The sequence below is a fragment of the Stenotrophomonas sp. YJH_SMC_21 genome (assembly GCF_059369555.1).
On record NZ_JCAFSU010000018.1, the window covers coordinates 1 to 57,671 of the forward strand.

At 67.9% G+C, this 57,671-nt stretch carries 38 protein-coding genes (1 of these 38 running past the window's edge); 4 read left to right on the plus strand and 34 right to left on the minus strand.

Annotated elements, in window-relative coordinates:
• Positions 1-376: 376 nt before the first annotated feature.
• From AC5P67_RS17765 to AC5P67_RS17835, 15 genes are all read right to left on the minus strand, one after another.
• Entirely contained in the window at positions 377-12,760 is a 12,384-nt protein-coding gene (locus AC5P67_RS17765; protein WP_495215030.1) for a filamentous hemagglutinin family protein, read from the minus strand.
• A gap of 199 nt (positions 12,761-12,959) precedes the next feature.
• Positions 12,960-14,135 (minus strand): substrate-binding domain-containing protein, encoded by a 1,176-nt coding sequence (locus tag AC5P67_RS17770; RefSeq protein WP_049451124.1) that lies wholly within the window; start codon positions 14,133-14,135, stop codon positions 12,960-12,962.
• Between the two features lie 452 nt (positions 14,136-14,587).
• A complete protein-coding gene (gene gspF, locus AC5P67_RS17775) occupies positions 14,588-15,787 on the minus strand; it encodes a type II secretion system inner membrane protein GspF (protein WP_495215031.1) in 1,200 nt (399 codons plus the stop codon).
• Positions 15,788-15,794: 7 nt separating this feature from the next.
• Positions 15,795-17,228, minus strand: coding sequence for a type II secretion system ATPase GspE (gene gspE, locus AC5P67_RS17780; protein WP_111118312.1), 1,434 nt, complete (start codon positions 17,226-17,228; stop codon positions 15,795-15,797).
• Positions 17,225-19,606 carry a type II secretion system secretin GspD gene (gene gspD / locus AC5P67_RS17785; RefSeq protein ID WP_495215032.1) on the minus strand — a complete coding sequence of 794 codons (2,382 nt, stop codon included), beginning with the start codon at positions 19,604-19,606 and terminating at the stop codon, positions 17,225-17,227. The genes gspE and gspD overlap by 4 nt, the downstream gene beginning before the upstream one ends.
• Positions 19,603-20,130 (minus strand): type II secretion system protein M, encoded by a 528-nt coding sequence (locus AC5P67_RS17790; RefSeq protein WP_062606526.1) that lies wholly within the window; start codon positions 20,128-20,130, stop codon positions 19,603-19,605. The genes gspD and AC5P67_RS17790 overlap by 4 nt, the downstream gene beginning before the upstream one ends.
• The gene (gene gspL / locus AC5P67_RS17795) at positions 20,127-21,290 is read right to left on the minus strand and encodes a type II secretion system protein GspL (RefSeq protein ID WP_111118314.1); all 1,164 of its coding nucleotides are present in this window, start codon (positions 21,288-21,290) and stop codon (positions 20,127-20,129) included. The genes AC5P67_RS17790 and gspL overlap by 4 nt, the downstream gene beginning before the upstream one ends.
• Positions 21,287-22,192: a type II secretion system minor pseudopilin GspK gene (gene gspK / locus AC5P67_RS17800; RefSeq protein WP_005409889.1), complete on the minus strand. Its 906-nt coding sequence runs from the start codon at positions 22,190-22,192 to the stop codon at positions 21,287-21,289. The genes gspL and gspK overlap by 4 nt, the downstream gene beginning before the upstream one ends.
• A 9-nt stretch (positions 22,193-22,201) precedes the next feature.
• The gene (gspG, locus tag AC5P67_RS17805; RefSeq protein WP_005409890.1) at positions 22,202-22,639 is read right to left on the minus strand and encodes a type II secretion system major pseudopilin GspG; all 438 of its coding nucleotides are present in this window, start codon (positions 22,637-22,639) and stop codon (positions 22,202-22,204) included.
• A 57-nt stretch (positions 22,640-22,696) separates the two neighbouring features.
• On the minus strand, positions 22,697-23,257 hold the full coding sequence (locus tag AC5P67_RS17810) for a hypothetical protein (RefSeq protein ID WP_495215033.1): 561 nt from the start codon (positions 23,255-23,257) through the stop codon (positions 22,697-22,699).
• Between the two features lie 144 nt (positions 23,258-23,401).
• Positions 23,402-23,953, minus strand: coding sequence for a hypothetical protein (locus AC5P67_RS17815; protein WP_005413650.1), 552 nt, complete (start codon positions 23,951-23,953; stop codon positions 23,402-23,404).
• Positions 23,954-24,011: 58 nt separating this feature from the next.
• Positions 24,012-24,992, minus strand: coding sequence for a FecR family protein (locus tag AC5P67_RS17820; protein WP_005413651.1), 981 nt, complete (start codon positions 24,990-24,992; stop codon positions 24,012-24,014).
• A gap of 69 nt (positions 24,993-25,061) precedes the next feature.
• On the minus strand, positions 25,062-25,592 hold the full coding sequence (locus AC5P67_RS17825; protein ID WP_032967204.1) for an RNA polymerase sigma factor: 531 nt from the start codon (positions 25,590-25,592) through the stop codon (positions 25,062-25,064).
• A 16-nt stretch (positions 25,593-25,608) separates the two neighbouring features.
• Positions 25,609-26,289: a TonB C-terminal domain-containing protein gene (locus AC5P67_RS17830; protein ID WP_111118316.1), complete on the minus strand. Its 681-nt coding sequence runs from the start codon at positions 26,287-26,289 to the stop codon at positions 25,609-25,611.
• A 644-nt stretch (positions 26,290-26,933) separates the two neighbouring features.
• Positions 26,934-27,398, minus strand: coding sequence for an Lrp/AsnC family transcriptional regulator (locus AC5P67_RS17835; RefSeq protein WP_005413654.1), 465 nt, complete (start codon positions 27,396-27,398; stop codon positions 26,934-26,936).
• A gap of 127 nt (positions 27,399-27,525) precedes the next feature.
• On the opposite strand from AC5P67_RS17835, the gene AC5P67_RS17840 reads away from it, so the two are divergent.
• Both AC5P67_RS17840 and AC5P67_RS17845 read left to right on the plus strand, forming a co-directional pair.
• Positions 27,526-28,257, plus strand: coding sequence for an AzlC family ABC transporter permease (locus tag AC5P67_RS17840; protein WP_099481087.1), 732 nt, complete (start codon positions 27,526-27,528; stop codon positions 28,255-28,257).
• Positions 28,254-28,568, plus strand: coding sequence for an AzlD family protein (locus AC5P67_RS17845; protein ID WP_005409898.1), 315 nt, complete (start codon positions 28,254-28,256; stop codon positions 28,566-28,568). The genes AC5P67_RS17840 and AC5P67_RS17845 overlap by 4 nt, the downstream gene beginning before the upstream one ends.
• A 52-nt stretch (positions 28,569-28,620) precedes the next feature.
• Here the strand turns inward: AC5P67_RS17845 and glgX are convergent, their stop codons facing one another.
• Genes glgX through glgA form a run of 7 tightly spaced genes read right to left on the minus strand, consistent with a single transcriptional unit; the run spans position 28,621 to position 40,753 of the window.
• Entirely contained in the window at positions 28,621-30,741 is a 2,121-nt protein-coding gene (gene glgX, locus AC5P67_RS17850; protein WP_114618331.1) for a glycogen debranching protein GlgX, read from the minus strand.
• Positions 30,728-30,898 carry a DUF2934 domain-containing protein gene (locus tag AC5P67_RS17855; protein ID WP_005413658.1) on the minus strand — a complete coding sequence of 57 codons (171 nt, stop codon included), beginning with the start codon at positions 30,896-30,898 and terminating at the stop codon, positions 30,728-30,730. The genes glgX and AC5P67_RS17855 overlap by 14 nt, the downstream gene beginning before the upstream one ends.
• Positions 30,867-33,440, minus strand: coding sequence for a malto-oligosyltrehalose synthase (treY, locus tag AC5P67_RS17860; protein ID WP_329762213.1), 2,574 nt, complete (start codon positions 33,438-33,440; stop codon positions 30,867-30,869). The genes AC5P67_RS17855 and treY overlap by 32 nt, the downstream gene beginning before the upstream one ends.
• On the minus strand, positions 33,437-35,281 hold the full coding sequence (locus AC5P67_RS17865; RefSeq protein WP_495215035.1) for a 4-alpha-glucanotransferase: 1,845 nt from the start codon (positions 35,279-35,281) through the stop codon (positions 33,437-33,439). The genes treY and AC5P67_RS17865 overlap by 4 nt, the downstream gene beginning before the upstream one ends.
• Positions 35,278-36,996: a malto-oligosyltrehalose trehalohydrolase gene (gene treZ / locus AC5P67_RS17870; protein ID WP_495215036.1), complete on the minus strand. Its 1,719-nt coding sequence runs from the start codon at positions 36,994-36,996 to the stop codon at positions 35,278-35,280. The genes AC5P67_RS17865 and treZ overlap by 4 nt, the downstream gene beginning before the upstream one ends.
• The gene (locus tag AC5P67_RS17875; protein WP_495215038.1) at positions 36,993-39,230 is read right to left on the minus strand and encodes a 1,4-alpha-glucan branching enzyme; all 2,238 of its coding nucleotides are present in this window, start codon (positions 39,228-39,230) and stop codon (positions 36,993-36,995) included. The genes treZ and AC5P67_RS17875 overlap by 4 nt, the downstream gene beginning before the upstream one ends.
• Positions 39,227-40,753 carry a glycogen synthase GlgA gene (gene glgA, locus AC5P67_RS17880; protein ID WP_012480461.1) on the minus strand — a complete coding sequence of 509 codons (1,527 nt, stop codon included), beginning with the start codon at positions 40,751-40,753 and terminating at the stop codon, positions 39,227-39,229. The genes AC5P67_RS17875 and glgA overlap by 4 nt, the downstream gene beginning before the upstream one ends.
• A gap of 441 nt (positions 40,754-41,194) precedes the next feature.
• On the opposite strand from glgA, the gene AC5P67_RS17885 reads away from it, so the two are divergent.
• Positions 41,195-41,623 carry a PAS domain-containing protein gene (locus tag AC5P67_RS17885; protein ID WP_005409905.1) on the plus strand — a complete coding sequence of 143 codons (429 nt, stop codon included), beginning with the start codon at positions 41,195-41,197 and terminating at the stop codon, positions 41,621-41,623.
• A complete protein-coding gene (locus tag AC5P67_RS17890) occupies positions 41,620-43,149 on the plus strand; it encodes a diflavin oxidoreductase (RefSeq protein WP_495215039.1) in 1,530 nt (509 codons plus the stop codon). The genes AC5P67_RS17885 and AC5P67_RS17890 overlap by 4 nt, the downstream gene beginning before the upstream one ends.
• A gap of 235 nt (positions 43,150-43,384) precedes the next feature.
• On the opposite strand, the gene AC5P67_RS17895 is transcribed toward AC5P67_RS17890, so the two are convergent.
• The 12 genes from AC5P67_RS17895 to AC5P67_RS17950 all read right to left on the minus strand — a co-directional run.
• Complete coding sequence (locus AC5P67_RS17895) at positions 43,385-44,053, minus strand: sulfate/molybdate ABC transporter ATP-binding protein (RefSeq protein ID WP_495215041.1); 669 nt, start codon at positions 44,051-44,053, stop codon at positions 43,385-43,387.
• On the minus strand, positions 44,043-44,726 hold the full coding sequence (modB, locus tag AC5P67_RS17900; protein WP_005409908.1) for a molybdate ABC transporter permease subunit: 684 nt from the start codon (positions 44,724-44,726) through the stop codon (positions 44,043-44,045). Before modB ends, AC5P67_RS17895 begins: the two co-directional genes overlap by 11 nt.
• Before the next feature lie 3 nt (positions 44,727-44,729).
• On the minus strand, positions 44,730-45,473 hold the full coding sequence (gene modA / locus AC5P67_RS17905; protein ID WP_012480464.1) for a molybdate ABC transporter substrate-binding protein: 744 nt from the start codon (positions 45,471-45,473) through the stop codon (positions 44,730-44,732).
• Positions 45,474-45,492: 19 nt separating this feature from the next.
• Complete coding sequence (locus AC5P67_RS17910; protein ID WP_010485317.1) at positions 45,493-46,269, minus strand: helix-turn-helix domain-containing protein; 777 nt, start codon at positions 46,267-46,269, stop codon at positions 45,493-45,495.
• An 11-nt stretch (positions 46,270-46,280) separates the two neighbouring features.
• A complete protein-coding gene (locus AC5P67_RS17915) occupies positions 46,281-47,495 on the minus strand; it encodes an oxygen-independent coproporphyrinogen III oxidase (RefSeq protein WP_044570336.1) in 1,215 nt (404 codons plus the stop codon).
• A gap of 194 nt (positions 47,496-47,689) precedes the next feature.
• Entirely contained in the window at positions 47,690-49,021 is a 1,332-nt protein-coding gene (locus AC5P67_RS17920) for an MFS transporter (RefSeq protein ID WP_012480466.1), read from the minus strand.
• 23 nt (positions 49,022-49,044) lie between these two features.
• On the minus strand, positions 49,045-49,944 hold the full coding sequence (locus AC5P67_RS17925; RefSeq protein WP_012480467.1) for a peptidylprolyl isomerase: 900 nt from the start codon (positions 49,942-49,944) through the stop codon (positions 49,045-49,047).
• A 3-nt stretch (positions 49,945-49,947) separates the two neighbouring features.
• On the minus strand, positions 49,948-50,655 hold the full coding sequence (gene narI, locus AC5P67_RS17930; RefSeq protein WP_012480468.1) for a respiratory nitrate reductase subunit gamma: 708 nt from the start codon (positions 50,653-50,655) through the stop codon (positions 49,948-49,950).
• Positions 50,652-51,332, minus strand: a complete 681-nt coding sequence (gene narJ, locus AC5P67_RS17935; protein ID WP_043396264.1) for a nitrate reductase molybdenum cofactor assembly chaperone — start codon at positions 51,330-51,332, stop codon at positions 50,652-50,654. The genes narI and narJ overlap by 4 nt, the downstream gene beginning before the upstream one ends.
• Positions 51,332-52,876 (minus strand): nitrate reductase subunit beta, encoded by a 1,545-nt coding sequence (gene narH / locus AC5P67_RS17940; RefSeq protein ID WP_012480470.1) that lies wholly within the window; start codon positions 52,874-52,876, stop codon positions 51,332-51,334. Before narH ends, narJ begins: the two co-directional genes overlap by 1 nt.
• Positions 52,876-56,682 carry a nitrate reductase subunit alpha gene (locus tag AC5P67_RS17945; protein ID WP_012480471.1) on the minus strand — a complete coding sequence of 1,269 codons (3,807 nt, stop codon included), beginning with the start codon at positions 56,680-56,682 and terminating at the stop codon, positions 52,876-52,878. The genes narH and AC5P67_RS17945 overlap by 1 nt, the downstream gene beginning before the upstream one ends.
• 72 nt (positions 56,683-56,754) lie before the next feature.
• On the minus strand, positions 56,755-57,671 hold the 3' portion of the coding sequence (locus AC5P67_RS17950) for a NarK family nitrate/nitrite MFS transporter (protein ID WP_012480472.1). The gene runs 502 nt beyond the window's last position; only the last 917 of its 1,419 coding nucleotides appear in the window; its start codon lies beyond the right edge, outside the window; the stop codon is at positions 56,755-56,757.

Below are 57,671 nucleotides of genomic sequence, written 5' to 3' on the forward strand. Positions count from 1 at the left end.
CGTTGGTCGGCACTGAGGCTGGCCCAGCCATCCACGCATGGCGTGGATCTACTGCCGAGCGGCTTCTACTGCCCGGCCTGCCCTGGTGGGTGCCGACCGTTGGTCGGCACTGAGGCTGGCCCAGCCATCCACGCATGGCGCGGATCTACTGCCGAGCCCGCCGCCGGGTGCTCTCCTGCACCCGGCGGCGCCGTGTCGGTGGTCCTCACCGCTGATGGCCGCTCCCTGCCCTCCGTGCCATCCTGGCTGGGGCCGCTGCCGTTCCGTGGCGGCTGGCCCGATGCTGTTCGTTCTTTCGGCCCGGTCGCATCCACGCATGGCGTGGATCTACTGCCGACCTTGGTGGGCAGCAACATGTGCCGACCAAGGTCCGCACCTACCGGCGCTGCGTGCCCTCGTCGCGACTTGCCTGCGGGAACTGGAAGGCACTGTTGGCGTCATAGCCGCTGTTGGCAGTGTTGCCACGCGCCGGCGGATTGATGGCGCTGGTGCCACTGCCGAAGCCGAGGATCTGCACGCTGATCACCGACGGCTGGTTGCGCCGTGCCTCGTCCTGGCTCTTGCGCATCACATCCTGTGCAGCCTGGCTGGCGCTGTTGGCTGCCGCACTGGCCGAGGCCAGCGCATTGACGTTCACCGTGGCCAGCACCGGCAGGCCCTTGCTCTCACCCTGCACCTGGATGTTGGCGGCATTGAGTACCTGCAACGCCGCCAGGTTGATGTTGCCGGAGACACGGATACCCGCTTCGCCCGCGTCGATGGTGCCCAGCGGCGCGATCAGGTCGACGTCGCCCGGTCGTACTTCGGCAATGGGGTTCAACGTTGCGATGCCTGCACCGCTGGCCGGGGCCTGCGGCGACAGGATCACGTTGCCCCAGCCGTCATAGACGCGACGCGGTGGCGTGTACAACAACGTAGTCTGCGAACCACGACCGGCATTGATGTCACCCTGCTCCGACCAGGCCAGGATGTCTCCGCCGAACGTTGTCATCACCCGAGACAGCCCCAGCAGCACGCTGTCCTGGCTGAACAGACGGATGTCACCCTGCCCCTGCGTCACCAGCCCGGCACTGGCCGGCGGCACCACACCCTGCACACCCACCACGATCTGCCCGCCCGGCGCCATCAGCTCGATGTTGCCGCCGGCTTCGGTACGCACGCCGGAGCCGCCGTACATCACGATGTCGCCGGTGCGGTCGATGGCCGTTCCGGCAGCATTCCTGTCCGGCATCAGCGTGGCGATCGCCTCGCGCCCACGGAGGTACGAACCGAAGCGCGGGCCTTCGGCATCGGTGTACTCGCGGCCACCTTCACGCAGCTCGGCGTAGTAGATCTGGCGTAGGAAGATGCGCTGCTGTTCCTGCGGCAACGCATCGAACGCAGCCAGCGCCCCGTCGCCGTCGGCAGCCACGCCGAAGCGCTGCTGCAGCCACTGCTTCAGTTCCTGGTTGTAGACCTTGACTGCCTTGCCCGGCTGCGATGCAAGCGATTGCGCGGGATCGGCAAGGTTGACTGGGTCCAGATAACGGGCACGCAGGGCCGCGAAGTCGATCTGCTGGTTGCCGGCCGTCAGCGCGATGCTGGCGCCGGGACGGGTGTCGCCCTGCACGATGCCACCGAGGCTGACGATGCTGCCCGCATCCTCCTGGCGCAGCTGGCGGCCGGCACTGATCTCGGTGTTGCCGGGGCCGGCGATGGTCGCGTTCAGATGCACGATGTCGCGGCCCGCCGCCACCACCGTGATGTCGGTGGGCGAGGTGTTCAACGCGGTCATCGACACCCCGAGGATGTCCCGGCTTGCCCGCAGTTGCACGGCGCCGGCGGCCTCGAACCAGTTCAACTGCGTGCGCTGCCCCGCGTTGGGATTCAGCGTGCGCCGGGCGCCGGTGGCCAGACCGATAATGTCGCCCTGCACCGCGTAGAAACGGCTCGGCGCCAGGGCCGCAGACACGGAGGACAGCGGAGTATTCGGACCGAACGCAAACAGCGGAAGCGACGCGTCCGGTGATGCAATGTTGCCGTCGACCGACAGGTTGTGCCGCGAGCGGGTCACATTGCCTGCGGAATCCCCCTGCTCGGCCATGAATGCCGGGTCGAAGGGTCCCGGCAGGCGCGCGTCACTGGCCGAGCGCGCGATCTGGGTCGCGCCAGGCTGGGCGAAGATGCCGCCACCGGCCAGGACGTCCAGCCGTCCTGTCGCCGAGGGTGCCAGCAGGATCACATCCTGCGTCCCCGGCGTGGTGCTGATCCGGTCCAGCTTGATGTCACCCTGCGCAGCAATCGCGCTGAAGCGCGAAGGATAGAGCCAGTAATTCAGCAGATCATCACCGCCACGCACAACAAGCTGGACCTGCTCGCGCCACAGATTGCTGCCCGTCACGTTTTCCGGCCCGGCGAGGCCTGGCGCGAGGTCACCACCGGCACTGAACAGATCCACGGCCGTGTTGGCGGTCCACAGGGAGAACCACGTACTGCCTGCAGCGCGCGCGCCATCATCCTGTAGCACCGCGCTGTAGTTGGCCAGCGGAACCCGGCCCGCATCGGCGACGCCGCCGAGCACCACATCGCCCCGCGCCTGCAGCTGCGCGGCGGCGTCGCCCAGCACCAGCACCGGCCCGCCCATCGGGCGAGCGGCGTCGGCGGCGAACAGATCGGCCGCACGCAGCTGGCCCAGCGTCGCGTAGCTTTCCAGGGTGACGCCCATTGCACCGATGCGTCCCGCATCCAGCTGCAGGCTGCCACGCAGATTGCTGAAGGTACCGTTGAGGTCGAGATTCTGTCCCGCCCTGGAGGCATTGAGGCTGGAGAACGTCGCCCGCAGATTCGGATTCAGTGCGCCACCGATACGCAGTTGCAGGTCGCCGCCGCCGGTCAGGTGCAGCTGGCCATCGCTGACCCGGCCGGTCGATCCCACCGCCGCGATGATCGCTCCCGAGCGCGGTGCGATCGTCGAGTCCAGCGCGTCACCTATCGCATCGCGCACGCCGGCGTCACGCCCGGCCTCCAGCGTCAAGTTGCCGCCGCCCAATGTACCGAAGCCGGTGAAGCCGACCATCCGCGGAGAGGCGCCAGCAGCAGCGGACACGTTGGTGTAGGCGCCAAAGTTCACCCACCAGCTGGTCGGCACCGGCTCCACACCGGTGGTGCTGCCGGTTCCCTGCCGCCACAGCCAATTGCCGACCGCGGCACTGGAGTACAGCGCCCAGTCACGCTCGCTGGTGCCCGACTCTGCGCGCGCGGTCCAGACGTCACCGACGATATCGCGCCCGGCTTCGACGCGCAGGTTGCCACCATGATCGGGATACCAGGCCCGGTAGCCGGCCAACGCAGCATCATAGCTGCCCGGCACCAGGTTCGGCCCCAGCAGTGCGGTGTTCCTGGGGGCTGCTGCACGGGGCGAATTGAAGGCAGCGTCGCGGCCCTCGCCCAGCGTGGTGGGAGCGCCCGCCGTGTACACACCGAAGCCGGACTTCATCACGACATCACCGGCAGCGAGCAGTTCGAGGTCCCCCTTGCCGGTGCGCAGCACGCTCCACGCCGGCGTGCCTGCGCGCTTGCCGTAGGTGGTCACTTCGGTCTGCGTGCCGCCGCCGGCGCAGTAGGTGGGCGCGGTGCTGCAGAACTCGTCTTCGGTCATGCCGAACATCGCGGCGAAGTCCTTCGCAGGGGTGCCTACGTAGGACTCGTCGCCCCAGTAATCCAGCGAGCCCTGCGCGGCCACCTGGCGGGGGGCCGGGCCGCAGTAGTCGGCCGACATCGCGCAGAACTCGTCTTCGGTGAAGCCGAACATGTCGGCCAGCTCCGCGATCGGACGGCCTGCATAGGAGGTGTCGCCGATCCAGTCCAGCGATGCCCGCTCAGTCAACGCACGATCACCCACCCAGATGATTTCGGTCTTGACCGTACCGATCGAGCCCTGGTGGGTGTCGGCCAGCACCACGCTGCCTTCACTGCCCCAGCGCCGGCTGCGTGGGTCGGCTGCCCCGGTATCGGCACCGGCAACCACGGTCAGGTCCCAGGAGGTGGTGCCCTCGGCCAGCATCGGCGCCAGCGCCCAGTTGCGCCCCTGGTTGCCGCCGGCATCGGCCGGCCGCAGATTCACCGGCCCGTTGCCGGGCAACTCCACCTTGGTCAACGATGGGATGTACGCGCCCACCTTGAGCTCGACTTCCCGTGCCAGGCGCAACGCAACCGGCAGCGTCGCGCCGGCGGGCCATTCCTGTGCCGCCATCTGTACGGCACTGCGCAGGCGGAAGCCGGCCCCCAGGCGCGCACCGGCCGCCAGCACCAGCGGCTGCTGCAGCACGGTGCCCGCCGCCAGCGTCTGCCCGGAGTCGGTGGTCACCGCCGCACCCAGCACCGTGCCCGCTGGCAGGCGCAGGTTCTGCGAGATCACCATCGGCGCGGGCAGCACGGTACCGACCGGAAGCGTTACCGATTCGACCGGCACGTCATAGTTCAGGCGGGTGCCGGCCTGGAACTCGGTGCCGGGCAGCAGCTTCACTCCGTCCACCGGCACCACCAGGCCGCCGCCAAAGGGGGTTTGCCCCGCGCTGCCATTGCGACCCTCATACAGCTGCCAGCCACCCTCATCCGGCGTGGACGGCGGCGGTGCGAACCCATCGTTGATGCTGCCGTAGACGTTGATGTTGCCTTCGGCCCGCAGCACCAGCGAGGCCGATTCGCCGAAGCCACGCCGCGATGGATCGGCGCGGTTGGCTTCGGGCCCGTAGCGGTAGCCGGACAGATCGATGTCGCCGGCAATGGTCAGGTCGCCGTCCGGGTTGGCGTCGCTGCGCCGCGCCAGCACCTGCACGCCGGGACGAAGGCGGACATCGCCCAGCGCCCGCGTGCGCTGCTGCAGATCCGCGTTGTCCAGCGCAGCATCGATCCAGGCCACGCTGTGCGGATCGACCACCTGGTCCAGCCACTGCTGGGTGACCAGCTGCGCGCGGTTGCCGCGCACGTCAGCGGTGGCTGCCAGGGGCGCATCGTCGTAGCGGCGAACACCATTGAGCTGGATGTCGGCCGCGCCATCGATGCGCAGGCCGGTGGCCGCGGCAATCGCCGCGTCGTTGCTGCCCAGCCGCGGCACATCGATCTTCAGCGTGCCGCGCGGGGTGCCATCGTTCTGGCCAGGACGTCCACCGACGGTAACATCGCTGCCCGCACGCAGGTCCAGCTGCGCCGCGCTGCCCAGGCCGACGGCACCTTCGGCGCTGCCCAGCGTGATGGTGGCCCGGTTTGGACTGTCGATGATCTTGCCATGGCTGTCCACGCGCAGGCCGGTACCGTGCGCGTCCAACGTGCCGTCCACCTGCAACTGATCGCGGGCGTACAGGCGGATGCTGCCGACCTGCTCGCCGCTGGCATCGATGCGGCCGGCCACGGTCAGGCTGCCCGCATCGACGCTGATATCGACCCGGCGCGCCTTCACTTCGTCGCCGATCCGCAGATCGCCCTCACCGATCTGGAAGCTGCGACCGCCGACGACGCCGCCGGCGGTCAATCGCTGGTTGAGGCCGGCGAAGTCCTGCAGCTGGCGTGCCCGCACCACCAGTTCGCCACCGTCGTAGGGCACCAGCGTGCCACCGGCATCGTAGCGACCAGTGGCGGCACCCTGCAGAACACCGGCCAGATCGGCTCGGCCGGCCATTGCGGTGACCGTCAGGCGTCCGCCTCGGTTGTTGCGGGCGGAAACATCGATGCGGGAGGCCGCATCGGCGCGGATGTCACCCGTGTCGCTGGACAGCAGGACATCGCCGCCCCAGCTGAACTTGTCCACGTCGTACAGCGAGACCTTGCGTCCGGCCAGATCCAACGCGGCCCGGCTGCCAAGCGTGATGCCCTGGCGTGCGTTCGCCGACAGCCGTCCGGACGCCAGCGCGATCGTGCTGTCCAGCGTGATCCGGTTGGCGTCGATGCTCAGCTCACTGCCCAGTGCATCGCCACCCGCCTTGCCGGTGCCCCCCTGCAGGCGGAAGTCGCCGCCGGTGCGCACGCGCAGCCGCGCGGCGGGATCGGCCGTCAACAGCGGTGTATCGATACCCAGGCTGCCTCCGCTGTACTGCCAGCCCTTGTCGGCCAGATAGTCGCCGCGCTGCTGGAACACGTCCAGCGTGCCCTGCGCGGAGAACGACAGCTGCTCCGAAGCACTCAGGTTCAGCGCACTGAATCCGAGCACCTGCCGGTTCGCAGGTACTTCAGAGCTGGGACGGCTGAATGGCGCCCGCCCCAGCTGCAGCTGGCGGGTAAAGATGTCCAGCTGCCCGGCGCCGAGCCGGTTCACCATCGGATCGGCCGGCGGCACCGACGCGTCACTGCCCGGCGCTTGACTCGCCGCCAATGAGCCGTCCCAGACCAGCGTGTCCACCAGGATGCGCGCCCGGTCAGTCGCAGCACCGTAGCCGCGGATGGCCTGCGCACCAAGCACGAGCGTCTGCAGGCCACTGCGGCCGGTGGCACTGTCGCGCGCGTCCAGGTCGACGCTGCCGAACACGTTGACAGAGTCCCGCGCGACCAGGCTCAGCGTGTCCAGCGCCGGCGCGCCGGTGGCATCATTGCCGCGCAGCAGCTGCTGTAGCACGGACTGGTTCATGGTCATGCCACTGGGCAGCGCCCCTGCCGCAGCGGCCAGGGCGATCGCTTCGGCACTGCCGAGGTTCAGCGCCGCCATGCTCAGGCCGAGCTGACGGGTGCCATAGCTGGCCGAGTCGCGCATCTGCAGCGCGCCATCGGTCGCTACCGCGATGCTGCCATCGGAAACCAGCCGGGTCTGGCCGTCGCACGCCGTCTGGCACCCCCCGATGTCGATCGCCACTGGACCGGCCTCCACCCCGGTGGTGCCGGTGATCAGGCTCAGGCGCTGGTTGGACACCGCCAGCAGACCGCCGGAGACCTGGTAAGGCAGGGTCGCGCTGGCATTCGCGTTGGCGGATGCGAACGGCAGTGTATCGAGGGTCGCACCGGCCTCGACCAGCACGCCGCTGCCACCGGAGGCCGCTGCCACCAGCACTTCCGGTGCGTTCAAGGTGACGCCGGAACGGATCGCCACGCTGCGCGCCTGGCCGGTCACCGCCACCTGCGAGGCCTCCTGGTTGAACTGCCCGCCGATCATCATCCGCGCCGGCAGGAAGGCATTGAGCGCGTCGTCGCTGAAGGTGGCACCGCGATCACGCGCCTGCGATGGCGCACCGCCGTCGACGATCTCCAGTGAACCGACCGCCGGGCTGGCCAACGTGGCTGTCAGCGTGCCGCCTCGCCCGTTGTCGGTGGCGGCGCCGAACCGCGCGGTGCCGGCGAAGCGGATGGCAGGCGTGTCTGCACGACCTGCGCCTTCGCCCAACGCAAGGGTCAACCCGAGCGCATCGATGGTCTGCCAGCCACGCGACTCGCCGCGGCGGTCGGCCACCGATTGCGCGAAGCTGTTGTAGGAGGTTTCGTTGTAGCCCGAGTGCCGGCGTACTACTGCGGCGGGGGTCAGCAGGATGTCGGTGAGCAACGGCGAGATTGCCGCGCCCAGCGCCGTGCGCTGCTGCCCGGACACACGCCAGGTGCCGGTACCGGTCGCGATGGGTTGCGCGATGCCCGAGGTGCCGGTGGCGCCCAGCTCAACCCGGAATGCACCGGGCTGCAGCGCATAGCTGGCCGGCATCAGCGTGTAGGTGCCTGCCGCCAGGCCGGGCACGCCCGCCGGCACGGTGATCTGCTGGCCCACGGCCGGTGCGGCGAATCCTTCCTCGCCGCTGGGGGCAAATGTCCCGGCGCGTCCCGGCACGATCGCATACACCGGGTTGCCCGACGCACTGAATTCATAGCGCGGATTGGCGTCGGCCAACGCCGTTCGCAGCACGTCGACAGAGCCACCGCGTCCTGACACAAAGGCGGCACCGGTCAACTCACCACCGCCGGACATGTCCAGCAGTGCCCCCGGCGCCACCTCGATCTCATTCGCCTTCAGGGTCACCCCCATCGAGGAGATGCCGGCCGGCGTCAGCGAACCCAGGCTGCGCGTACCGACCCGCCAGTCGACACCATCGACGGTGCCGCCATAGGGCAGCGACAAGCCGGCGCCACTGGTCGAGGTGACGCTGCCTGGCAGCAGTTCCACCCGGCTACCGACGGTTCCGTTCTGGATAAGGCCACCCAGCTGCAGCGTGCCCATCGGCGCCTGTACGTTGCCGCCCTGCTGCACCGTGGCAGCCACCAGGCGAAGCGTACCCAGCGCCGATTCCGGCGCCGGCTTCGTGGCCGCACCGGTGCCGTGGATGCGCAGCACGGCATCCGGATCGGCCCAGTAATCAGCGGTCTGCACGGTCTGCGCCGACGCGCCGGCCACCAGCGTGCCGACCGCGCCTGTGGTGGGGTACAGGCGCGCAGCGGTCACGTCCATCGAACCAGCCGTCATCAACGCGCTGGTGTTGCCACTGCTGGCAATGCCGTTGGTCAGGCGCACGTCACTGCGGCTTTCCAGCGCCACATGCTTGAAACCCGGCAGCCAGGTGACGTCGCGGATGTCGATCAGCTCGGCCTGCACCGCCAGCGCGTGATCTTCCGGCCCGGACGAAGCGACCGCGGCGGTGCCCTGCAGGTTCTCGCCCGGCATCTGGCGCCAGCGTGCCTGCGCCAGGCGAACATAGGGCGCACTCAGTCGCAGCCCAGACGATAGCCCGGCATCCACGGCCATGCCCAGGCTCGAAGTGCCCTGGCCATGGATGCGCAGGCTCTGGGCCAGGCGCAGGTCGACGTCGCCGACCGCGCGGATGTCACCGAACACGGACAGGTTGTCGAAACCGCCGGCCTGCAGCTGCTCGACCGACAACGCGGCGTGGCCATATTCCAATGCGGCCGGCAGTGGCTGCGCCGGTGCGCTGTGCTGGCTGAGGCTGATCGCACGCGCTCGCAGTACCTCGTCGCTGGCACCACGTGCATGGATGCTCCCGCCAAAGGCCAGGCCAAGCGTGCCGCCGCGTGCGCCGGCACCACCGGCGGCCGCGTCCATCCCGCCCTCCAGGTAGAGCGCGTTGGCCGAACGCAGCACGATCTGCCCGCCGTCGCTGTCCACGCGCACGCGGCCCTGGCCATCGATGTCCAGTTCGGCCGACGCGCCGCGCGCCTGCAGGCGCGCACCGCGTTCGACCACCACGAAGGCTTCCGGCGGTCGGTTGTCGACGAATGCGGTGGTCTCCCAGTCCAGCGCCCCGCCAATCTCGATGCGGCCACCTGCGCGCACCTGCCCGCGCAGGCGGCCGCTGGGATCGGGCAGCGACATCGCGTCTGCATCGGCATCCAGCAGCGCGCCCTCGGCGAAACGCCAGGTGCGTTCGGTGCGCTGCCCGGCGTACAGCGCGTTTTCCGGGCGCACATCGTCGATCAGGATGCGGCCGCCCTTCGCGCGCAGCGTGCCTTCAACATCGATGTTGCCTGCACCGAGCAGCGAGATCGTCTGCCCTGGATCAACCGCCACCAGTGCATCCTTGCCAACCCGCAGGTCACCGCCCACGCTGTTGCGCTCCGAACGCAGGCTGATGCTCGCACCCGCGCGCTGGCTGACGCGCCCGCTCGACGGATCGGCGCTGTACAGCGGCGCGTCCCACGCTGCCAGTGCGGACGCCCGGTCGGTCGCCATCCGCGCGTCCTGGGTCAGGCGCAGGCCTGGCAGGGCAGCGACCAGCCGCGCGCCATCGGCCACCTCCACACCGTGGTGGCCATTGATGTCGTACTGCGCGAAGCCACTGCCGAACAGGCCGGGGTCCAGTCGCAGCGATGTGCCCGCCAGGTCCGCATCGCCCAGCCGCACCTGGCCACCGGTCCCCAGCGAGAAGGAACCACCGCCCTGTCCTCGACCACTGAACCGGCTTCCGTCGCCCAGTTGCACCCGGCCACTGCCGTCGGTCGTCACCGTACTGCTGTTCGCCTGCAGGCTGACGCTGCCGCCTTTGCCGATATGGGCCTTGCCGCGCAGGTCCAGCGCAGCACCGGCCTCGACGTCAACCGTTGCCTTGGCGCCCACGACCACGTCATGACTGCTGCCCAGGCTCAGGCGGCCGCCATCCGTCCAGGCACCGCTCGCGTCGCGCGGCGTCGCCAGTGACGCATTGCTCCATTCACCGGAGAGATCGATCCGCGTGCCGTCGGCGATGGCGGTGCGCGCGCGGCCATCATGCAGCAGCGCCGTCGGCCGGCCCTGCACATCCAGCAGGTTGCCCGCCGACAGCTGGCCGCCGGCGATGCCGATGTCGCCTGCCAGTTCCACCTCGCTGCCGGTCAGGTTGAGCTGTCCGCCTGCCTGAAGCCGAAGGCTGCCGTCGATGCGGATGCGATCAGCGGTCGCCAGGTCGATCCGTCCCCACTGCTGGGCACTCAGCTCTGCGATATCCAGCCACACGGTGCCACGCCGCACTTCGTTGACCGGGGCCAGCAGCGACCACGCGGCCTTCGTCCGAGCCTTGTCATCCAGGCGCACATCCGAGCCGAACACACCGCTGCGGCCCTGGCCGTCGTAGCGCCCCAGGTACAGCTGCGCATTGCGCGCGACCGCCGTCTGCGCCTGCGCATAACCCTCCAGCGCGGTATCCGGCCTGCGGTTCTGCTGCGCGCCCTGGAAGGTAGCCGTCTCAACCTTTCCATCCAGCACCGCGGTCGGTGCGGAGATGATCAGGCGTCCTGCATCGCGGCCGACCGTGTATCCGTTATCGACACGCTGCGCCGCGAATACAATCGGATCACGGAAGGTCTCGGTGATGCCCCAGCGCTCCTGCTTTACTTCATGGCCGCTGTACAGGCCATCGAAGAGCATCTCCGCCGGCGCGTCATCAAGGCGGTAGACCTGGCCATCGACGCCGCGCACCCAGCTCTGCCGGATCACGCCGCTCTGCACATCCAGGCTGCCACCGGCAAGGTTGATGCGTGAGCCGCCATGCGTGATCACTTCCCTGCCGCCCAGCAGGACGGTGCCTCCCTGCGCGGCCCATTCGCCGATCGAGTGCCCCTGATTGTCAAGGTAGCCGCCCACTTCCAGCAGGCCACCCGCCGCGTACCAGCGCTCACCCGCGTAGCCCCCGGTACCGGCCGGAACGTGGACCAGCCTGCGGCGGTCGACCCAGACCTCGCTGCTGGTCAGCTTGCCGCTGTCGCGGTTGTCCAGGGCATCGCGCAGTTCGTTGCCCTGCACCTTGACCTGGACATTGTTGCTTTCCATCGACACCTGTACGCCCACTGCGCCGGAAACATCCACGCGTGCCGCGTCGTCTACGTAGCTGCGGGCTGCCGCGTCGGCGATGATCTGGCCGCCCGTGGCAACCGTCAGCGAATCCGCACTGAAATGGATGTTGCCACCCGAGACGATCTCCACCCGCGACTGGTCCCGGCGATCATTGTGCTGGGACAGATTGTCGAAGGTTGCCGAGCGCGCGCCGGCGCGGATCGCGTCCTGCTCTGCCGACTCCTTGATGAGGCTGTTGCGCTGCGTATCCAGCACCGTGGCCTTGCCATCGTCCTCGACCAGCACCGCCGTGGTGGCTCCATCGGCAAGCGTGACGCTGCTGCCGGCATCACTGGTCGAAGCCAGAAGATGCACGGTGCCGCGCTGCGCCAGCGTGGTGCTGGCCACGGCCACACCGGCCTGCTCGACGTTGCGCCCGGCCAGGGTCACGTCACCCTCGCGGGCGCGCAGCAGACCGGTGTTGCGCACGCTGCCCGCCGTGCTGCCAGCGACGAAGCGCGGCGCGATTTCATTGCCGCGGGTGGTGGAGCTGGTATTGGTCGCCGTACCCACGCCGCGCCGGATCACGAAACTGTCACCGGCAGCGAGCTGCACCTGGCCCTTGCGCGCCTCGATATGGCCAGCATTCTCCACGCTGTGCCCGGCCAGCAGCACGTAGCCACCGCCGCGCGTCGCGCTGGTCGGCTCATGGGTCGCGATGCGGGCACCCTGCTCCACCATCACCTTGCCAAATGCATCGCTGAGCGCGCTGCTGCTGGCGTCGGGGCTGTACAGGCCGTTGTCACGGAACTGCGCATCGCTGATCCGTGCTGCAGCCGCCAGCAGATTGCGTACATTGACCTGGCTGTTGTTGCCGAACACCACCCCGTTGCGGTTGGCCACGAACACCGTGCCATCGGCCTTCAGCTGGCCCAGGATATGGCTGGGCCGCGCCTGCGGATCATTGACGCGGTTCAGGACTGCCCAGTCAGGGTTCTGCAGGAAGTTCAGCGTGGTGTTGCCGCCGATATTGAAGGTCTCCCAGTTCAGGATCGCCTTGTCCGCGGTCTGCTCGACCGTAACCTGCACCCGCCCGTCGCTGCCCTGCGACTGGATTGCGTCGCGCGCATTGAGCCAGCCGCGGGTCAGCGGGTTCTGGTCGACGCTCAGGCCATCCTTGCCCAGGCCATCGGCAACGATGAAGCCTGCCTCGCGGCGCGCCTGCCGCGCCTGTTCCTGCAGGCGCTGCTGCAGGGCAATCGCCTGCGCAGCCGTACCGAGGTTGTCGATCGACTGCTGCAGCTTCTGCCGTGCTGCATCCTGCTGCTGGGCCGGCAACTGGAACTGGATCGGCACACCGTTGGGCATCCGGCCACTCTGTGCCGCGCTGCCCTGGGCCGCGCCCCGCTCGGCGAACCAGCCCGGGCTGAACGCCTGCTGCGCCTGGCTGGCCGGGGCCACCATGCTGCCCAGGGCGACCGCGATGGCCCACGCCATCGGATGATTGCGGCGCATCGGCGCGGCCGGATGAACAGCGGACGGGAGCGGGTGCGACATCGGAACCTCATCAACCTGGTGGGCCGCGGCTGCGGCGACGATCGGGGAGGCATGCGCAACGCATGCCCTGCCACTGATAGACGGTTCACGTGACACGAAGCCGACAGCGAAACACTGCGGCGGCGGCACCGTCGCGGAAATGGCGACGCCGGCCCAGGGGCCGGCGTCGGGTCAAGCAGGATTCAACCCGTGCTGCGGATTACAGCGGACGACCGATGCCGGCGCAGGTGCTGGGATTGTTCAGGCCGGCAGTGCTGCTGGCCAGCACGAAACGGTTGCGGATCGCATCGCGCCAGGCCTTGGTCAGCGGGATGAAGCCGTGGTCGGTGATCGACTTCTCATACGCGACGGTGTAGGTCGCCGGATAGTGGCGGGCCAGGAAGCCGCGCAGGCTGGTGGCGACGCTCGAATCCTTGTAGCACTGGCCGATCACCAGGTTGGTGTAGCCGGCGATCGGATAGCCGGCCGACGGGTTGCCGAACACCGGCACCCAGTTGGCGGGGTCCTCGGCAGCGGTGCCGGTCGGCGGAGCGACGGTGTCCAGGGTGGCCTGCACACTCACCTGATCCGGCGAGAAGCCCTTGACCTTGGCGACCTTGGTCGCATCGGTCACGCTCGGGATCACGTCCGGGCCAACGTAACCGATACGGCCTTCAGCAGCGTAGACAGCGTTGTACAGCGAGGTGCCACCGGTGGCCGGCGCGGCCACCAGGAACGCCGGCAGGTTGCCGTTGGCATCGCGCTTGTACAGGTCGGCGAAGGTCGACTTGATGGCGAACTTGCCACCCACCAGGTTCGAGGTGCCAGCGTTCTCAGCCGCACAGGCCGCAGTCAGGAAGCGGCTGAACATTTCGCTGGTACCGCTGCTTTCCGGGCGGTACACCACTTGAATCGGGCCGCTGCGGTTGGCATCGATGGTCGACCAGTCGCTGATCGCACCCGAGAACACGCCGCAGATCTGCGCCACGCTCAGGTCCACCGCCGAACCGGCCTTGTTGAACGGAATGGTGACCGAGGTGGCCACCGACGGCACCTGGATCAGCGCGCCGTAGCGGTTGGCGTTGGTCGGCTGGTTGAAGTTGGTGGTGTAGGTGCTCAGCTCGGTGCTGCTCAGCACCGAATCGCTGCCGGCGAAGTGCACGGTGCCGGTGGTCGAGAACAGCAGCGAGTTGTTTTCCAGGAAGGCCTTCTTGCCGGTGCCCGAACCGGTCACGGCGTAGGTGAAGTTCGCTGGCAGGATGCTGTCAGACGAACCCTTGTAGAGGTCGGCCGGCAGCGAAGCACCGCCGCCGGTAACGGTCTGCGCGGAGGCGGCGCCAACGGTAGCGAGCAGCGCGGTGGCAACCAGCGCGGCCAGGGTCTTGTACTTGTTCATGATCTTCTCCTGAAGGGTTTACTGCGAAGGGAAACACCAAGGGAGGAACGGTCACTACACGCCTGCTGCCGCCGAGGGCCTCCCAGCCCACTCTGCGGCGACGTGTCCATGCTGGTCCGCGCCGATGACAGGCCGCTTAAGAAACCTGTGGAAGATCGAAAAAAGGTCTGGAGGATTGTGTGGAGAATCGACCCATGCCACATTCCAACGACGCCGCCCGATCAACTGAATTGAATCGACTGAATTGAGTCGACTGAATTGAATCGACCTGATGGGATCGACCTGATGGGATCGACCCGATGGGATCGAACCGATGGGATCGAACCGATGGGATCGACTGGGTAGAGTCGACTGTTAGTCGACTGCTTTTCGCACGCGGAAACGATCTGAATGCACTCGATCTCCGCGCTGGTCGACTAACAGTCGACGCTACCTGTGATGCGCGTTGCGCATCACTGCACCAACTGGTTCATTTCCATGATCGGCATCAGCACCGCCAACACGATCGTCAGCACCACGCCGCCCATCACCAGGATCATGGTCGGCTCCAGCAACGCAGTCAGTGCCATCGCGCGACGCTCGATCTCGCGCGAGATGGTCTGCGCGGCGCGATCCAGCAGCGGCGCCAGCGAACCGGTCTTCTCGCCACTGGCCACCAGATGCACCAGGATCGGCGGATACACCTTCTGTACCTTCAACGCAGCACCCAGCGCGGCACCTTCGCGCACGCGCGCGGACACATCGTCGGCACAGCGCGCCAGCAGCGCATTGCCCAGGGTCTGCCGCGCCGCCTCCAGTGCACGCAGCAGCGGCACGCCGGCATCCAGCAGGATCGCCAGTGTCGAGGCGAAGCGCGCACTGTTCACACCCAGCACGAATCGCCCGACCATCGGCACCCGGATGAGCATCGCGTCCCAGCGCAGGCGCAGCTCGGGCCTGCGCAGGGCCAACCGCCAGGCCACCACCAGCGCAGCGATGCCGAGCCCTGCCCACACGCCCCAGCTGCGCACGAACGCGCTGGCGCCCAGCATCATCTGTGTGAGCATCGGCAGCGTCTGCCGCGCCTGCACGAACGCGGTCACCACCTGCGGCACCACGTAGCTGAGCAGGAAGATCACGATCGCCACCGATACCAGGCTGATCGCCGCTGGGTAGATGAAGGCGGTCAGTACCTTGGCCTGCAGCGCATTGCGTTCTTCGATGTAGTCGGCCAAGCGCTCCATCACCCGTGCCAGATCACCGGAGTCTTCACCTGCACCCACCAGTGCCCGATAGATCGGTGGGAAATCGCGCGGCCGCGCGGCGAGTGCGACGGTCAGGCGCTGGCCAGCACGTACATCCGCACGCACGGCAGTGAGTGCCTGCGCAACATGCGGGCGATCGGCCTGCTCGATCACCGCACTCAAAGCACCTTCCAACGGCAGGCTGGCGGCCAGCAGGCTGGCCAGCTGGCGCGTGGCCCAGGCCAGCTCGCTTGCTGACAACCGGCGAGCGCCCCAGCCACCGCCGGCACTGCGCGCGGCGCTTACCTGCACAGGGGTCAGCCCGCGCCCGCGCAGCAGCTGGCGAGCACCGCGCGGGCTGTCGGCATCCAACTGGCCCTTTTCGATGCGGCCCTGCGCGTTGGCAGCCTGGTAGTCGAACAGTGCCATGCAGGCCTCAATCGTCGCCGGTGACGCGCAGGATCTCTTCCAGCGTGGTTACCCCGCTGTCGACCCAGCGCTTGCCGTCCTGCCGCAAGGTCCGCATGCCGGCACGCCGTGCCGCCTCGCGCAGCGCAGGCTCGCCCTGCCCTTCATGGATCAATGCGCGCACGCGGTCGTCGACCACAAACAGTTCATGGATGCCGGTTCGCCCCCGATAGCCGCTGTTGGCGCAGGCCGCGCAGCCCACCGCGCGCCATACGGTGCGACCCTCGCCGTCCACCTCGGCACGGCGGCACTGCGTGCACAGCCGCCGCACCAACCGCTGCGCCAGCACGCCGCGCAGCGACGAGGCCAGCAGGAAGGGCTCCACGCCCATGTCAGCCAGGCGGGTCACCGCCGAGATCGCATCGTTGGTGTGCAGCGAGGCCAGCACGCCATGCCCGGTCAGCGACGACTGCACCGCAATCTGCGCGGTCTCCAGGTCGCGGATCTCACCGATCATGATGGTGTCCGGATCCTGGCGCAGGATCGCACGCAGCGCGGTGCCAAAGCTCATGCCGATGCGCGCGTTGACCTGGATCTGGCCGATGCCGGCGAAGTCGTACTCCACCGGGTCTTCCACGGTGAGGATGTTGCTGGTGCTGCTGTCGAGCTGGCCCAGTGCGGCGTACAGCGACGTGGTCTTGCCGCTGCCGGTCGGCCCGGTGACCAGCACGATGCCGTGCGGCTGACGGATCAACCCGGTGAACGTGGCCAGCGTGTCATCGGCCATGCCGAGGCGCTGCAGCTGCAGGCGACCGGCATCCTTTTCCAGCAGGCGCAGCACAGCACGCTCGCCATGACCGGTCGGCACCGTGGAGACACGGATATCCAGCGGCCGCCCGCCCACGCGGATCGCGATGCGCCCGTCCTGCGGCAGGCGCTTCTCGGCAATATCCAGGTGCGCCATGATCTTGATGCGTGATACCAGCGCCGCATGCAGTGCGCGCCGTGGCTGCACCATGTCGCGCAGGGTGCCGTCCACGCGGTAGCGCACCACCGAATGGGTCTCGAACGGCTCGATGTGCAGATCGCTGGCGCCATCGCGTGCGGCCTGTGCCAGCAGCGCGTTGATCATGCGGATCACCGGCGCATCGTCCTGCGCATCCAGCAGATCGGTGACCTCCGGCATGTCCTGCATCAGCCGGTCCAGATCGACTTCGCTTTCGGCGACACCCACCACGGCAGCGGCATCGCCGCCGTCACGGTACTGCTCACCCAGCCGCTGCTGCCACGTCGCAGCATCCAGCGCCTGGAACGGCAGCGGGCCATGCCGGCGCCGCAGCTCGGCCACAGCCCACGCTGCGGTGTCGGCGGTGCCCAGCAACACGGGCTCGCCGCCAACTTCGGACAGCATCACGCCATGGCTGCGCACCCAGGCGTACGGCAGCGGCGCGGAAGCGCTCACGGCCCGATCACCAGTTCCGGCGTGTAGCCCAGTCCGCGCAGCTGCCGCAGCGCAGGGTCCAGCGTCACCGGATCGCGCGCCAATCGCACGCGCAGGCGTTGCCCGCTCTCGCCCGGCGTCGCTTCGGCATAGGCCTGCAGGCCCAGTGCCCGTACCTGCGCCACGCCCTGGCTGGCACGCGCCGGGTCCAGTCCCTGTGCGAACTGCACCAGCTGGGCATCGCCCTCACCGGCCGGATACAGCGCTGCCAGGCTGGTGTTCTGCAACGGCTGGCCCTGGCCATCGCGCGCATTGCCGTGCCCGAGCACAGACAGGTCCTGCGGCGGCAGCTGCGGTGCCGAAAGCGCCGGCAAGGCCCAGCTCTGTACCGGCTGCGCGCTGGCCTGCGCGTTGCGCATGTAGTCGTAGCGGTCGCGGGTCAGGCGCTGGCCGGCGGCGGGGTCGCGCACCACGTGCGGGCGCAGGAACACCATCAGGTTGGTCTTGGAACGCTTGCGCGTATCACTGCGGAACAGCGCACCCAGCACCGGGATCCTGCCCAGGCCCGGCACCGCATCACGGCCATGGCTGACGTTGTCCTCCAGCAGGCCACCGAGCACCATGATCTGGCCATCGTCCAGCAGCACGCTGGTATCCAGCGCACGCTTGTTGGTGATGATGCCGGCGGCACTGTTGGCACTCTGCGCATCGATGCTGCTGACTTCCTGGTAGATATCCAGCTTCACCGTGCCGCCCTCGGAGATCTGCGGGCGCACCCGCAGCTTCAGGCCGACGTCCTCGCGCACGATGGTCTGGAACGGGTTGTTGCTGCCGCCGCCGCCGTCGGTCACGTAGCGGCCACTGACGAACGGCACGGTCTGGCCGACCATGATGCTGGCCGCTTCGTTGTCCAGCGTCATCAGGTTCGGCGTGGACAGGATGTTGGCACCGCCCTTGCTCTGCAGCGCGTTGGCCAACGCCTTCATGTTGAGGATCTGGCCGACGCCGGGCAGGTTGATGGTGCCGTCGATCACACCGATCTTCAGGCCATCCTTGGGCAGCACGTCCAGGGTGGTGCGTGCGGTGGTGTTCAGCCCGCTGCCACCGGTGGTGCCACCGAAGTGGGTGCCGCCGAAGGTGCGGCCATTGCCCAGCATCCACTGCACGCCCAGTTCGGCCGCGTCGGTCTGGTTGACCTCCACGATCAGGCTCTCCACCAGCACCTGTGCACGGCGCTGGTCGAGCTGGTCGATCACCCGGCGCAGGTTGCGGTACACCGGCTCGGGGGCAGAGATCAGTAACGTGTTGGTGGCCACGTCCGCCTGTACCGAGATGCCGTTCTGGCTGAAGCCGGTGCTTCCTGCATCGATCGGGTCACGGCGGCTCGGATCCAGGCGCTGCGATTCCAGCGCATTGCCTCCGGGCTTGGCCTGCTGCGGCTGCGACGGCTGCGCGGGGGTGGAGTGGCTGGCGTCGCCGGGCAGTGGTGTGATGCCTTCGTTGCTGCCCATCGCCGGTGCATCGCTCTGCCCGGCCACCACGCCACGCAGCACACCCGCGAGCTGGTTGGCCTGGGCATTGCGCAGGTAGACCACATGCAGGTTGCCGGATTCATCCTGGGCACGGTCCAGCTTCTCCACCAGCTGCCTAGCCAGGCGGGTGCGCCCGGGACTGCTCGACCGCAGCAGCACGCTGTTGCTGCGCGGGTCGGCCATCACCACTACCTTCTGGGTGGGCTCGGCGCCCTGCGCATCCAGCAGCGGCGCGACCATCGCCGCGACGTCAACGGCAATGCCCTGCTGCAGCTTCACCACATCGGTGTCCATGCCGGCCGGTGTATCCACGCTGGCGATCACCCGCGCGATGCGCTCCAGGTTGTCGGCATAGTCGGTGATCACCAGCGTGTTGTTGCCCGGATTGGCAGTGATCGGATTGTCCGGGCTGATCATCGGCCGCAGCACCGCCACCAGCGCGGCCGCGTTCTCGTAGCGCAGCGCGAACGTGCGCGTGGCGATCTCACCCCCCGCACCGCCACTGCCAACGCGGCCACCGAGCAGCTTGGCATCGGCCTGCGGCACCACCCGGCTGACGCCGCCGTTCTCGACCACGGCGAAGCCGCGCATGCGCAGTGCGCCCAGCAGCAACTGGTAGGCCTGGGTACGGCTGACCGGGCCATCGGAAACCACTGTCATCTTGCCGGTCACCCGTGGATCGACCAGGAACTGGCGCCCGGTGAAGCGCGCTGCCATGCGCAGTACGCCACCGATATCGGTGTCGACCAGGTTCAACTGCACCGGCTCATCACGGGTGTCCTGCGCCAGTACCAGCGCCGGTGCGTGGGCCATGCACACGATCAGGGCCAGTGCGGTACTGCAGGCAAGGCTGCGCATCGCCCTCATGGATGGGCACCCGCGGTGGCCACCATCACGATGTTTCCGGAAATCCGTGCCGCCGGCATGTTCGCATCCCCTGTGCGTGTCAGTTGCAGCTGACGCAGCTCGATGGCCGGGTCGGCCAGTAGCGGCAGCAGCCAGTTCCATAGCGCATCCGCGGGCACCGCCTGCACCTGCAGGTGCCAGCGCCCGCCGCGCGCTTCGATATGCAGGCCGGCGGCAAGGCCGGCGGTCTTGATGCCATCGCGCAGCCCGGCCAGTGTCGGGTGCTGGCCCTGCGCCAGCTGCTGGCGCTCACGGGCGCGCAGCAGCGGTGCCAGTGCGCGGGACTGCGCCTGCAGCCGCGGCAGCTCGGCCTGCCAATACGTGCGCTGCTTCAGCAGTGGCTCCAGCCACAATGACCACAGGCCCGCCACCAGCAGCGCCACCACCATCACCCACAGCATCAGCCGGTCGCGCGGTGGCAGGCGTTGCCAGCGCTGCTGCAGGCCCACCAGCCCCTCGCCCAGCCGTAGGGTGCGGGTCGTCACTGCCCAGCTCCGCTCACTCGCAGGTGTCCACCGGCTTCGCGCGCCAGCTGCAGGCCCTGTGCCTGAACTGCTTGCTGCCAGTGCTCAAGCCGCTGCGGATCGTCGGCCAATGCCTGGGCATCGGCATCCAGCTCCATGTCCAGCTGCCCGGGTTGGTAATGCAGGCTGCGCACTTGCCCGGCCAGCTCCGGAACAGCCTGCAGCGTGCTGGCAACCTGACGCTGCAGCGCCGGCAACGGCGGCGCCGGCAGCGGCACCGCAAGTGCTCGCCTTGCCTGCAACACCGGGTCCACCACATCGGTGATCTCCGGGAAGCGCGCGCTGAACTGGCGCGCCATGTCCTGTTGCAGGGCCTCGCCCTCGATCCGCCAACGCGAGACCTGCAGCTGCAGGCCGAGTGCAGCCAGCAGCACTGCTGCCAGTGCCAGGCCGATCGCCAGTCGTGGTGCTTGCCGGCCTGCGCCGAGCAGCGGCAATGACCAGCCTGGCAAGGGGCCAGAGGTCTGCCGTTCATGCGTGACTGCGGTGGCCGGCAGGCTGTCCGGCCACGTCGGCGGCACACTATCGATCCACTGCACGGCCTGCACGCCGGCCTGTTGCAGGCGCACGGCCAGCGCCTGCATCACCGCACAGGCGTCACGTCCGCCATGCCATTGAACGAAACCCCGATCGCGCCCGCGGCGTACCAGCAGATGCTCGCCGCTGACCTGCAGCGTGGCCTGGCCGTCCTGCCAGGGCAGCAGCAGTGGCGTCGGATACAGCGCCTGCAGCTGCAGCCCACACGAGCCCAGCAGCTGCTGCGCCTCCGCGATGGCCTGCTGGCCGAGCCAGGCCACCGGAACCGTGCCGTCTGCCGCCTGCGCGCCGTGGGCCAGCGCCACCTCCTGCAGGTCATCCAGCAGCATCGCCTCCACCTCACCCTGCAGCGCCGACTGCAGGCGGCGCCCGGACAACGGCGGCAGCTGCAGTTCCAGCAGGATCAGGTCGTTCGGATCGAGGCAGGCACGCACCGCAGCCTGCGGATGCCGCAGGCCCAGCGTCGCCAGTGTTTCGCGGCCATGCGCCAACACCTCGCCCTTGTGCAGCTGCGCCCAGTCCACCGCGCTGTCGGCGCGCAGGTGCTCCAGCGCCGGCAGGCGCACGCGAAGCTGCACATTCATGCGCCGATCCTCGTCCACACCCGTTGCACACGCACCCCATCGTCGCGGTATTCGCGCCACAACAGCGCGCGAAAATCGACCGCACTGCCGTCAGCCTGCACCTGGCCGACGGCCAGGAACCATTCGCTATGGATACCCAGGGGAAGCACGGCCATCTGTTCGTTGCTCAGTTGGAGTCGGTTGGCGATGTCGCCGCGATTGAGCAGCCAATGGCCAGCATCGCGCTCACCGAGCAGCGCCTGCAGCCGTGCCGGCTCGACCACGGGCGTCACCGCCTGCAGAACGCGCAGGTCGCTGGTGTTGGCGTTGACCAGGGTCTGCGCCGGCAACACCACGGTGCGCCGCGCCAGCGCCTGCAACGCCACCGGATCGGCACCAGGTAGCGCTTGTTCGATCAGTGATTCGCGCGGCAGCGGCGCCTGCGCCTGCATGTCGCCATCGCGCAGGCGCGCCTGGATGTGGTCGGCGGCGGATGCGCAGGCGCCCTGGCCCAGCCCCTGCCCGGCACACAACGCGATGAACGCGCGCCGCGCCTCGGGGTCCGGCCTGCCATGCGCAAGAAGGTTGCGCAGGTTGAACATCGACTGCGCATCGACCAGCTGCAGCTGCACCGGCAACGGCGCCTGCAGCTCCAATGGGCGCGCCCAGCGCCCGCTGCGCACCGTGGTCAGCTGTTCCTTTACATCCTCACGCAGCTGCTGTGCCGCACGCTCCAGCGTTGCGTCCACCGCCATGCGTACCTGTACGCGCAGCTGGTCGCCACGCAGCGCACGCAGCTGGGCCGACTGCCGGGTCAGCAGTGCGGTGGCAATCACCGCCACCAGTGCCACCACCAGCAGGGCGACGATCACCGCCATGCCACATTGGCGGACACTCGAAACAGAACGCATCCGGGCTGACATCGGCCTGCCTCACAGCTGCCAGGAACCGATGTCCGCATTCCCGGCGTCGCCACCGGGCTTGCTGTCCGCGCCCAGCGAGAACACATCGATGTCGCCATGGGTTCCGGGAATCTGGTACTGGTACGGATGGCCCCATGGATCATTGGGCAGGCGATCCAGATAGGGCGTGACCGGCATCGCGCCACCACCCTGCGGTGGCTTCACCAGCGCCTGCAGGCCCTGCTCGGCACTGGGATAGCGACCGTTGTCCAGCTTGAACAGTTTCAACGCCTGCATCAATGCAGCGATGTCCTGGCGCGCTGCCACCACGCGCGCCTGGTCGGGACGGTCCATCAACCGCGGCACGATCAGTGCGGCGAGGATGCCGATGATCACCACTACCACCATGATTTCGATCAGGCTGAAACCCTGCTGCCGAGCCCTGCGACCACGAACCTGCCTTGCCATTGTTCCGCCCTCGTCATCCTGGAAGAGACCGCTGCGCCATGGTCAGCGGTGCATGTGTCAGTACGATAAACATCCGCTGGAAATCCGCTGCGCGTGTCCCTGTGCAGGCGCAATACGTGCAGCCGGGGCACATGCAGACTCGAACAGGTGCTGCGGCACGCTGGCCAGCGCATCGTCGATGCAGCCGCGCAGCAACGGGTGCGCGCAGGCCTGCAGCAGGCGCACGCACTGCATCGGCGACCATGCCGTTCCATGATCGAGGCCGATGAACATCCGATAGGCCTGGTGATAGCGCAGGTCGTCGTACACGCGCTGGGCACTGTTCAGATCGCGCACGACCACCAGCAGAGCCGCGCGCTGCAGCAGCCGCGCATCGCCTGCATCAAGCGGTAGCGGGCTCATCGCCGCCTCGGGCCAGGGCCGCAGCCGCAGGTCGAGGGCTTTTCGCAGCGCCGCCAGTGGGTGCGAACTACCATCCAGTGCCGCCCAGCGCGCCGCATCCGCCCAGGCGTCGCTGGACAGCACCCAGACCCACGAGCGCCCATAGCGCTGCACGTTCAATGGTGCATGCCGTGCCTGCTCCAGTGACTGGCTCAGGTGACGATCCAGCTCCAGCATGCTGATCCTGCGACTGTCTGCCATCGGCGCCGCCCGTGCTCCACGACGCGCGGTGCGTCGTACTCTGGAGAAGACGTCAGCAAGGCAGGTGAAGCGACAGCGCGCATGCAGCTCTGTGCACTGCGTGGCGCTTCATCGACAACGTCATCGCAGCGTCATCTGCCTGCAGGCTTCGCGTTCCAGCCGCGGCGCTTCGCCTCCACAACGGCGCGCCAGTATCGCCACGTCGCTGCGCGCGGCGAATGTTGCCAGCGCATTGGACATGTCCACGTCATCGAACCATGACGCCATCGCAACGCGCAGCGCCGGCAGCTGCCAACCGTCCATCACACCATGGGTGCCTGCTACGAACCAATGCCAGAGGCGATGGTGAAGCACCTGGTCGTGCAGCTGTGCGAGATCCTCAATGCCATGCATGTCCATCAACAGCAGTGCGCGTGCAACCGCCGCGGGCGGCAACGCACCGGCTTCAGGCAGCGGAAGCGACTGCTGCTGCAGGCGCAGCAGCATCGCCAGCGGGTGCGACTGCGGATCAAAGTCCAGCAGCACCGCCTGTTGCTGCCACTGTGCATCGGACACCACGCACACCCAAGGTGAGCCATAGCGATGCACCATCAATGGCCGTCGCTGCGTGGTTTCCAGCAGCGCCGACAGATTGCGACGCAGATCCAGCACACCGATGGTCTCGTTGCGCATCCTTGGCCTCTCCTCGCTTGCAACAGCCCTGCGCGGCGCGCACGGCCAGCGTCTTCATCTATCCAAGGACGGCAATGCCACCCGGAAAGCGACGCAGATCCAGCGACATCGTCAGTCGCAGCTGCTCCAGTGCCGCGTCCGGATCATCAATACGGAAGCGACCGCTGACCGGCGCGCGCGCCAACGCCGATTCTCCCAGCAGCACCTTGCCGCGGCGGTAGCGGTTGATCTCGTCCACCACTTCACGCAGCGGTGCGCGGCGGAACACCAGCATGCCTTCGGTCCAGGCGCTCACCTCAGAAGCCACGGCCTCGGCCACCACGCCACTGAGGCGCTCGTCATAGTGGGTCTGCTGGCCGGCCTGCAACTGCAGCCGGCCCTGCGGATGCTCGATGCGGGCGCTGCCCTGCAGGCAGGTCACCCGTACCTGGCCGTGGGTGTTGCGCACATCCAGGCGCACCGCGCCTTCACCGGCAATCACGCAACCCGGGCCCGCGAACAGCGCCAGGCGCAGGCCAGCCCCGGTTTCGATCGCGGCCTGGCCCTGCACCAGCTCGAAGCCTTCGCCCTGCTTGTCGGCGCGGCGGCGCAGGCTGCTCTGCGTATCCAGTTCGATCTTCAGCTGTGGCAAGGGCGCGATCTGCAGACGTTCACCGGTGCCGGTGTGGAAATCGGCCGTCATCGCCGTCACCGAAGGCCACAGCCCCAGCGGCGGGCGGATTGCCGCCACCACCACCAGGCTGGCCGGGGCGGCAATCGCCGCGCCCAGGAAGGCGCGCCGGCTCCAGCGCTGGGCCGGCGTCGGCGCCACCGGTTGGCGGGCGGCGGCGGGCAGCTGCTCGCCGGCCAGCCGTACCTGCTCCCATTGCCGGCGCGCACGGCCGAACGCCTCACGATGACGCGGATCCGACTCGCACCACGCACGGAACCTGCGCCCGTCGGCGGCGGTCGCCTCGCCCGAGGTCAGCCGCACCACCCACGCGTGCGCCTGACGCTCGACGGCATCCAGCGGGCGTTGCGGGCGATCGTCAGGATCCATGGGGGCTCATGCCGGACCCGCACGCTGCGGGGTTCTGCTCGGCGTCAAAGTGTAGACGGATGCCGCCGTTCAGAACCGCACCTGGCGCCCCTGCCCGCTGCGCTCGGCCAGGTAGTCCTGGGCCGCCTTCAGCTCACGCTGCACCAGCCGCAGCGACACACCGAGGTGGTCGGCCACGTCGCGCTGCTGCAGGCCATCGACGCGAATCGCCAGCAGGATGCGGCGACGGCGCTCGGGCATGCGCTGCAGCAGGCCAACCATGTCTTCCAGCGCGAAGTCCAGTTCGGCCGCCTGCGCCGGGCCGGGCGCAGGGTCGGCCATGTCCATCAGCGTATCCACCTCCTCCAGGCTCAGCAGGCGGTGGTCAGCACGTTGGCGGTCGATCACGGTATTCATTGCCATGCGCAGCAGGTAGGCCGCGGGGTTCTGCACGGCATCCAGGCGGTCACGCCGCGCGCTCAGGCGCATCCACGTGTCCTGCAGCGCGTCGCCGGCCAGCTCCTCCGAGCCCAGCTTGCGCACCAGCCGGCGCTTCAGCTCATCGTAGGCACCCAGAAGGTGGTCCATCAGGTCAATTGCCCCAGCCGTACCGTTGCTCATGTTCGAATCCTTGAAGTCATGGAAGGGGCGCGCGCCGGCCACAGTCATGGTCGGTGCCGGAAGGACGGATCTGCAGCGTCACCGGCTGCGGCAGCGCAGCGGCATCGGGCGCCAGCACCAGGCCCTGCAGCGCCTGCAGCAGGCGCGCATCGCGGCGGGCGCTGCCACTGCCTGACAGCAGCTCGGGCTCGCTCACCTGGCCCGCGCCGTCGATGCGGAAGCGCAGCGTCGCGGCATAGCGGCCGGGCGCGATCTCCGGGTCGTCACAGAACGCCGCACGCAGCCGCTGCTGCAGGCCGCCGTAGCGACGCCGACGTTCGGCCTCGGGAAGTTCGGCGCCAACTCCCGATGCGGCGGCCGAGGGCGCACCCCGGCGCAGCACCACGCGCTGCTCGCCGATCACCTCGGCCTCGATACCGGAGTCCTGCAGCAGCACCTGCAACGCAGGCAGCGGCGCCAGGCTGCCGCGCAGCGCATGGCTGCTGCGGCCGGCGGCCAGGTCACCCGGGTACATCACTGACCACCCACTGATGACGCTGAAGCGCTCGACCGCCTGTTCCAGCGGCTGCGCGGGAATGTCGTAGGCATGAACAGCGTCCTGCGCGGCAGCGGCAAAGGACAGCAGCAGCCATGCGGCGATGGCCACCTTCCAAATTCTGACCGCATGGTGTCCATTCAGCCCCCTGACGTAGAACACATGACCCTCGGCAGCGACAGCAGCTGCAGTGGACGCGCGCCACCACCGGAAGCCCGGCCCGCGCGCGACCCGCAAGCGGGCTCAAACCGTACTGGGGGTACATGTCATTGCGATGACCGCCGCCCACGGCCTGGCATCGAGCCAGGCTCCGTAAAGCCAGTCACGCATCAGGAATCAATGAATCGAACAGACCTGTTCATTTGCTCACAGGGTAAGAGCCCGTTGCGCAGCAACGGGATCCGACCCCGTACCGACCCAAACGTGTCGACCAAGGTCGACACCCACCAGGAGCAGCTCATGCCGTTCCGGCAGATCGTGGAAATCTGTCGAAGGCGGGGTGGGTCCGGTTGCGGGGGCGTGAGCCGCATGGGCCCGAGGCATGCCTCGGGCGGGTTGGGCAGGACGCCCAACCCCGGTCTTGCCGTGTGCGCAGGACAGCGCACACGAGCAAGCCGCTACCGAGCTTACATGGACGTACTTGCAGCGTCCCCCGCAACCGGACCCACCCCGCCATCCCTCAGCAGGCCCGCTGTTGCTGTTGCTGTTGCTGTTGCTGTTGCTGTTGCTGTTGCTTCTGAGGTTGCCGGCCAGCGGCCGGCACTACCCGCGGGTGCCGGGTGCAACCCGGCCGCAAACCCCATCCCTCAAAGCGGCAGCTGGGTCGTCTGCTTGATCCGCTGCATCGGAATCTCGGTCTTGGTGTTCTGCACCCCGGCAATCCGGTTCAGGTGCTGCATCTGGAACTGCCGGTAGGCATCCAGGTCGGCCACCGCCACCCGCAACAGGAAATCGCAGTCACCGGCCATCAGATGGCATTCAAGCACTTCCGGGAAAGACTTGATGCTGTTGATGAAATGATTGGTGGTGTCCTCGTCCTGCCCGCGCAGCCACACCCGCACGAACACCGTGAAGCCACGGCCCACCTTGGCCTCGTTCAACAAGGCCACATAGCGGTCGATGTATCCGCCCTCCTCCAGCAGACGCACCCGGCGCAGGCAGGCCGACGGCGACAGCCCGACCAGGCGTGCCAGCTCCAGGTTCTGCAGGCGGCCGTCGCGCTGCAGGGCGTCGAGGATGCGCCGATCGAGGTTGTCCAGCTGGTACTGCATGGAATTTCACCTCTTCCACTTTTGACCGCATGAAATATCAATCATCCAGAATCAAGTGGTATCAACGCAACCCGATTTCGCGATTGGACCGCTAGCATGGGCCACCCCCACCTTGTTGTGCCGTTCGATGGACGCCCGTACCACCCTCCCCCTGCCTGACACCTGCGATACCGCGCCGCGTGCCGAATTCCTGCGCGGCCTGCGCGCCGCCGTGCCGGTGATGATCGGCTTCATTCCGTTCGCCCTGGTGCTCGGCGCGCAGGCGGCCCAGAAGGGCCTGAGCGCACTGGAAGTACCGCTGATGACCGGCCTCAACTTCGCTGGCGGCTCGGAGTTCGCCGCCGTCGAACTGTGGACCTCGCCACCGCACATTGCACTGATCGTGGCGATCACCGCGCTGGTCAACAGCCGTCACCTGCTGATGGGCGCCAGCCTGGCCCCGCTGCTCCAGCACCTGCCGCGCCGCCGGGTGCTGCCGGCGCTGTTCTTCATGTGCGACGAAAGCTGGGCGATGGGCGTGGCCGATGCGCGCAGACGCGCGCTTGGCTTCAGCCTGGCCTACTACCTGGGCGTATCGGCAGGCCTGTACACGGTCTGGGTGGCCTGCACCACGCTGGGCGCGATCGTTGGCCCGATGCTGGGCGACATCCACGCCTATGGTTTCGACATGGCCTTCCCCGCCGTGTTCCTGGTCCTGTTGCGCGGCATGTGGCAGGGCATGAAGGCCGCGCGGCCGTGGCTGGTCAGCCTGGTCGTTGCCGCTGCTACCTACCTGCTGGTGCCAGGTGCGTGGTACGTGGCCAGCGGCGCACTGGCCGGCCTGGCCGCGGCCTGGCTGCTGGCGGAGGACGCAGCATGATCTTCAATGGCCTGATCCACTGGACCTCGGTACTGACCATCGTGCTGATGGCCGCCGCCACCTACCTGACCCGCATCGTCGGCTTCCTCGCGCTGCGCAACCGCACACTGAGCAAACGCGCAGTGACGGTGATGGAAGCCGCGCCGGGCTGCGTGCTGATCTCGGTGATCGCCCCGGACTTCGTGGCCGACAAGCCGGCCGACCTGGCCGCACTGGCCATCACCCTGCTGGCCGCCACGCGGCTGTCGATGCTGCCGACCGTGCTGATCGGCGTGGTCTCGGCGGGTGTGTTGCGCTATCTGATGGGGTAGCTACCGGTACGCCGGGCAATGCCCGGCGCACCGTAGTGGCGCAGCAGAGCAATCACGCGCTGCTGCTTGCCGCCAGCAGGCACAGGCTGCGCGGCGGCAGCGTCCAGGCGCCTTCCTCATCCGGCTCCAACGTCGTTTCGTCGGTCTGCAGGAGTACGCGCCGGAACGACAGGGCGTCGTCTGACACACAGAACCGCTGCGGCTGCTCCCCGGCGTTCAACAGCAGGGCCAGGCTGACATGCCGCCCGGGCTCGCGCAGGCCACTGTCCGGACTGCGACCGTCCAGCACGATCGCCAGCGCACGCAGCCCTGCGTCATGCCAGTCCGCTTCCTCCATGCCGCGACCATCGGGATGCCGCCAGTCGATATCGCGCAGGCCCAGCGCCTCATCGTACTCGCCGCGCAGGAACCGGTTCCGGCGCAGCAGGCCGTAGCGCCGGCGCAGTGACAGCGCCCGCCGCACGAACGCCACCTGCGCCTGTGCAGCCGGCAATGCTGCGCGCTCCCAGTCGATCCAGCTCAGTGGATTGTCCTGGCAGTAGGCGTTGTTGTTGCCCTGCTGCGAATGGCCGAACTCATCGCCCGCCAGCAGCATCGGCGTCCCCTGCGCCAGCAGCAGCGTGGCCAGCAGATTGCGCATCTGCCGCGCACGCAACGAAAGGATCGCCGCATCATCGGTGTCTCCCTCCACGCCGTGGTTGCTGGAGAGGTTGTGCGAGTGGCCGTCACGGTTGTCCTCGCCGTTGGCCTCGTTGTGGCGATCGTTGTAGCTGACCAGATCGTGCAGGGTGAATCCATCATGCGCCGTCACCAGATTGATGCTGGCCGACGGTCGCCTGCCGTGGTGTTCGAACAGGTCGGCCGAGCCAGTGAAGCGCGTGGCAAACTCCGCCAGCTGCCCGCCATCGCCACGCCACAGCGCGCGCACCGTGTCGCGGAAGCGGTCGTTCCACTCGGCCCAGCCCGGCGGAAACTGGCCCAGCTGGTAGCCGCCCGGGCCGATGTCCCATGGCTCGGCAATCAGTTTCACCTGGCTCAGGATCGGGTCCTGGCGTACCGCATCGAGGAAGCTGCCCGAGGCGTCAAAGCCATGCCGTTCGCGGCCGAGGATGGTTGCCAGGTCGAAGCGGAACCCATCCACCCGCATCTCGGTCACCCAGTAGCGCAGGGAGTCCATGACCATGCGCAGCGCACCGGCATTGGTCAGGTCGAACGTATTGCCGGTACCCGTATCGTTGATGTAATAGCGGCGATCATCGGCCAAACGGTAGTAGCTGGCGTTGTCGATGCCCTTGAACGACAGCGTAGGGCCCAGCTCGTTGCCTTCGGCCGTGTGGTTGTAGACCACGTCCAGGATGACCTCGATGCCCGCGTTGTGCAGGCGCGCGACCATCTGCTTGAACTCGGCCACGGTGCCCAGCGACAGATAGCGTGCCTGCGGCGCGAAGAAGCCGATGGTGTTGTATCCCCAGTAGTTGCGCAGCCCGCGCTCGAGCAGCTGCTGGTCATCCACGTAGGCATGCACCGGCAGCAGCTCGATGGCGGTCACCCCCAGATGGCTGAGGTGGTCGACCACCGCATCGTGCCGCAACGCGGAGAAAGTACCGCGCTCGGCCTGCGGGACGTCGGGATGCTGCATGGTCAGTCCGCGCACGTGGGCTTCGTAGATCACGGTCCGGTCCCAGGGCGTGGCAGGTGCACGCTCGACGCCCCAGCTGAAAGCCGGATCGATCACGGCACAGCGTGGCATGTAACTGGCGCTGTCGCGGCGGTCGAAACTGAGATCGCCATCGCGGTGACCCAGGGTGTAGCCGAACAGGTGTGGGGCCCACTTCAGTTCGCCGACGATCTGCTTGGCGTAGGGGTCCAGCAGCAGCTTGTTGGGATTGAAGCGATGGCCCTCTTCCGGGGCATACGGGCCGTGCACCCGGTAGCCGTAACGTTGCCCGGGCCGCACGTCCGGCAGGTAGCCGTGCCAGATCTCGTTGGTGTACTCGGGCAGCGCGATACGCTCGACTTCACGGTTGCGCGCGTCGAACAGGCAGAGTTCCACCCGGGTGGCGTGCCGAGAGTACAGCGCGAAGTTCACACCCAAGCCGTCCCAGGTCGCTCCCAGCGGGAACGGCCGGCCTTCGCGCACCCGCGAGGTCTGCGTCCACTTACGGCTGGCCATCGGTTCCCTCCTCGTCGCGCGCAGCGGCAATCTCGGCTTCCACCAGGCGCTCGGCCATGTGCCAATGCCGCTGCTGCTGGTCGTCCGGGCGCCCTTCCGCTTCCCATATCTGATGGGCCAATGCCTCAATCCGCTGCCGTCGTTCCCTGCTGTCCATTCCTGTCCGTCTCCTCGTTGATCCATACCGCCAACGGGCTGCCAGCCAGAAGCCGTGCCGCGTCCCCGGTTGCCTTGAAATGTTCGATGCGCCCGTCCAGCAGGTTGCGCATGGGGCCTGTCGGCAGCCCGTGCAGCATCAGGCCAGTGCCGACGTCGTGTGCTGCGTGCAGGCCGGGCCCGGGCACGGCGGTGGGCGAACCACGCCGCACGATCACCAGCAGCACCTGCGCCTGATGCCTGCGCGCGAATGCCAGCCAGGGCGAACGCGCCGGTACGGACAGCGGCTGCAGTTGGCCGTGCAGGAACAGCTGCGGGTGCCTGCGGCGGCACTCCAGCAAGCGCCTGAGCAGAAATGCCTTGACGCCACCGTCCCGCCAGTCCTCCAGCAGGGCGGGCCAACCGCGCGTATCGCGCAGCCACGCCTGCCGCACTGGATAGTCCACGGCACGCCGGTTGTCCGGGTCCACCAGGCTCAGGTCCCAGCCTTCCCCGCCCTGGTAGAGGTCGGGCACGCCGGGCAGGCAGTGCTGCAGGCACAGCTGTGCCAGGCCGTTGCAGGCGCCGGCCGGCGCAATGCGCGCCACGAACGTCGCCAGCGCCTCCCGCACCGGCTGCAATGGCGCTCCATGCAGCAGCGCGTGCAGCCACTGCGCGGCGGCCTCCTCCACCGGCACGTTGGGATCGGACCAGCTGCTGACCCGTTTGCCCTCGCGCAACGCCTTGGTCAGCCATTGCACCATCCTCGATGCGAAGTCGGCGCCCGGGTTACCGTGCATCGGCCACGCGGCCACGAGCGCCTGCCACAGCGCATAGGCCTCGGCACCCGGCAACGGCATCGGCGCGCCCGCGCGGGTCGACATCCGGCTCCAGCGCCGCACAGCCTCCCGCCACGCGACCGTGCAGGTGCTGAGAACCGCCAGCCGGGCCCGGCTGTCGGCCCCGCGCTTGTGATCGTGGGTCGCCAGCGCAAGCAATGCCCGCGGATGGCGCTGCAGGCGTCTCACTGCGTGTTCCAGCAGCTCGCGTCCCTCCATGCCCAGCCGCTGCGGATCACTTCCGACTTCGTTGCGCGACAGCAGCCTGAAGTAACGATAGAAGCCTGTGTCCTCCACCGACTTGGCATTCAACGGCGCGGCCAATTGCCCGAATCTCACCCGCAGCGCGCGCTCGGCCTCCGCCTCGCCGGGAAGTGCCCGCAGCAGCAGATCCAGTGCCGCGTGTGCCGTACCGTCCAGTGCCTCGCGTGCTGCTACGGCAGCGTCCACCAAGGCCTTCCGTTCACCCGCATCCTGCAGCGAATAGGGGCGGTAGGTACGGTAGTGCCGCAGCAGCGCGGCCAATGCACGGGCCAGCGCAGCGGCTCCGATATCGGCTTCGGCCAGCCGGGGCTGCAGGACCCGCTGCGCGCTGCGCAGCAGCCGCTGGAAGTCGGCGTGGAGCGACGTGCGCAGCAGCATGCTGCGGGCGTCCTGCTGCAGGTCGTCAAAGCTGCGCGCGTCACCACTCGCCGCTTGCCAGGCGCGGGAAAGCGCGGGGGCAGCTGCCGGATCATGCAGCCATGCGCCGACCTGGTCCATGAAGTCATAGCCGGTCGTGCCGTCGCAGGCCCAGCCATCGGGCAGCTGTTCGTCCTCCGCCAGAATCTTCTCCACATGCAGGCTCACCGCCTGCGGGTCACGACCGCCGGCCGCGCAGGCCTCGACGAGCGACGCACGCAGATGTTGCAGGTAGGCTCCGGGCGACGACAGGCCATCCACATGGTCAATGCGCAGGCCATCCACCCAGCCCTCGCGTACCAGCCGCAGTGGCAGTGCGTGTACTGCCTCGAACACCTCGTTGCGCTCCACCCGTAACGCGGCCAGTTCGTTGATGTCGAAGAAGCGCCGGTAGTTCACCTGATCGCCCGCCGTGCGCCACCAAGCCAGCCGGTAGTGCTGCCGCCGCAGCAGCGTGTGCAACCGTTCGACGCTGCGGTTGCAGCGTTCCGCCCATGCCGGCCACTGCGCGGGTGCCAGCGGATGGCTGCGCGGAGACAACGGCAATGCCAGCCCGTGATGACGCAGCGTCGGCCGCTCATCGTCCACTGCTACGCGCAACACGCCATCGCGCACGGCGTCGTGCAGTGGCCGGTCCAGCACTGGCAGCCAGAGCCGGCCCTCGCAGCCCGGCGCCTCCCAGTCAATGTCGAACCATCCTGCATGGGGACTTCTGCACCCGTGCAGCAGCACATCGCTCCACCAGGGCGTCTGCGGGGATGCCGCAAGATGGTTGGGTACGATGTCCAGGATCAGGCCCATGCCATGCGCACGCGCCGCTGTCGCCAGCCGCTGGAAGGCTTCTTCGCCGCCCAGTTCCGGATTGATGCGGGCCGGGTCGATGCCATCGTAGCCATGCATGGACCCTGGCATCGCAGCGCTGATCGGCGACAGGTAAAGGTGGCTGAGGCCCAGCGCGGCGTAGTACGGCAGCTGCGCCGCAGCGGCCTCGAAGTTGAAGCCTGCATGCAGCTGCAGGCGTGCGGTGGCACGCAACCGGGTCATCGTCCCGCCTTGCGTCGCGTGGCGCTGAACCGGGCAATGCGCGCATCGGCCGCGTCCGGATCCCACGCAAGCGGCAAGCGTCGGCGCCAGTTCAGGTGACCATTGACGGTACCCGGCAGGTTCACCTGCGCGCGGCTGCCCAGCGCATCTTCCAGCGGGAGCAGCGCCAGCCGTGAAGGTGCGTGCGCCACCAGTGACAGCGCACGCGCTTCCAGCGTCGCGCCCTCGCCCCGGGCGACTGCGGACAGCGCCTGTACCTCGCTGGCACGCGCGTGCAGCGCCGCGGGAAGCTCGGTCAGCTCACCCAGGCGTGCACGCCAGCGCAGGTCGCGCCCACGCAGCCAGCCGGCCAGCGGCGGCAGATCATGGGTGGAGGGCATGGCCACCGCATCGCGGCGCCACCGTGGCGCCGGCAGGAAGCGCTCACCGTTGCGGGCGAACGGCAGCACCTCCAGCCCCAGCACGCCACGGGCTGCCAGTCGCTGGCGGATACCCGGAGGAACCACGCCCAGGTCTTCGCCAATCAGCACGCAGCGATGGCGCCACGATTCCAGCACCAGCAGGTTGATCAGATCATCGAACGGATAGCGCAGATACACCCCCTGCCCGGCGCCCGCGCCACGAGGCAGCACCCACAGCCGCTGCAGGCCCAGGATGTGGTCGATGCGCAATCCACCGCGACCCGCCATCACGGCGCGCAACACGCGGATGAACGGTTCAAACCCCTCGCGCTGCAACGCAGAGGGTGACCAGCTGGTGATACCCCAGGCCTGGCCCAGCGGATTGAACGCATCCGGCGGCGCGCCCAGCTCGAGGCCCTGCAGCAGGCGGTCGCCGCCGGTCCGGGCCTCGACGCCCTGCGGTGCACAACCCACTGCCAGATCCGCGATCAGTCCGATCGACGCGCCGTCGTTGCGCAGTCCCGCCTGCACCTGCGCCCAGCCTTGCCGCGCCAACCACTGCGCAAACGCATGGTCGTCGGCGCTTCCAGTGAATCGGTCGGCGGCGTGCTGGCAATACTGCAGCAGGGGTTCGCCCTGCGCATCGCACCACGTCTGCATCTGTTCGTACTGTGCCGGCGCCTGCTGCCGCAGCCATTGGCGCCCCTGGCGCAGCCAGCGCCACTTCACTGCCGCCGAGTGCGGCCAGTCGATGCGGCGTGCTGCGGTAGCCGCTTCAACGGCCATCGCCAGTGCTTCGTCCTCGCGCAACACGCTGCCGGCGGCCTCCGGCAAAACCTGCGGCAGCGACACCTGCAGCGGATCGAGCCAGCGCCGGTCGCTGGGCGAGTAAGGACTGTAGCCCGTGCCCGGTGCCAGGCCGGCGTGCAGCGGACTCAACGCCAGTGCATCGCCGCCGTGACGGTGCAGCAGCTCGCGCCACCGCGCACAGCCGGCGCTGTCACCGATGCCGGCATCACCGGGCGCGCGCAGGCTGTAGACCTGCGCCGACAGACCCCAACCGCGCAGCAGGCCCTGCGGCCACCAGGCACGCTGCGGTGCCACCGCAACCGCCTGTTGCTGCCCGCCCTGGCGCCACTGCCAATAGCCTGGCTGATCCGGAACCCGCCAGCGCCCTTGCGCATCCGCACGTGCAGGCAACGCTGCGCCCTGCTCATCCACCCAGCACGCCGCGCCCGTTGCCTCAGGCATGGCCAGGAGCTGACCACAGCAGGCGGTGAGCAACGGGTGGGCCACCGGCGCACCGTCGCACGCGAACTCCGACAGCACGGCGCGCAGCACGTCCGGCGCAACCTCGCGCTCTGCTCCGGCCACGTCGGTCCAGCGGACCAGCAGGCCCACACGGCGAGCCGCCTCCCGCACCGCCGCATCCGTATTCATGCGGCGATCCAGCGCGCAAGCGCACCGCCGCCTGCCGGCAGCATCGCGGCCGCGTCCGGCCCAACGACGCACTCGCCGGCCGGCACCGCATGCGCCACCGGCACAGGGCCCACGTTGATCGCGATCCACCATTGGCCCGAGGGCAACTGCCAGCCCGCCTGCACCGCGCCTTGGCCCAGCACGCGCGCGCCCAGCGACCGCGCCTGCAGCAGGCCAGGCTGCAGATAGCGCCTGCGCAGGCCGAGGAACTCACCCGTGCAGCGCAGCCAGTGCTGCGACCAGGGATCATCGCCGGGTGGCAGTGTGTACGAGGCCTGCAGGGTCGCCGCATCGTTCGGGTCCGGAATGCGCGCGCGCGAGGCGACACCGGCAAAGGCGCTGAAACCCGCGAATTCACGGCGACGTCCCTCGCGCACGGCTTCGTCCAGCGGTGGCGCGTAGTCGGTGAAGAACAGGAATGGCGATTGCGCCTGCCACGGTTCGCCCATGAACAGCAGCGGGATCATCGGCGTCAGCAGGGTCAGGGCCAGCGCCGCGCGCAGCGGGGCAGGATCGGTCAGCATCGACAGGCGCTCGCCGAAGGCGCGGTTGCCCACCTGGTCGTGGTTCTGCGCGAATACCACAAAACGCGCGGGCGACAGGTCGACGCTGGGCTCGCCACGGGGATGGCCGTGCAGGTCCGGCTCGCCCTGCCAGGCGAATCCTTCGGCCAGGCAGCGCGCCAGGAGTGCTTCGGCGCGCCCGGCATAGGCCGCGTAATAGCCTTCCTGCTCGCCGGTCAGCATCACATGCAGCGCGTTGTGGAAGTCGTCGTTCCACTGCCCCTGATAGGCGCCGCGCAGCCACCGCGCCTGGTTGCGTTCGTTCTCCAGCACCAGGTGCGCCTGCGGCACCGCCGAGCGCACCTCATCGGCCAGCTGCTGCAGGAACCGGTCATCATCAATGGCGTGCACCGCGTCCAGGCGCAATCCGTCGAAGCCATAGTCGCGCAGCCACATCAGCGCGTTGTCGATGAAGAACCGCCGCACCCAGGGCTGGCGGAAGTCGATGGCCCCGCCCCACGGCGTGCTGCGATCGTCACGGAAGAACCCGCGCGCGTAGTCGCGCAGGTGGTTGCCCTGCGGTCCGAAGTGGTTGTAGACCACATCCAGCAGCACCGACAGCCCTGCATCGTGCGCCGCCTCGATGAAGGTCCTCAGCGCTGCCGGCCCGCCGTAGGCATGGGCCGGCGCATACGGGAACACGCCGTCGTAGCCCCAGTTGCGCTGCCCGGGAAACTGCGCGACCGGCATCAGTTCGATGGCGGTAACGCCCAGCGCCGCCAGCAGCGGCAGCTGCGCAGCCAGCGCAGCGAAGCCGCCGCCCGCTTCGATATGCACTTCATAGATCACCAGGTCCTGCCAGGCATGCCCGTGCCAGGCAGGCCGCGCTGCCTCCGTATCCAGCACCACCGCGCTGTCGCCGTCGATGCCGTCCGGCTGCCAGCGCGAGGCCGGGTCGGGCACGTCCTGGCCGGACGGCAGGCGGAACCGGTAGCGGTCACCATGCGACGCCTGTGTCCGCAGCCAGTGGCAGCCGTCCGGGTCGCGGTGCATCGGCCGCAGCACGCCCTGCAGGCACAGCGCCACGGTGCCTGCGTCCGGTGCCCACACGCGGAACTCGACACCTTCACCGGCCACCGGCCATGCGCCCAGGCGCGGCGCCACTGTGGTCATGCATCAACCTGCAGATACAGCGTGGACAGCGGCGGCAGGGTCAGCCGCAGCGACTGCGCGTGACCATGCATCGGCCGCGGCTCGGTATGCACTGCGCCGAGGTTTCCCGCGTTGCCGCCACCGTAGTAACCGCTGTCGGTGTTGAGCCGTTCGGTCCAACACCCCGGTTGCGGCACACCGACCCGGTAGCCGTCGCGACGTACCGGAGTGAAGTTGCTCACTACCAGAAGGGTGCGGCCGCTACCGGCCGGATCCCGGCGGATGAAGGCGTAGACGCTGTTGCGGCTGTCGTCGGCCACGCTCCAGTCGAAACCGCGTTCGTCGCGTTCGTCGCGGTGCAACGCAGGTTCGGAGCGCAGCACGCCATTGAGGTCGCCCACCAGGCGCGACAGGCCCTGGCCCTCGTTGCTGGCCGCCCGTGCCCAGTCCAGTGACGCATCGTGCGACCACTCCTGTCCCTGGCCGAACTCGCCGCCCATGAACAGCAGTTTGCTGCCCGGGTGCGCCCACATGAAACCGTAGTACGCGCGGAGCTGGGCCAGCCGCTGCGCCGGCTCGCCCGCCATCTTGGCCAGCAGCGCTCCCTTGCCGTGCACCACCTCGTCATGCGAAAGCGGAAGCACGAACCGTTCGGAGAAGGCGTAGACCAGGCCGAAGCTGATCTCGCTATGGTGATGCTGGCGATGAACCGGATCGCGCCCGAGGTACTGCAGGGTGTCGTGCATCCAGCCCATGTTCCATTTGTGGGTGAAACCAAGCCCGCCCTGCTCCACCGGCGCGGTCACCCCTGGCCATGCGGTGGATTCCTCGGCGATCACCAGCACGTCCGGGAAGCGCTCCCTCAGCGTCTGGTTCATCCGCCGTAGAAAAGCGACCGCCTGCAGGTTCTCGCGCCCGCCCTGCTCGTTGGGTATCCACTGGCCCTCGGCACGGCTGTAATCCCGGTACAGCATCGACGCCACGGCATCCACGCGCAGACCGTCGATGTGGAACCGCTCCACCCACTCCAATGCACTGCCGATCAGGTAGGCAGCCACTTCGTTGCGGCCATAGTTGTAGATCAGCGTGTCCCAGTCGGCGTGCACCCCTTCACGCGGGTCGGCATGCTCGTACAGCGCGGTGCCATCGAACCCGGCCAGGCCATGCGCATCGTTGGGGAAGTGCGCGCTCACCCAGTCCACGATCACCCCGATGCCGGCCTGATGGCAGCGGTCCACGAAGCGCGCGAAGGCCTGTGGCGTGCCATGGCGCGCCGTCGGCGCGTAGATCCCCAGTGGCTGATAGCCCCAGGAACCGCCAAAGGGATGCTCGCTGACTGGCAGCAGCTCGATGTGGGTGAAGCCAAGCCCTACCACGTACGGAATCAACCGGTCGGCCAGGGCATCCCAGTCCAGCGGCGAACCATCGTCGCTGCGCTGCCAGGAGCCCGCATGCACTTCGTAGATGGACAGCGGCGTGCAGGTTCCGGCCTGCCGCCGCGCCGCCAACCATGCGTCATCGTGCCACTGCATCGGCGCGGCCGAAGGCACCCGCGAGGCGGTGGCCGGTGGCAGCTCGGCCCAGCGCGCCATCGGATCGAACTTGTCGGGCATCACCCGGCCGTCGGCGCCGACGATGCGGAATTTGTAGCGGGCACCGGCCTGCACGCCAGGCAGGAACAGCTCCCACACGCCAGCGGTGTGGCGCAGCCGCATCGGATGGCGCCGGCCATCCCACCCGTTGAAATCGCCGACCACGGCAACCCTTCGTGCGTTGGGGGCCCACACCGCGAAGCGCACGCCGTCGATACCCTGTACCTGCATCGCTACTGCGCCCAACTGGCGCGCTGCATCAGCGTCACCGGCATGGAAATGCTGCAGCAGCGCCTCATCCAGCAGCGGACCGAAGGAATAGGCATCGTGCACCTGCTCCACACCCTGCTCGAAATGCAGGGCGAGCAACGGCACGGGCGCTTCACCTGCTGCACCTTCGAACAGGCCGGGCAAGGGGCCCGGTTGCAGATCCCAGCGCCGCTCCGGGCCCGCAATCACCTCCACGCGACGCGCGTGGGGCACCAGAACGCGCAGCTGGCGCTGGCCATCGGGCTGTTGGTGCGGCCCGAGCCAGGCAAACGCATCGGCCGGCCGTGCATGAACCAGGTCGTCCAGGGCCGGAGCCACCACGCCCTCCTCCCGTCCGGCAGTCGCCATGGGCTCTTCCTCGAGGGCGACCGGCTGCAGGCTGTCGTGACTCATGCGGCCACCTGGCAGGTCTGCTGGTACAGGGCCAGATATGCGCGCCCCGCCGCATCCCAACCGCCCGGCCGCAGCATGGCCGCGCGGCGCATGGCCTGCAGCAGGCCGGGCAGGCGGAAGGTGCGCATCGCCCGTTCCACGCAGCGGCGCAGGCCATCGGCATTGGCGCCGTGGAACAGGAATCCGGTCACGCCATCCTCGACGGTATCGACCAGCCCGCCGGTCGCGTGCGCGATGGGCAGGCAGCCGAAGCGCTGCGCGTACATCTGGCTCAACCCACAGGGTTCGAAACGCGAAGGCATCAGCAGGAAATCGGCGCCAGCAAACATCTGGCGGGCCAGCGCCTCTTCGAAGCCGATGAATGCGCCCACCCGTCCGGGGTAGCGCCGGGCCAGCGCCTGCACCTGCGCTTCCACCTGCGGCTCGCCGCCACCGATGATGACCAGCTGGCCGCCGGCCGCCACGATCTGCGGCGCCACGTCGCATGTGATGTCCAGGCCTTTCTGGTGCACCAGGCGGGAGACCACCGCGAACAGCGGGCCGGCCGAGGGCGCCAGGCCGAATGCACTGCGCACCGCGTGCGCATTGGTGGCGCGCCCGGTCCATTCGCCGATGCCGAAATGGGCCTTGAGGTGGATGTCGCGGCGTGGATCCCAACTGGCGTCGATGCCGTTGACGATGCCACTCAGGTGTCCGCCGGCCGCCCGGCGCGCCAACAGGTCATGCAGCCCGCAGCCGTCATCCGGGGCGGTGATCTGCTGCGCGTAGCGCAGGCTGACCGTGTTCAGCCGCGTGGCATTGGTGATGCCACCCTGCAGGAACGACATCTGCCCATGGAAGTGCAGTTCATCCAGGTGTTCGACCGGCACGCCCAGCACAGGTGCAAGCGCATACGGAAACAGCCCCTGGTAAGCCAGGTTGTGGATGGTCAGCAGGGTCGGCACGGTGGTCCGGTCCCAACGCACGTAGGCTGCGGCCATGGCCACAGGCCAGTCATTCAGGTGCAGCAGCTGCGGCGACCAGTCCAGCCCGGCACGCCCGGCCGCAATCTCCGCCGCCGCGTGTGAGAGCGTGGCGAAGCGAACCGCGTTGTCCTTCCACTCCTGGCCCTGCCCATCGACGTATGGCGAACCTTCGCGCTCGTACAGTTCTGGCGAGAGCAGCACGTAGATCGGAAGGCCGTCTGCCTGCACTGCCATGCCGATCCCGCACGCAGGCAGGCCCGCCCTCGCGCTGACCTGTCCCACCCGCTGCAGCTGTGGCAGGCGCTGCAGTACCTCCGGGTAGCCGGGCAGCAGCACGCGCGAATCACAGGCGCCGCGTACCGCACGCGGCAGGGCTGCGGCCACGTCGCCCAGGCCCCCGGCCTTGATGAAGTCGGCCATCTCGGTCGCGACGAACAACACACGCTGTACCAGCTCCGGCAGCTGCAGTGGCTGCGAGTGGCCACGCCGGGTGCCGATCGGCACGAGCGAACCGGGAGAGGTCGCAACAGATGAAGCGGACTGGACAGCGCGGGCCATGGGAGGGTCTCTCGGGTATTTCAGGCAGACGGACGCCAGCGGCGCCCGGACGGGCGCTGATGGTGGGAAGGAAGTCGACGCAGGACGTGGGGGACGTCAGCGAGAGGCTCAGGACGACAATAGCCCTGCATGCGATCAATCAACCGTGAAGCCATGGCGATTTCTTTGTGACAACACGTCATGAGCTCAGTACACATGACATGCGCCCGCCTCCTGCCCGTGTCTCCTGCGATGGGGCCGAGCCCACGCCCGGCTGTTGGCAATCCCACGTGCCGCCTGAGCCGAGCTGGATTGGTCTTTAAGAGACTCACCCTGCGACACCCGGTCGCAGGCCTTCGCGCTACGCGCTTGACCAATGTCAAACCGCCCGCCGCCACGCGGGCGTATTCCTATGCAGGACCCGAACACGCCGGCGCGGCCGGCATCCACAAGGACCCTGCGATGAGCTACACCCCCGACAACGCCCAGCTGCTGAACGCCATGCAGAACGTCATGGTGATCTCCACCACCGACCTGCAGGGCAACATCACCTACGCCAATGACCTGTTCTGCACGCTCACCGGCTTCGCCCGCGAGGAACTGATCGGCCAGCCGCACAGCATCGTGCGCCACCCGGACGTGCCCAAGGCCGTCTACAAGGACATGTGGGACACGATCAAGGCCGGCAAAACCTGGACCGGCATCGTGCCCAACCTTGGCAAAGGCGGCGTGCTCTACGTGGTCGACACCACCGTGCAGCCGCTGTTCGACGCCGATGGCAACATCACTTCGTACATCAGCATCCGCCGCGTGGTGAACGACCTGATGCAGAACTATGACCTGGTCGAGTTCAGCAAGGAAAAGTTCGACGACTTCTACGAGGCCGCGTGAACGCCCTCCCGACCAGTACGCCCTTCAGACGTCTGCTGGTGGGTTTCGCGTCCGAGTCGGGCAACGCCCGCGCCCTGGCCCAGCGCCTGGGCGCGGAGCTGCAGCCGCATGGGCCGCAGGTGCTCCCGTTCAACGACATTGACGTAGCCAGTCTCGGCCAAGGCGATGTGCTGCTGGCGATCTCCAGTTCCTTCGGTGACGGAGAACCGCCAGCCAATGGCGAGCAGTTCTTCGAAACGCTGCGCCAGATCCCGACGCTGAGCGGCCTGCGCTATGCAGTATTCGGCCTCGGTGACACCGGCTACCCGAGCTTCTGCGGCTTCACCAAGGCGCTGGATGCCGCATTGAGCGAGCGCCAGGCGCAGCCACTGCTGCATAGGGTGGACGCCGACCTGGGCTACGAGCAGTTCTTCCAGCAATGGCAGCCAGTGCTCGGTCAGGTGCTGAACGGCAACCTGAGCGCTGGCCAGGACCTGCACCTGCAGGTCACCGCCTATGGCGAAGACAATGCGTTTGCCGCTCCTATCCTCGAACGCCGCCGCTTGAACAGCAGCGACCCGGCCGCCTGGCACCTGCAACTGGACATTGCCGGCAGTGGCATGGCCTACCGCGCGGGGGACACCCTGCACGTGGTACCCGAGAACGACCCTGCCTTGCTGCAGGCATTGGCTACCTGGTACGGCGACACCGCCGCCGTGGCCGCCCTGCACGACCGCGAGCTGCGCCTGCTGAGCAAGGGCGTGCTGCGCGAACTGGCCAAGCTCGGCGGCAGCGAGGTACTGAAGGGCCTGTTGAAGGTCAGCCAGAAGCGCGAGCTGGAAGCCTACCTGCACGGCCTGGACCTGCTGGACGTGCTGCAGGACCACGCCACGCCGGACAGCGTGCCGCTGGCCCGGCTGCGCGAACTGCTTTCACCGCGGCTGCCGCGCGCCTATTCGATCGCCTCACACCCGTGCGACGACCAGCTGAGCCTGTGCGTGCGCGAAGTGCGCTACCCCCTGCGCGGCCGCGAGCGCTTCGGCACCGCCACCGGCAGCCTGCTGCATGGCGGCGAGCACGCCCGTGTGTACTGCCGCTCCAACCCTGGCTTCCACCTGCCCGATACCGGCCAGGCGCCGCTGCTGCTGGTCGGCACCGGCACCGGCATCGCACCGCTGATGGGCCTGATGCAGGAGCTGCAGGCCAACGGCTGCGAACGCGAGGTGCACCTGGTGTTTGGCGAGAAGCACCGCCAGCACGATTACCTGTATCGAGACCAGCTGCAGGACTGGCACGCGCGTGGCGTGCTGGCCGGCCTGCATACCGCGTTCTCGCGCGATGGCGCTGAAAAGATCTATGTGCAGCACGTGCTGCAGCAGCGCGCCAGCGAAGTGCGCGACGTCCTGGCCCGCGGTGGGCATCTTTACCTGTGCGGCAACAAGCGCCATCTGGAAGGCGCGGTGCGCGAGGCCATCGATGCCATTGGTGGCGAGGGGCGCTGGGACGCGCTGCGCGGTGAAGGCCGCACGCACTGTGAGCTGTATTGATCGGTACCACTGGACTGCACGAATCCTGGACCGGTAGAGCCGGCCGCTGGCCGGCTGCTCAGTATCCCTTGGTTGCCGGCCAGCGGCCGGCACTACCAGAACATGTAGCCAACCATCGCCCGTGCATCACGGTAGAGCCGGCCGCTGGCCGGCTGCTCAGGATACCGAGGTTGCCGGCCAGCGACCGGCACTACCATCAGATGTGACCAACCATCGCCGGAGCGTCCATCACGGGTCAATTGCCGACAATGCGGCCGTCCACCACGCGCGCCACTTGCTGACCAAACATGGCCACATCCTGTGGATCGTGGCTGATCAACAGCAACGGGATGCCGGTCTTGTCCAGCACCGTCTCCAGCTCCTGGCGCAGGTGCTGGCGCAGGTCGTGGTCCAGTGCGGAGAACGGCTCATCCAGCAGCAGCGCCTGCGGCTGCGTCACCAGGGCGCGCGCCAATGCAGTGCGCTGGCGCTGGCCACCGGAGACCTGCGAGGGCAGCAGATCGCCCACCGTGTCGATGCGGAATGCGTGCAGCCACTGCTCCACCGCATCGAAGCGCTGGCGCGCGCGCGGATTCAACCACCCCCGCTCCAGCCCGAACGCCACGTTCTGGCGCACGCTCAGGTGCGGGAACAACGCGTAATCCTGGAACACGTAGCCCAGCCGGCGGCGCTGCGGCGGCAGATCCACAGCGGTGGCCGCGTCGAACAGGGTCTGCCCCTGCAGGCGCACATGGCCCTGGCCCGGCCGCAGCAGCCCGGCCACCGCCTTCAGGGTCAGGCTCTTGCCGGCGCCTGAAGGTCCGAACAGCACCACCTGGCGCTGCGTGCACTGCAGCGATACGTCCAACACGAAATCCTGGCCGGCCGCCTGCAGGCGGCGCCGCACCTGCAGGTCAAGCCACATCGCGCAGCTCCCGGCGACGCCCGCCCACCAGCCGCGCTGCCAGCAACAGGATCACGATGCACACCACCGAAGTCAGGATCACCAGCGCATTGGCCTTGCCATCCTGGCCGGCCTGCACCGCCTCGTAGATGGCGATCGACAGCGTCTGCGTGCGTCCCGGAATGCTGCCGGCCACCATCAATGTCGCGCCAAACTCACCCATCGCGCGTGCGAAGGCCAGCAGCAGGCCGGCAAGAATGCCGCGCCACGCCAGCGGCAGCGTGACGCGGAAGAACACCGCTGCTTCGGACACTCCAAGCGTGCGCGCGGCCTGCTCCAGCTGCCCGTCCACTTCTTCGAACGCCGCGCGTGCCGGCTTGAACACCAGCGGCAGCGAAGCCACCGCCGCGGCGATCACCGCGGCCTGCCAGGTGAACACCAGGTTGATGCCGAACCACGACTGCAGCCACGCGCCGATCGGGCCGTTGCGGCCGATCAGCACCAGCAGGTAATAGCCCAGCACCGTCGGTGGCAGCACCATCGGCAGGGTCAGCAGCGAATCCAGCAGCTCGCGGCCGGGAAAGCGCCGCCGCGCCAGCAGCGCGCCCAGTGCCACGCCCAGCACCAGATTGATCGCGGTGGCCCAGCCGGCCACCTTCAGCGACAACCCCAGTGCGCTCCAGTCGAGATCCATGCGTCAGGGCTTGCCGAACCCGTGCTTGGCCAGGATCGCCTGGCCCGGCGCCGAACGCACGAAGGCGGTGAAGCGCCTGGCTTCGGCCGACTGCGCGCTGGCCTTGGTCACCGCCAGCGGATAGGCAATGCGCCCCGCCACCGGAACCGCGAAGGCGCGGCGCACCCGGTCGGGCATCGCCTGTGCATCTGTGGCATAGACGAAGCCCGCATCCACTTCACCGCGCGCCACGTAATCCAGCGACTGGCGCACGTTCTGCGTCGTGATGATCCTGCCCTGCACCGACGGCCACAGGCCCGCCGCTTCCAGCGCGCCCTTGGCATAGCGGCCAACCGGCACGCTGTCCGGGTTGCCCAGCGCAACGCGCTGCACACCGGCACCGGCCAGGTCCTTCAAGGTACGCGGCGCAGCCTTGGCCTGCGGCGGCACCACCACCCATAGTGCGTTCACCGCGAACACCTCGCGGGTACCGGCCGCCAGCAGGTCCTGCTGCTGGGCCTGGTCCATCGTGGTTTCATCGGCCGACGCGAACACATCCACCGGTGCGCCACGGCTGATCTGCTGCAGCAGCACGCCGGATGCGGCGAAGTTGAAATCGACCTTGGTTCCCGGGTGCGCCCTCTCATACGCCGCGCCCAGCTCGCGGAAGCTCTCGGTCAGGCTCGATGCCGCAGACACCGTCAGCTCGGCCGCCCAGGCCGGCACCGTAGCCAGCAGTCCCAGCAACAACAGTCCAGCTCGCTTCATCGTCGGCTCCCGGCCAGGTTCAGTTCGGATCGGATTCGTCGGCCACCGCCAGCGCTGCCAGGCGCTCGGGCTGCAGCAACAGGATCTCGCGCTGCTTCACCGCAATGATCCCATCATCGCTCAGGCGGCGCAGCACGCGGCTGGCGGTTTCCGGCGCCATCCGCAGGTAATTGGCGATCTCGGTACGCGCCATCGTCAGGTTGAAGCGCGTGGCGGAGAAACCGCGCCGCGCGTAGCGCTCGGACATGTCCAGCAGGAACGCGGCCATGCGTTCTTCGGTACGGTGGTTGGCGGCCAGGGTCGCGACCTTGCCGATCTCCGCACTGAGCAGGCTGAACAGCTTGGCCTGCAGCCCCGGCATGCGGGTCGCCAACAGGCTGAGCTTGGGGAACGAGATGCGGCACAGGTGCACGGTGTCCAGCGCCACCGCATTGCAGGGGAAGCGCGAACCGTGGATCGCGTTGAGGCCGATCACTTCGCCCGGCAGGCTGAAGCCCAGCACCTGCTCGTTGCCCTGGCTGTCATCGACGAAGGTCTTGACCATGCCCGCGCGCACCGCAGCAATCGAATCGAACGATTCGCCGGCGCGGAAGATGTAGTCACCTGCATGGAACGGACCGACATGGTCGACCAGCACGTGCAGGTCGCCCAGTGCGGTCTTGTCGTAACCCTGCGACATGCATGCGTCGGAGAACGCGCAGGTGCTGCAGAAGTGCAGTGCGTCGCCATCATCGGCGGCGGCGGGGTTGGGTGTGGCCCGGCCGAGACGGCCCTGCGAAGGCGGAATTGAAGACATCGGGGCAAGACTCAAGCGATGGCGGCCGCCGGCCGGAAGCATGCGGCCATCATACGCCACAGCAGGCGCCCTTCTTCGGCCAGGCGCAGCACGCGCGCATCCCACTGCGCCCAGCCGCGTGCCAGCAGCGGCGACAACGCGGGCAGCTGTTCGGCGAAACATTCCTCGAACGGTTCATCGTTGCGCCACTCGAAGGCAGCCGCATCGAGGGCGTGGTCACAGGCGATGCTCTGCGCCACTTCGGCCACCAACCGCTCGTCCTCGGACAGGATCAGCCCGGCGGAGACTCCCATGTGACCCGCCAGCAGCCGCGCACGCCATTCGCCCAGTTCGTCCTCCAGCCGGTAGAACACCTCGCCGATCTGGCTGCAGGCAGACAGGCCAAGCCCGATGAAATCACTGCGGTCGCGGCGTGGCACGCTGGCAAGATCGCAATGGCGCTGGCCATCGCCCGGACCGTGCGGGTTCGGCAGATCGCCGCGCTGATAGTGATCGCCACCAATCGGTTCGTAACCCGCAGCGCGCAGCAGGCGCCAGGCCTGCAGCCAATGGACGGCCGAGGGGTATTCTGGCAGCGCACACGGCGCCGGCAGCAGGATGCGCTCCGGTGCCTCGGCCAGCACCTCGTGCAGCCGTTCAATGAAGCCAGCGTCCTCGCTGCCGGGTACCCGCAACTGGTAGTAGCGCGCGGTGAAGCCCACCTGTCGCGCCTGTGCCAGCAGGGTCGGCCCCGGTGCATCGGCGCGATCGATCACGTTCAAACGGGTGCAGCCCACCGCACGCAGCTGCGCCGGCGCCAGCGCGCTGCCTGCGTCCAGCCGCACCTCCACCTGGGGCCGCGCCACGGTGCGCAGGTGCTGCGGCACCGCATCCAGCAGCTGGCCGAGCTGCGGCGGCGGCAACGTCTCGGCCAGCCCCAGCTGCAGTACCATCGCCACCACTTCACGGTCCTCGGCCAGCACGTCGGCCTGCAGCCGCAGCGCCAGCAGCAAGGTGTCCAGATAGGCCTGCGGCGGCACACCGCGCCCGCCACGACCGACCTGGAAGCCGAGCGTCAAGCCGCGTGGGATCAGGTGCTCATTGCTGGCGCGCATGGCAGCGCGCCAGCCGCTTTCGCCAAAACCAGTACTGAACTGGTCAGCCGGCGGAAACAGCACGTGCCGCGGTTGCCGCAGCAATGCAGCCTGCAGCGCAGTGTCCTCGCTCTCGTCAACGTGGAAGCTCATGGCAGACATCTTCGGGCGTTCCTCTTCGCGTGGCCCTGATTGAAATCAAGCGTGGCGCATCTGGCGGTTGCTGCCGGGCAGCGTCCGGCACTACCCCTTCACCCACCATTTGGTAGTGCCGGCCGCTGGCCGGCAGCACCCTCCACCCATCGCGCACCGTTCTGGTAGTGCCGGCCGCTGGCCGGCAAACACCTTCACCCACCGCGCACCCGCTCGGCGGCGGCCGCATCGATGGCTTCGGGCAGGTCGGTTTCGCGGTCGATCTGCGGGAAGTGGCGGCGTTCCATACGGCGGATCGCGAAGTGCATCCAGGCCAGTGCAGCGGCCACCAGCACGAACAGCAGCATGAAGCAGCTGCTCCAGATGCCCACCGCATCGTTCAATGCACCGAACACGATCGGCAGGATGAAGCCACCCAGGCCACCGATCATGCCAACCACGCCGCCCACGGCACCCACGTGCTTGGGGTAGTACACCGGGATGTGCTTGTAGACCGCGGCCTTGCCCAGCGACATGAAGAAGCCCAGCACGAACACCAGCACGGTGAACATCACCACGCCGATGGCCAGATGGAAGTGGATCGGGCCATGGATGCCCTTCACCACATACTCGGTATCCGGGTAGGCCAGCAGGAAGGTGCAGATGGCCGACACGCCGAAGGTCCAGTACATCACCCGGCGCGCCCCCATCCGGTCCGACATCCAGCCACCGACCACGCGGAACAGGCTGGCCGGGATCGAATAGCACGCCGCCAGCATGCCGGCGTGGCCCACGTCCATGCCATAGGCGCCCACCAGGTAGTGCGGCAGCCACAGCGCCAGCGCCACGAAGCCACCGAACACGAAGAAGTAGTACAGCGAGAACCGCCACACCTGCAGGTTCTTCAGTGGCGCCATCTGCTCGGCGAACGGCACCGGCTTCACGCCTTCGCGACGGCGCTGCTCCAGCGACGGATCTTCCTTGCTGAAGAGGAAGAACAGCACCGCCGTGACGGCCAGCGCGACGGCCCAGACCTTGGCGACCATGGTCCAGCCGGCCGCCACCATCACCAGCGGCGCCAGCAGCTTGGTCACCGCCGAGCCGATGTTGCCAGCACCGAAGATGCCCAGTGCGGTGCCCTGCTTGCTGGCCGGGAACCACTTCGAGACGTAGGCCACGCCCACCGAGAAGTTGCCGCCGGCGATACCCACGCACAGCGCGGCAATCAGGAACTGGGTGTAGGTCTGGGCATAGGTCAGCATCCAGGTGGCCACTGCGCCACACAGCATCACCAGCACCATCACCTTGCGGCCACCGAACTGGTCGGACCATATGCCGAGGAAGACCCGGCTGACCGAACCGGTCAGCACCGGCGTGGCGATCAACAGGCCGAACTGGGTGTCATTCAAGCCGAGCTGTTGACTGATCTGGATGCCGATGATCGAAAAGATCATCCACACCGCAAAGCACACGGTGAAGGCGAACGTGCTCAGCCACAGCGCACGTTGCTGCTGCCCGGCACTGGCGGGGGCAAGGGCCTGGTTCATGAATTCTCCTCGTTCAAGGGGGTTCAGCCGATATCCGCTTCGGCTTCGATCTCATCCAGCCCGCGCACCGGGTAGCGTTCCTGCAGCTGCAGCAGGTAGGCCTGCACTTCACGCTGGCGTACCTGCAGCTCCAGGTAGTCACGCAGCTGCGGCAGCACCGCCTCGAACGGCTGCGGCTGGCCTTCCTCGCGTGCATCGACGCAGACCACGTGGTAGCCCCAGCGCGATTCCACCGGGAAACCGGCCAGGCCCTCGCGCAGGCGGAACACCTGGCGGTCGAACTCCGGCGTGGTCTGCCCACGCTGCAGCCAGCCCAGGTCGCCGCCCTCGCTGCTGGATGGGCAACGCGAATGGCGCAGGGCGAAATCGGCGAACAGGTGCGGCGACTCTTTCAGCAGCCCGACCAGCCGCTCGCCCTCGGTACGTGCGGCGAAGCGCCCAGCCACGTCGTCGGCCGGCGCGGCCAGCAGGATATGGCGCAGACGCACGCGGTCGGGGGAGCGGAAGCGCTCCGGGTTCTGCTCGAAGTACCGGCGGCAGTCTTCATCACTCGGTACGCGGTCTTTGATCGCATCTTCCAGCAGCTGTTGGATCAGCACTTCCTCGTCGCTTACTCGGTTGCCCTCCGGCGCCTGCAGCCCAAGCCGCTGCGCTTCCAGGCGCAGCAGCTCGCGCACCACCAGTGCACGTGCCGCTTCGGCACGAGACTGCTCCGGGCGCATCGCCCGGTGGTGCTGCATCTCGCGGGCGATGTCGGCCTCGCTGATCGCGGTCTCGTCCACGAACAGCCGGCACGGTGCCGGCTGCCCGAGCGAGCGCGGCCCCTGCGCTGCCGCGTCATGGTGGTGCGAATGCGCCTCGGCGGGAACCGGCGCAGCGGAGTCGATCACGGTGATCGGCAGGAATTTCGGCAGGCTGCCCATGACTTACTCCCGCGGACCGTAGCGCAGCGTGGCCTGGCGGCGGCGCACCACCTGGTACGGCCTCCACAGGTAGCTGATCGGAATGCTCCACACGTGCACCAGGCGCGTGAACGGCGCGATCAGGAACAGGGTCAGGCCCAGGAAGATATGCATCTTGTAGACCCAGCTGACGCCCTCGATGTAGTCGGCGGCACCGGCACGGAAGGTCACGATGTGCTGTGCCCACTCGGCCAGCTGCACCATCACCCCGCCGTCCAGGTGGCCGGACGAGATGCGGATGCTGTACAGGCCCAGGCACAGCTGGGCGAACAGCAACACCAGCACCAGGGTGTCACCGAAGCTGCCGGTGGCCCGCACGCGCGCGTTGAACAGGCGGCGCACCAGCAGGATGCTGATGCCGATGAAGCACAGTGCGCCGAACACACCACCGACCACCATCGCCAGCATCTGCTTCTGCGAGGAGGTGATGAAGTGCTCGTACACCGCGTGCGGGGTCAGCAGGCCGACCAGGTGGCCACCGAGGATGGCCAGGATGCCGATGTGGAAGCAGTTGCTGCCGATCCGCATGCCCTTGTCCGACAGCATCTGGCTGGAGCCGGTGCGCCAGGTATACATGGCCCTGTCATAGCGGGCCCAGCTGCCGATCAGCAGCACCGCCACGGCGATGTACGGGTAGTACTGGAAGGCGAATTGATGCAGGGAGTAACTCATGGCTGGACCTCTCGATGCGAAGGACGGGCCGGCGAACGCACGGGCGGCTTGCAGTCTTCGGCAGGAGCTTCGGCGCCGAAGCGCACCGCCTCCTCCTCCCACAAACGGTCCATGGCCTCGGCGGTATCGTCGCGGACTTCCTCGCTGGCACGCTGGCGCAGCGCCTGCAGATCGGCCTTGCCGTCACCGGCTTCGACCAGGATCTCGAACAGCACCCGGTGCGGCAGCTCCCGCTCGGCGGCACGCGCCGCCAGCATCCCGGCGATATGGCCGATGTGGTGCAGCCACTCGCGGGCCTCGCTGCCTGGGCGATGGGCCAGGAACTCCAGCAGCAGCGGCAGGTAATCCGGCAGCTCGCGTGCATCCAGTTCGAAGCCGTTGCGGCGGTAGGTTTCGACCAGATCGACCATGGCCTGGCCGCGGTCGCGCGACTCGCCATGGATGTGCTCGAACAGCAGCAGGCTCATCGAGCGGCCGCGGTCGAAACTGGCCAGCCACGCCGCCTGCGCATCCAGCGCATCGGTGGCCAGCAGCTGCTGCACGAAGCTGCGCAGCTGCTGGCGGCGGGTGGCGTTCAGCGCCGGGTCGTCACAGGCGGCGAGCAGTTCCTCGCCGTGCTCCCACAGTTCTTCGCGGGGGTAGTCCAGCAACACCCCGACCAGCTTGAGCACGCTCATCACACCACCTCCTTGCGGCGGTGGTTCGGGCCCTTGTCCACCACGAAGGTGGTGGTCTTGCGCTGGCCGAACAGGTCGGCCGGGCTGTCACCATTGCAGCCGTTGCCGAAGGTGAAGCCGCAGCCGCCGCGCTCGCCGAAGGCGTCGTTGGCATACTCGCGGTGGCCGGTCGGAATCACGAAACGGTCCTCGTAGTTGGCGATGGCCAGGTAGCGGTACATCTCCTCCACCTGGGCGATGCTCAGCCCGGTCTGTTCCAGCACCGAGGTGTCTTCCACGCCGTCCACGTTCCTGGCCCGGCGCCAGGCACGCATCGCCATCAGCCGCTCCAGCGCGCGTACCACCGGCGCCTCGTCACCGGCCGTCAGCAGGTTGGCCAGGTAGCGCATCGGAATGCGCAGCGACGCCACGTCCGGCAGTTCCCCGCTCATGCCCACGCGGCCACGCTCGGCGGCAGACTGGATCGGCGACAGCGGCGGCACGTACCAGACCATCGGCAGCGTGCGGTATTCCGGGTGCAGCGGCAGCGCCAGCTTCCAGTCGATCGCCAGCTTGTACACCGGCGACTGCTTGGCAGACTCCAGCCAGCTGTCCGGGATGCCCTCCTTGCGCGCGGCGGCGATCACCGCCGGATCGTTCGGGTCCAGGAAGATATCCAGGTGGGCCTGGTACAGGTCCTTCTCGGCGGCCACCGAAGCGGCCTCGGCGATGCGGTCGGCGTCGTACAGCATCACGCCCAGGTAGCGGATGCGGCCCACGCAGGTTTCCGAGCACACGGTCGGCTCACCCATCTCGATGCGCGGGTAGCAGAAGATGCACTTCTCCGACTTGCCGCTCTTCCAGTTGTAGTAGATCTTCTTGTACGGGCAGGCCGACACGCACATGCGCCAGCCGCGGCACTTGTCCTGGTCGATCAGCACGATGCCATCTTCCTCGCGCTTGTAGATCGCGCCCGAGGGGCACGCCGACACGCACGCCGGGTTCAGGCAGTGCTCGCACAGGCGCGGCAGGTACATCATGAAAGTCTTCTCGAAGGCGCCGTAGATCTCCTTCTGCACCTGGTCGAAGTTGTAGTCGCGCGATCGCTTGCTGAACTCCGAACCGAGGATCTCCTCCCAGTTCGGGCCCCACTCGATCTTCTGCATGCGCTCGCCACTGATCAGCGAACGCGGCCGCGCGGTGGGCTGGTGCTGGCTGTCCTTGGCGGTGTGCAGGTTCTGGTAGTCGAAATCGAACGGCTCGTAGTAGTCGTCGATCTGCGGCAGGTCCGGGTTGGCGAAGATCTTGGCCAGCATGCGCCAGCGGCCACCCGCGCGTGGCACCAGCTTGCCGCTGCCGGTGCGCACCCAGCCACCGTTCCACTTCTCCTGGTTTTCCCATTCCTTCGGGTAGCCGATGCCCGGCTTGGTTTCCACGTTGTTGAACCAGGCGTACTCGACGCCCTCGCGCGAAGTCCAGACGTTCTTGCAGGTGATCGAGCAGGTATGGCAGCCGATGCACTTGTCCAGGTTCAGCACCATCGCGATCTGTGCACGGACCTTCATCACACCACCTCCTTGCTGGCCGATGCCGAAGCACCAGCGGGCTGCTCATCGGTCGCTCCTGCGCGTCCTGCGCCCGCGACACTCGAACTTCCTTGTTCATCGTCCAACCAATCAATCTTGTCCATCTTGCGTACGATCACGAACTCGTCGCGGTTGGTACCGCAGGTGCCGTAGTAGTTGAAGCCATAGGCCAGCTGCGCGTAGCCGCCGATCATGTGGGTCGGCTTGAGCACGATGCGGGTCACCGAGTTGTGGATGCCGCCGCGGGTGCCGGAAATCTCCGAGCCCGGCACGTTGATGATGCGTTCCTGGGCGTGGTACATCATCGCCATGCCCGGCATCACGCGCTGGCTGACCACCGCGCGCGCAGCAATCGCACCGTTGACGTTGAACAGCTCGATCCAGTCGTTGTCGACGATGCCGGCGCTGCGCGCGTCGTCCTCGCTGATCCACACGATCGGGCCACCGCGCGACAGTGTCTGCATGATCAGGTTGTCGCTGTAGGTGCTGTGGATGCCCCACTTCTGGTGCGGGGTGATCCAGTTCAGCACGATCTCCTTGTTGCCGTTCGGGCGCTGGTTCAGCAGCGGCTCCACCGTGCGCGTGTTGACCGGCGGCCGGTAGCTCATGAAGGCCTCGCCAAAGTCGATCATCCACTCGTGGTCCTGGTAGAACTGCTGGCGACCGGTCACCGTGCGCCACGGAATCAGCTCGTGCACGTTGGTATAGCCGGCGTTGTAGCTGACGTTGTCGTCTTCCAGGCCCGACCAGATCGGCGAGGAAATGATCTTGCGCGGCTGTGCCTGGATGTCACGGAAGCGGATCGCCTCGTGCTCCTTGCCCACGGCCAGGTGGGTGTGCTCGCGGCCGGTGAAGGTGCCCAGCGATTCCCAGGCCTTCACCGCCACGTGGCCGTTGGTTTCCGGCGCCAGGTGCAGGATCACTTCGGCCGCGTCGATCGCGGTCGAGATGGCCGGGCGCCCCTGGCTTACGCCTTCTTCGTGCACGGTGTGGTTCAACTTGCCGAGGAACTCGACCTCGTGCTTCGTGTCCCAGCTCATGCCCTTGCCGCCATTGCCCTGCTTGTCCAGCAGTGGGCCGAGCGAGGTGAACTTGCGGTACAGGTTCGGGTAGTCACGCTCAACCACCGTCATCGACGGCATGGTCTGGCCCGGAATGGCCTCGCACTCGCCCTTCTTCCAGTCGGCTACGCCGAACGGCATGCCCAGCTCGTTGGGGGTGTCGTGCAGGGTCGGCACCAGCACCAGGTCCTTCTCCACACCCAGCACGCCCGGCGCCATCTCGCTCACGGTGCGGGCCACCTCCTTGAAGATGTCCCAGTCACTGCGCGATTCCCAGGCCGGGTCCACCGCCTTCGACAGCGGGTGGATGAACGGGTGCATGTCCGAGGTGTTGAGGTCGTCCTTCTCGTACCAGGTTGCCGTCGGCAGCACGATGTCCGAGTACAGCGCGGTGGTGCACATGCGGAAGTCGAGCGTGACCAGCAGGTCCAGCTTGCCTTCCGGCGCCTCGTCGCGCCACTTCACCTCCTGCGGCTTCACTGCGCCCATTTCGCCCAGGTCCTTGCCCTGCAGCCCGTGGCGCGTACCCAGCAGGTGCCGCAGCATGTACTCGTGGCCCTTGCCCGAGGAACCCAGCAGGTTCGAGCGCCAGATGAACATCATGCGCGGGTGGTTCTGGCTGGCGTCCGGGTCGGCGAAGGCGAAGTCCAGCGAGCCGTCCTTGAACTTGCCCAGCGCATAGTCCGCCGGGGCCACGCCGGCCGCTTCGGCCTCGCGTACCAGCTGCAGCGGGTTGCGGTCCAGCTGCGGGGTGCTCGGCAGCCAGCCCATGCGCACCGCGCGCAGGTTCAGGTCGGCCAGGCTGCCGCCGTACTTGCTCGCATCGGCCAGCGGCGACAGCAGCTCGTCCACCTGCAGCTTCTCGTAGCGCCACTGCCCGGTGTTGAAGTAGAAGAACGAAGTGCCGTTCATGTGGCGCGGCGGCTTGCTCCAGTCCAGGCCGAATGCGAGCGGCTGCCAGCCGGTCTGCGGGCGCAGCTTTTCCTGGCCCACGTAATGCGCCCAGCCGCCACCGGTCTGGCCCACGCAGCCGCACATGATCAGCATGTTGATCAGGCCGCGGTAGTTCATGTCGTTGTGGAACCAGTGGTTCATGCCCGCGCCGACGATGATCATCGATCGGCCGTGGGTCTTGTCGGCGGTACGCGCGAACTCGCGGGCGATCTCGATCACCTCGGCGCGCGACACGCCGGTGATGCGTTCCTGCCACGCCGGCGTGCCCGGCACCATGTCATCGAAGCTCGATGCCACGTTGCCGCCGCCAAAGCCACGGTCCACGCCGTACTGGGCCAGCAGCAGGTCGTAGACCGTGGCCACCAGCGTCTCGCCGCCATCGGCCGTGGCCAGTCGGCGCACCGGAATGTTGCGGTCCAGTACTTCTTCGGCCGGTGCAGCGGTCCAGCCATCGCTTTCAATGCCACCGAAGTACGGGAAGCTCACTGCCTCGATGCCGTCGTTGGCCTCGGACAAGCTCAGGCGCAGGCGCGTATCGGCGCCATTGCTGGCCTTCTCTTCGATGTTCCAACGACCCTTCTCGCCCCAGCGGAAACCGATCGAGCCGTTGGGCACCACGATCTGGCCGCTGTTCTCGTCGTAGGCCAGGGTCTTCCAGTCCGGGTTGTTGGCTTCACCCAGCCCGCCCAGCTCACTGGCACGCAGGAAGCGGCCCGCCACCAGGCGGCCATCGTCGCGACGCTCCAGACGCACCAGCATCGGCATGTCCGAGTACTGGCGGCAGTAGTCCTGGAAATACTGCGAGGGCCAATCAACATGGAACTCGCGCAGGATCACATGGCCGAAGGCAAAGGCCAGCGCCGCGTCGGTGCCCTGCTTGGGGTGCAGCCAGTGGTCGGTCAGCTTGGCCAGCTCGGAATAGTCCGGGCAGATCGCCACCGTCTTGGTGCCGTTGTAGCGCGCCTCGGTGAAGAAATGTGCATCGGGCGTACGCGTCTGCGGCACGTTCGAGCCCCAGGCGATGATGTAGCGACTGTTGTACCAGTCGGCCGATTCGGGCACGTCGGTCTGCTCGCCCCAGATCTGCGGCGAGGCCGGCGGCAGGTCGCAGTACCAGTCGTAGAAGGACAGGCAGGCGCCACCCAGCAGCGACAAATATCGCGCACCGGCGGCGTAGGACACCATCGACATCGCCGGAATCGGCGAGAACCCGACCACGCGGTCCGGGCCGTACTGCTTCACCGTATACAGGTTGGAGGCGGCGATGATCTCGTTGGCCTCTTCCCACTGCAGGCGCACGAAGCCACCCATGCCGCGGCGGGTCTTGTACGAACGCGCCTTCTCCTTGTCCTCCACGATGCTGGCCCAGGCATCGACCGGGGCCTTGCTCTTGCGTGCTTCGCGCCACAGGCGCAGCAGCGTGCCGCGGATCAGCGGGTACTTCAGCCGGTTGGCGCTGTACAGGTACCAGGAATAGCTGGCGCCACGCGGGCAGCCACGCGGTTCATGGTTGGGCAGGTCCGGGCGTGTGCGCGGGTAGTCGGTCTGCTGGGTTTCCCAGGTGACCAGGCCGTTCTTGACGTAGATCTTCCAGCTGCAGGAGCCGGTGCAGTTCACGCCGTGGGTGGATCGTACGATCTTGTCGTACTGCCAGCGGGCGCGGTAACTGTTTTCCCAGTCGCGGCCCTCGCTCTTGGCAAAACCATGGCCATCGGCAAAGGTCTGGGGGTCACGCTTGAAGAACTGCAAGCGATCGAGGAAATAACTCATCGGGGATCTCCCTTTGCGGACATCGGCATCGTGGCTGTGTGTGTCATCTGGCTGCGGTGCGTTTTCATGTCGTCAGCAGGGTGTCTCGGCACCGCGCCGGTAGTACCACCACCAGGTCACGGCCAGGCAGGTGACATAGAAAACAACGAATCCGTACAGCGCCATGTCGGGGCTGCCGGTCAACGTAATGGACGAGCCGTAGCTCTTGGGAATGAAGAAACCGCCGTAGGCACCGATCGCACCGGAGAAACCGACCACTGCGGCCGACTCGATGCTGGCCTGGTGTGCGGCCGTGGCCTTGCCCTCGGCGTTGTCGTTGGCCGACCAGCGCTCATGCAGGGTGCGGAAAATCACCGGGATCATGCGGAAGGTGGTGCCGTTGCCGATGCCACTGAGCACGAACAGCGCCATGAAGCTGAGCAGGAAGCCGTAGAAGTTGCCGCCCTGGCCATCGCTGGGCAGGAAGTGCAGCACGCCGAACACTGCCGCGATCATCAGCGCGAACACCCAGAAGGTCAGGCGTGCACCACCCCAGCGGTCGGCCATGCTGCCACCCACCGAGCGCATCAGCGCGCCCAGCAGCGGGCCGATGAAGGCGTAGGCCAGCGGGTTCACGTCCGGGAACTGGCTCTTCACCAGCATCGGGAAGCCGGCCGAGAAACCGATGTAGGAACCGAAGGTGCCGATGTACAGCCAGCACATCAGCCAGTTGTGCTTGCGGCGGAAGATCACCGCCTGCTCGGAGAACGACGAGCGGGCGCTGGTCAGGTCGTTCATGCCGAACCAGGCCGCGATGGCGCACAGCGCGATGGCCGGCACCCAGATGAAACCGGCGTTCTGCAGGAACAGCGGTGCCCCACCCTCCACCGCGGGCTGCGGTGCACCACCCAGCGCACCGAATACGCCCACGGTGATGACCAGCGGAATCACCGCCTGCGCCACCGACACGCCCACATTGCCCAGGCCGGCGTTCAGGCCCAGCGCTAGGC

Bases quoted from the DNA above. Each gene is read 5' to 3' on its own strand.
- AC5P67_RS17765 (WP_495215030.1), bottom strand. From the start codon at position 12,760: ATGTCGCACCCGCTCCCGTCCGCTGTTCATCCGGCCGCGCCGATGCGC.
- AC5P67_RS17770 (WP_049451124.1), bottom strand. From the start codon at position 14,135: ATGAACAAGTACAAGACCCTGGCCGCGCTGGTTGCCACCGCGCTGCTC.
- gspF (WP_495215031.1), bottom strand. From the start codon at position 15,787: ATGGCACTGTTCGACTACCAGGCTGCCAACGCGCAGGGCCGCATCGAA.
- gspD (WP_495215032.1), bottom strand. From the start codon at position 19,606: ATGAGGGCGATGCGCAGCCTTGCCTGCAGTACCGCACTGGCCCTGATC.
- gspL (WP_111118314.1), bottom strand. From the start codon at position 21,290: ATGAATGTGCAGCTTCGCGTGCGCCTGCCGGCGCTGGAGCACCTGCGC.
- gspK (WP_005409889.1), bottom strand. From the start codon at position 22,192: ATGTCAGCCCGGATGCGTTCTGTTTCGAGTGTCCGCCAATGTGGCATG.
- gspG (WP_005409890.1), bottom strand. From the start codon at position 22,639: ATGGCAAGGCAGGTTCGTGGTCGCAGGGCTCGGCAGCAGGGTTTCAGC.
- AC5P67_RS17810 (WP_495215033.1), bottom strand. From the start codon at position 23,257: ATGCTGGAGCTGGATCGTCACCTGAGCCAGTCACTGGAGCAGGCACGG.
- AC5P67_RS17815 (WP_005413650.1), bottom strand. From the start codon at position 23,953: ATGCGCAACGAGACCATCGGTGTGCTGGATCTGCGTCGCAATCTGTCG.
- AC5P67_RS17820 (WP_005413651.1), bottom strand. From the start codon at position 24,992: ATGGATCCTGACGATCGCCCGCAACGCCCGCTGGATGCCGTCGAGCGT.
- AC5P67_RS17825 (WP_032967204.1), bottom strand. From the start codon at position 25,592: ATGAGCAACGGTACGGCTGGGGCAATTGACCTGATGGACCACCTTCTG.
- AC5P67_RS17835 (WP_005413654.1), bottom strand. From the start codon at position 27,398: ATGCAGTACCAGCTGGACAACCTCGATCGGCGCATCCTCGACGCCCTG.
- AC5P67_RS17840 (WP_099481087.1), top strand. From the start codon at position 27,526: ATGGACGCCCGTACCACCCTCCCCCTGCCTGACACCTGCGATACCGCG.
- AC5P67_RS17845 (WP_005409898.1), top strand. From the start codon at position 28,254: ATGATCTTCAATGGCCTGATCCACTGGACCTCGGTACTGACCATCGTG.
- glgX (WP_114618331.1), bottom strand. From the start codon at position 30,741: ATGGCCAGCCGTAAGTGGACGCAGACCTCGCGGGTGCGCGAAGGCCGG.
- AC5P67_RS17855 (WP_005413658.1), bottom strand. From the start codon at position 30,898: ATGGACAGCAGGGAACGACGGCAGCGGATTGAGGCATTGGCCCATCAG.
- treY (WP_329762213.1), bottom strand. From the start codon at position 33,440: ATGACCCGGTTGCGTGCCACCGCACGCCTGCAGCTGCATGCAGGCTTC.
- AC5P67_RS17865 (WP_495215035.1), bottom strand. From the start codon at position 35,281: ATGAATACGGATGCGGCGGTGCGGGAGGCGGCTCGCCGTGTGGGCCTG.
- treZ (WP_495215036.1), bottom strand. From the start codon at position 36,996: ATGACCACAGTGGCGCCGCGCCTGGGCGCATGGCCGGTGGCCGGTGAA.
- AC5P67_RS17875 (WP_495215038.1), bottom strand. From the start codon at position 39,230: ATGAGTCACGACAGCCTGCAGCCGGTCGCCCTCGAGGAAGAGCCCATG.
- glgA (WP_012480461.1), bottom strand. From the start codon at position 40,753: ATGGCCCGCGCTGTCCAGTCCGCTTCATCTGTTGCGACCTCTCCCGGT.
- AC5P67_RS17885 (WP_005409905.1), top strand. From the start codon at position 41,195: ATGAGCTACACCCCCGACAACGCCCAGCTGCTGAACGCCATGCAGAAC.
- AC5P67_RS17895 (WP_495215041.1), bottom strand. From the start codon at position 44,053: ATGTGGCTTGACCTGCAGGTGCGGCGCCGCCTGCAGGCGGCCGGCCAG.
- modB (WP_005409908.1), bottom strand. From the start codon at position 44,726: ATGGATCTCGACTGGAGCGCACTGGGGTTGTCGCTGAAGGTGGCCGGC.
- modA (WP_012480464.1), bottom strand. From the start codon at position 45,473: ATGAAGCGAGCTGGACTGTTGTTGCTGGGACTGCTGGCTACGGTGCCG.
- AC5P67_RS17910 (WP_010485317.1), bottom strand. From the start codon at position 46,269: ATGTCTTCAATTCCGCCTTCGCAGGGCCGTCTCGGCCGGGCCACACCC.
- AC5P67_RS17915 (WP_044570336.1), bottom strand. From the start codon at position 47,495: ATGAGCTTCCACGTTGACGAGAGCGAGGACACTGCGCTGCAGGCTGCA.
- AC5P67_RS17920 (WP_012480466.1), bottom strand. From the start codon at position 49,021: ATGAACCAGGCCCTTGCCCCCGCCAGTGCCGGGCAGCAGCAACGTGCG.
- AC5P67_RS17925 (WP_012480467.1), bottom strand. From the start codon at position 49,944: ATGGGCAGCCTGCCGAAATTCCTGCCGATCACCGTGATCGACTCCGCT.
- narI (WP_012480468.1), bottom strand. From the start codon at position 50,655: ATGAGTTACTCCCTGCATCAATTCGCCTTCCAGTACTACCCGTACATC.
- narJ (WP_043396264.1), bottom strand. From the start codon at position 51,332: ATGAGCGTGCTCAAGCTGGTCGGGGTGTTGCTGGACTACCCCCGCGAA.
- narH (WP_012480470.1), bottom strand. From the start codon at position 52,876: ATGAAGGTCCGTGCACAGATCGCGATGGTGCTGAACCTGGACAAGTGC.
- AC5P67_RS17945 (WP_012480471.1), bottom strand. From the start codon at position 56,682: ATGAGTTATTTCCTCGATCGCTTGCAGTTCTTCAAGCGTGACCCCCAG.